Genomic DNA, 57,671 nt, shown 5'->3' on the forward strand with positions numbered 1-57,671 from the left:
GCCGAACAGCGGATCGTCGTCGCCGCCGCAGCACCCCGCACCGCCTGGGACGACGTCCCCGCCGGGCTGCGCGAGGCGCGGCACGTCGCGCACGCCGTCGCCGACTCCTCGCCCGCCCGCGACCTGCCCGCCGTCGTCCGCCTCCGGGACGTCCACCTGCGCGGCCTGATCCGCCTGCTGCGCGACGACCCGCACGTGCAGTCCTTCGCCGAGCGGGAACTGGACGGCCTGCTGGGACCGGCCGGCGACGACCTGCTGTCCGTGCTGCGGACGTACCTCGCCACCGGCCGCAACAAGTCCCGCACCGCACGGCTCCACCACGTCTCCCGGCCCGCGCTCTACCGCCGGCTGGAGGCCATACAGGCACGGCTCGAAGTGGACCTCGACGACTTCGAGCAGGCCGCCTCCGTGCACATCGCGCTGCTCGCGCACGATGCGCAACAGGAGTGAAACCTGCGACGACCTGGGAGAACGGCGGTGAAACATGGGACAGGACCAGGGTGACACGCTGCCACGCCGCACCCCCGCAGACGTGACACGGTGCACCTCACGGCGCGCTCGCCCAGTTCCTACGCTCGCCGCACACCGAGCCAGTGGAGGTCCCGATGAGCAGAGTCATCCGCGCCGCCCTCTTCCAGACCGCCTGGACCGGCGACAAGGAGTCCATGATCCAGGTCCACGAGCGGGCGGCCCGCGACGCCGCCGCGCAGGGCGCCCAGGTGCTCTGCTTCCAGGAGCTGTTCTACGGCCCGTACTTCTGCCAGGTCCAGGACCCGGCGTTCTACGCGTACGCCGAGCAGATCCCCGAGGGACCCCTCGTGCGGCGCTTCCAGGCGCTGGCCCGGGAACTGGGCCTCGTCCTCGTCCTGCCGATGTACGAGGAGGAGCAGCCCGGCGTCCTCTACAACACCGCCGCCGTGATCGATGCCGACGGCTCCTACCTCGGCAAGTACCGCAAGACCCACATCCCCCAGGTGAGGGGCTTCTGGGAGAAGTTCTACTTCCGCCCCGGCAACAGCGGCTGGCCCGTCTTCGACACCGCCGTCGGCAGGGTCGGCGTGTACATCTGCTACGACCGCCACTTCCCGGAGGGCTGGCGCGCCCTCGGTCTCGCGGGCGCGGAGATCGTGTTCAACCCGTCGGCCACCTCCCGCGGCCTGTCCGGCTACCTGTGGCAGCTGGAGCAGCCGGCGGCCGCCGTCGCCAACGAGTACTTCGTCGGCGCGATCAACCGGGTCGGCGTCGAGGAACTGGGCGACAACGACTTCTACGGCACGTCGTACTTCGTGGACCCCGAGGCGCAGTTCGTCGGCGAGGTGGCGAGCGACAAGGAGAGCGAACTCGTCGTGCGCGACCTGGACACGGCCAGGCTGCGCGAGGTCCGCGACCGGTGGCAGTTCTACCGCGACCGCGCGCCGGGCGCCTACTCCCCGCTGACCGCGCCCTGACCGCCGCGCCCGGCCGCGGGCCCGGCCGGCCGGGCCCGCGGCACCGGGTTCCCGGTGCCGAACACCGCCCGCCCCCGCCCGGACACCCGCGGGCTCCCCGCACAGCACCCACGACCGGAAGGAGAGGGAGCATGAGCCGTACCGTCATCCGTGGCGGCCTCGTCGTCACCGCCTCCGACGAGATCCACGCCGACGTCCTGATCGAGGACGGCCGCATCGCCGCCCTCGCCGCCTCCGGCACCCCCGCCGCCGACGCCTTCACGGCCGAGCGCACCCTCGACGCGACCGGGAAGTACGTGATCCCGGGCGGCGTCGACGGACACACCCACATGGAGATGCCCTTCGGCGGCACCTACGCCTCGGACACCTTCGAGACCGGCACCCGGGCCGCGGCCTGGGGCGGCACGACGACGATCGTCGACTTCGCGATCCAGAGCGTCGGCGGCGCCCTGCGCGAGGGACTGGACGCCTGGCACGCCAAGGCCGAGGGCAACTGCGCCATCGACTACGGCTTCCACATGATCGTCTCCGATGTCAACCAGGAGACGCTGAAGGAGATGGACCTGCTGGTGGAGGAGGGGGTCACGTCCTTCAAGCAGTTCATGGCCTATCCCGGCGTCTTCTACAGCGACGACGGCCAGATCCTGCGCGCCATGCAGCGCGCCGCCGGGAACGGCGGCCTGATCATGATGCACGCGGAGAACGGCATCGCGATCGACGTGCTGGTCGAGCAGGCCCTCGCCCGCGGCGAGACCGACCCGCGCCACCACGGCGAGGTGCGCAAGGCCCTGCTGGAGGCCGAGGCCACCCACCGCGCCATCAGGCTGGCGCAGGTCGCGGGCGCGCCCCTGTACGTCGTCCACGTCTCGGCGCGGGAGGCGGTCGCCGAACTCGCCCGGGCCCGCGCCGACGGACTCAGCGTCTTCGGCGAGACCTGCCCCCAGTACCTCTTCCTGTCCACCGACAACCTCGCCGAGCCGGACTTCGAGGGCGCCAAGTACGTGTGCTCCACGCCCCTGCGGCCCAGGGAGCACCAGGCGGCCCTGTGGAAGGGCCTGCGCCGCAACGACCTGCAGGTGGTCTCCACCGACCACTGCCCCTTCTGCTTCGCCGGCCAGAAGGAGCTGGGCCGCGGCGACTTCTCGAAGATCCCCAACGGCATGCCCGGCGTGGAGCACCGCATGGACCTGCTCCACCAGGCCGTCGTCGAGGGGCGCATCTCCCGCCGCCGCTGGATCGAGATCGCCTGCGCCACCCCGGCCCGCATGTTCGGCCTGTACCCGCAGAAGGGCACCATCGCCCCCGGCGCCGACGCCGACGTCGTCGTCTACGACCCGCACGCCGAGCAGGTCATCTCCGCTGCCGAGCACCACATGAACGTCGACTACTCGGCGTACGAGGGCATGCGCGTCACCGGCCGCGTCGAGACCGTCCTGTCGCGCGGCGAATGGGTCGTCACCGAGCGGGAGTTCACCGGACGCGCCGGTCACGGCGTCTACACCCCGCGCTCCACCTGCCAGTACCTCGACTAGGAGTCGTGCCCATGGACTTCGGACTCGTCCTGCAGACCGACCCGCCGGCCTCCCGCGTCGTCAGCCTCATGAAACGGGCCGAACGCAACGGCTTCACGTACGGCTGGACCTTCGACTCCGCCGTGCTGTGGCAGGAGCCGTTCGTCATTTACAGTCAGGTCCTCGCCAACACGGACAGGCTGACGGTCGGCCCGATGGTCACCAACCCCGGGACCCGCACCTGGGAGGTCACCGCGTCCACGTTCGCCACCCTCAACGACATGTTCGGCAACCGCACCGTCTGCGGCATCGGCCGCGGCGACTCGGCCATGCGCGTCGCCGGCCGCAAACCCGTCACCCTGGCCCGGATTAGCGAGGCCATGCGGGTGATCCGGGCGCTGGCGCGGGGCGAGGAGGCCGACCTCGGCGGCGGCACGGTCGTCCGGTTCCCGTGGGTCGGGCCGGGCGCCGAACTCCCGGTCTGGATGGCCGCGTACGGACCCAAGGCCCTGAAGACGGCGGGCGAGGAGGCCGACGGCTTCATCCTCCAGCTCGCTGACCTCTACCTCACCGAGTACATGGTCAAGACGGTGAAGGACGCGGCGGCCGCGGCCGGGCGCGACCCGTCCGACGTCACGGTCTGCGTCGCCGCCCCCGCCTATGTCACCGCCGACGACTCGCCCGAGGCGCTGGCCCACGCCCGCGAGCAGTGCCGGTGGTTCGGCGGGATGGTCGGCAACCACGTCGCCGACCTCGTCGCCCGGTACGGCGAGCACTCGGGCGCCGTCCCCGGCGAACTCACCGACTACATCAAGGCCCGCCAGGGCTACGACTACGCCCATCACGGACGCAGCGGCAACCCCGACACCGCGTTCGTGCCCGACCGGATCGTCGACCGGTTCTGCCTGGTCGGGCCCGTCGAGGCACACGTCGAGAAGCTGAGGGCGCTGCGCGAGCTGGGCGTCGACCAGTTCGCCCTGTACGACATGCACGACGCGCAGGAGGCCGTGATCGACGCCTACGGCCAGAAGGTCATCCCCGCCCTGCGCTCCTGACCCCCCGGCCCCGCCCCGCTTCCGTCCCCCACCCCCTGTCCCCCCTCCCCGCTCCCCCGGGGAGGGGGCCGGGCGCCCGCACCGCCCCGCGTCGACCCACCTCATCGATTGGGCTGCCCATGACCGACACCGCACCCACCGCCATACCGCCCACCGCCCAGGTCGCCCTCCCCGACGGGCGCGTGGAACTCGCCCCCGGCAGCGAACCGCCCGGCGGCCCCTACGCCAACGAGGACCTGCTGCCGGTCCCCGCCGCCCGGCGCACCTGGACCACGTACAACTTCTGCGCCCTGTGGGTCGGCATGGCCCACAACACGGCCTCCTGGACCCTGGCCTCCGGGCTCGTCGCCGTCGGCATGGACTGGAAGCAGGCGGTGTTCACCATCGCCCTCGCCAACGTCATCGTGCTGGTGCCGATGCTGCTCACCGGACACGCGGGACCCAAGTACGGCATCCCGTTCCCGGTCTTCGCCCGCGCCTCCTTCGGCGTCCGCGGCGCCAACCTGCCCGCCGTCGTACGGGCGCTCGTGGCCTGCGGCTGGTTCGGCATCCAGACCTGGATCGGCGGCGAGGCCATCTACTTCCTCGCCGGCAAGCTGATCGGGCAGGGCTGGGCGAACGCCGCGACGGTCGGCGGCCACCCCTGGACCATGTGGCTGTCGTTCGCGATCTTCTGGGCGATCCAGGTGGCCGTCATCCACCGCGGCATGGAGACCATCCGCCGCTTCGAGAACTGGGCGGCGCCGTTCGTGCTCGTCGGCGCCTTCGTCATGCTGTGGTGGATGAGCGACAGGGCCGGCGGCCTCGGCCCGCTCTTCGACCAGCCGTCGAAGCTGGGCTGGGGAGCGGACTTCTGGAAACTGTTCGCCCCCTCCCTCATGGGCATGATCGGCTTCTGGTCCACGCTGTCCCTGAACATCCCCGACTTCACCCGGTACGGCAGGAGCCAGAAGGCCCAGACATGGGGTCAGAGCCTCGGCCTGCCGACGACGATGACGCTGTTCGCGTTCCTGTCGGTGCTGGTCACCTCAGGCTCCCAGGCCGTGTACGGCGAGCCCGTGTGGGACCCGGTGCGGCTGGCGGCGAAGACCGACAGCGTGGTCGGTCTGCTCTACGCGTTGGTGACCGTGCTGGTGGCAACGCTGTCGGTCAACATCGCCGCCAACCTCGTCTCCCCGGCCTTCGACTTCTCCAACGTCGCGCCCCGGCACGTCAGTTTCCGGGCCGGCGCGCTCGTCACCGCCGTGCTCGCCGTGCTCATCTGCCCGTGGAAGCTGTACTCCGACCCGCAGGGCTACATCTTCACCTGGCTCGGCCTGGTCGGCGGCCTGCTCGGCACCGTGGCCGGCATCCTCGTCGCTGACTACTGGATCCTGCGCCGGTCCTCCCTGGACCTGGCCGACCTGTACCGCCCGGGCGGGCGCTACTGGTACCGCGGCGGCTGGAACTGGCGGGCCGTCGTCGCCTTCGCCGTGGGCGGTGTCCTCGCCATCGGGGGCGCGGACCTCCATCCGCTGTTCGACGGCCGGCCCGTCCCCGCCCTGTCCGCCCTCGCCGACTACGGCTGGGCGGTCGGCCTCGGCACCTCGATGCTGCTGTACCTGGCCCTGATGCTCACCCGCGGCCGGCGGCGCGCCGCCGCCTGACGCCCGTCAGGGGGCGTCCGGCCCTACCGGCCGCCCCGCAGGGCCGCCACCGCTTCCTTGGCGGCCTTGATGGCGCCCGTGTTGATCTCCGCCGTGTCGGGCGCCTTCTTCGTCTCGAAGTCGCTGCCGTTGTAGGTGACGATGACCAGGGCGTTGGCGGCACGGGCCACCACCACGCCCTCCCGCGTCTGCTGCTTGTCCTCGGTGGTGAGGTTCACGACGGAGTACGCCGCGTCGCCGAGCCCGGGGACCGCGCCGCCGCCGCTCTTCTCCTTCGTCCGCTCCTCGTACGACGTGCGCGCGGCCGCGTCCGAGCCCATGACCTCGAACGACACGTCCAGCCAGCGGTAGTCGAAGCCGTGCAGGGCGTTCCAGGAGCAGGTGCGGCGCTTCTCCGTGTCCGTCGACGGGATCTCCCGGCCCGCCGTCTTCGCGCCCGGCACCAGCGACGCGACCGTCTTCACGGCCACGGCGGTGCACGGCGCGGGGGCCGACGCGTACGTCCTGGCCTCCGCCGTGCTCGACGGAGCGGAGACCGGCTGGGTGGAGCCGGGCCGCTGCGGGGCGGGGTCGTGCCCCGCGGCCGGGGGCGCCGCCGGGCCGGAGGTCAGTGCCCAGCCCGCGCAGGCGAGCACGACGACCGGGGACAGACGCGCGGTGAGCGCGAGCGGCAGGGGAAAATCACGCACGGCGCACTTCTCGTGGGGGACGGACGGTGCGGAGGGGTCCGCACTGCGGACGGGACGACAGTGTCACACGACTGCCGGTGGCGCGGAAGGGCGAACTCGCTGCGTGGCCGCGTGGTCACAGTGGGACGCGCGGCGCGGGCGCCGTCGGCGGCGGCAGCGCGGGACGACGGCGTGACGGCCCGTCAGGAGCGAGCCGGTGACAGCGGCCGGTCAGGGCACCCGCGCCGTCCACTCCCCGGAGGTGTACTTCGTCCGCGCCAGCTCCCGCGCGCGGGCCAGTTCCTCGCCGGTCACCCTGCCCGCGGCCAGTCCGTACCGGCCGCGGAAGGAGTCGATCATCCGCTCGATGACGGCCTCGCGCGGCAGACCGGTCTGCCGGCGCAGCGGATCCACCCGCTTCCCGGCGCTCCTCGTGCCCTTGTCGGACAGCTTCTCCCGCCCGATCCGCAGCACCTGGACCATCTTGTCGGCGTCGATGTCGTACGACATGGTCACGTGGTGCAGGACCGCGCCGGGACCTCCCTGGGGACCGACGACCCGCTTCTGAGCGGCGCCCGCGATCTTCCCCTGGTCGGTGGCGATGTCGTTCAGCGGCTGGTACCAGGCCCGGATGCCCATGTCACCGAGCGCGCCGAGCACCCAGTCGTCGAGGTAGGCGTAGCTGTCCTGGAAGGACAGTCCCTGCACCAGCGACTGCGGCACCGACAGCGAGTAGGTGATCGTGTTGCCCGGCTCGACGAACATCGCGCCGCCGCCGGAGATCCGGCGCACCACCGTGATGCCGTGCCGCGCGGCGCCCTCCGGGTCGACCTCGTTGCGCAGCGACTGGAAGCTGCCGATGATCACCGCCGGGCCGCCCCACTCCCACACCCGCAGGGTCGGAGGCCGCCGCCCCGCGGCGACCTCGTCCGTCAGCACCTCGTCCAGCGCCATGTGCAGGGCCGGGGACTGCGGGCCGTCGTGGATGAGCTGCCAGTCGTAGTCGGTCCAGTCGGTGGCGTGGGCCAGGGCGCGGCGCACCGCGATGCCGACGCCCTCGGAGGTCAGCCCGTACATCACGGTGCCCTCCGGCAGGGCCGCGTCGATCCGGGCGGCCAGCCCCGCGGCGTCCGCGTCCGCCGGGGCGCCCTCCAGCGCGCGGTTCACGGCGTCCAGGGCCTCGTCCGGCTCGAGGAAGAAGTCACCCGCCACGCGGACGTGCCGCAGCACGCCGTCCTCGGCCTCCACGTCCACCACGACGAGCTTGCCGCCGGGCACCTTGTACTCACCGTGCACCGATCCGTCTCCGTTCCCCGGTCCGACCCCCTCCTCAACGCCGGCCGGGACCGGATGATTCCGGTGGCTCCGGCGGCTCCGGCGGCTCCGGTGGCCACCGGGCCACGGATGATCGCCCACATACTGGTGGGGCCCGCTGACGTCCGCGAAATCCGAGGTGAGGGAATGCGGTTCACCACCCGACCCACCCTGCAGGGGACCTTCGGCATGGTCTCCTCCACCCACTGGCTCGCCTCGCAGTCCGCGATGGCCGTGCTGGAGGACGGCGGCAACGCCTACGACGCGGCCGTGGCGGGCGCGTTCGTGCTGCACGTGGTCGAACCCCACCTCAACGGGCCCGCCGGCGAGGTGCCCGTCCTGCTCGCCCCGGCGGGCGGGGAGGTGCGGATGCTGTGCGGGCAGGGCGTGGCCCCGGCCGGGGCTACGGTGGCCCACTACCGCGGGCTCGGCCTGGAACTCGTCCCCGGCACCGGCCCGCTCGCCGCCGCGGTCCCCGGCGCCTTCGACGCCTGGATGCTCCTGCTGCGCGACCACGGCACCAAACCGCTCGCCGACGTGCTGAAGTACGCCGTCGGGTACGCCGAACACGGGCACGCGCCCGTGGAACGCGTCGGTGAGACCGTCGAGACCGTGCGCCGGCTGTTCGAGACCGAGTGGACCTCCTCGGCCGACGTCTACCTGCCCGGCGGGCGGCCGCCCCGGCCCGGCGCGCTCTTCCGTAACCCCGCGCTCGCCGCCACCTGGAAGCGGCTGCTCGCCGAGACCGCCGGCGCGGGCGGCCGGGAGGCGCAGATCGAGGCCGCCCGCGAGGTGTGGCGGACCGGCTTCGTCGCCGAGGCCCTGGTGCGCCAGGCGCGGCGCCCCACCCTCGACACCAGCGGCCACCACCACACCGGCACCCTGACGGCCGCCGACCTGGCCTCCTGGTCGGCGACCTACGAAGCCCCGGCGACGTACGACTGGAACGGCTGGACGGTGTGCAAGGCCGGTCCCTGGAGCCAGGGCCCGGTGTTCCTGCAGCAGCTCGCCCTCCTCCCGCCCGAGCTGCCGGCGTACGGGTCCGCCGACTACGTCCACCTGCTGGTCGAGGGCTGCAAGCTGGCCATGGCCGACCGGGAGGCCTGGTACGGGGACGCCGCCGAGGTGCCGCTGGCGGAACTGCTGTCGGCCGGCTACAACGCCGGGCGGCGACGGCTCGTCGGGGACACGGCCTCCTACGAGCTGCGGCCCGGCAGCCCCGGCGGGCGCGTCCCCCGGCTCAGCGCGCACGCGCACACGGTCGCCGCCGACCCGGGGGAGTACGACGCCCTGGGCGTCGGCGAACCGACGGTCGCCAAGGGCCCGACGTCCCCGGTGCCGGGTGAGCCCGACACGACGGGCCGCCCGGCGTCCGCGCGGCCGGGCGGGTTCCGGGTCGCCGCCGACGGCTCCACCCGCGGCGACACCTGCCACCTGGACGTCGTCGACCGGTGGGGCAACATGGTCGCCGCCACGCCGAGCGGCGGCTGGCTGCAGTCCAACCCGGTCGTGCCGGAACTGGGGTTCCCGCTCGGCACCCGGCTCCAGATGACATGGCTGGAGGAGGGACTGCCCAACTCCCTCACGCCGGGCCGCCGCCCGCGCACCACCCTCACGCCGTCGATCGCGCTGCGCGGCGGAGTGCCGGTCATGGCGTTCGGCACGCCCGGCGGCGACCAGCAGGACCAGTGGCAGCTGCACTTCTTCCTCGCCGCCGCCCTGCGCGAGCCGGTGCGCGGGGGACTCGACCTGCAGGGCGCGATCGACGCCCCGAACTGGCACAACGACGGCTTCCCCGGCTCCTTCTACCCGCGCGGCATGCGGCCCGGCCGGCTCACCGTGGAGTCGCGCATGGACGCGGCGGTGGTCGGGGAACTGCGGCGGCGCGGCCACGACGTGACGGTCGGCGGCCCCTGGTCCGAGGGCCGGCTGTGCGCGGTCGCCAGGGACCCGGCGACCGGGATCCTGTCGGCGGCCGCCAACCCGCGGGGCATGCAGGGGTACGCGGTGGGCCGCTGACGACCGGTCGGCGCCTTGCCGGCGGGGGCGGGGCGAGGGCGCGGGCCGCGCGGCGTGACCCGCACCGTACACACGGGCGGGCGCGCAGGTCTGAGGGCGGGCGCCGCGCTCTCGGCGGGTGCCGCTCCGTCACACCGAAGCCGGCGCGGCGGCGCTGGGACGCACGCGCCCGCCGAGGGCGCCCACCGGGCGCGGCTCGGCGGTGCCGGGCGGCGGCCCTGCCGCGCGGGGCGGTACTGGGCGGTGGCCGTACCGGACGGGGCGGGGCGGTGCTGTGGCGGCCGTACCGGACGGGGCCGGCACCGAGCCGGGTCGGGCGCGGACCGGGCACCGCCTCGGGGCGTAGGGAGAGGGCTCGTGCCGAACCGGCGCGCCGCACGGCCCCCGCCGGGTCTCGTGTCCGGCGTCAGGTGTTCACCCCGATTCCACCCGGAAGACCCCGGCCGGGCGGGGAATGTCAGTGACGCGTGATCTCATGGGGGCCATGAACGAAGAGACGGAAACCATCGACGAGTTTCTCGCCCGCCACTCGGCCGACGTGGAGGATGCGGTCCGCAAGGCGGCCGCGGCCGAGATCATGCCCCGCTTCCGCCGGCTCGCGGAGCACGAGGTCGACCGCAAGACCGGCCCGCACGACCTGGTGACGGACGCCGACCGGCTGGCCGAGCTGTACCTCACCGACACCCTGGGCGCCCTGCTGCCCGGCTCCGTCGTCGTGGGCGAGGAGGCGGTGCACGCCGACCCGGCGACGTACGAGGCGATACGGGGCGACGCCCCCGTCTGGATCATCGACCCCGTGGACGGCACACGGCAGTTCGTGCACGGCGACCCCGGCTTCTGCACCCTGGTCACCCTCGCCCGGCGCGGGGTCCTGCTGGCCTCCTGGACGTACGCGCCGGCACACGACCGGCTCGCCACGGCCGTACGGGGAGCGGGCGCGTTCCTCGACGGCGAGCGGCTGCGCTGCGGCACGCCGGAGCCGGGCCGCCCGCTGGAGGTGGCCACGTCCCACCCGGACTTCACGACGGAGGACCAGAAGAACGCGCTGCTCGGCCTTTGGACGGACGGCGTCGCCCCGCGGGCGTGCGGCTCGGCCGGACTGGAGTATCTCGCCATCGCCCGTGGCGAGTTGGACGCCACGGCGTTCTCCTGGGAGGCGGCCTGGGACCACGCGGCGGGGCTGCTGCTCGTCGAGGAGGCGGGTGGCACCCACCTGACCCTGGCGGGCAGCCCCTTCCGCGTCACGGGCGGCAACAGCCTGCCCTTCACGGCGGCCCGCGACGCGGCGACGGCGCAGCGGGTGCTGGACCTGCTGACGGCGTAGTCGGCGGCAGCCGAGACGGCGTCGCCCGCCCGTCGGGCCGCGCCTCGCCGTGGACCGGGGTCACGCCTCCCCGTGCACCGAGGCCACACCCGACCGTGGACGGACCGGGGCCGCGCATCGGCGTGAGCGCGCACTGGGGCCGCGCACCCCGGGCGCTGCTGGCCGGCCTCCTTCGCGCCTGCCGGCACCCCTCGTCACCCGGCGTCCCCGCGCCCTCGGCGACCGACGGGCCGACCCGGCGGCCGGGGTTCGGCCCGCGAGGCGATCCGGCCGGCCGCGCGGCATATCCTGAGCGCGAATGACCATCGGCTGACGAGGGGGTTCCAAGGTGCCGTCGATGCTCGATGCGGTCGTGGTGGGTGCGGGGCCGAACGGGCTCACCGCCGCCGTGGAACTCGCGCGCCGCGGGTTCTCCGTGGCCGTGTTCGAGGCGTGCGGCACCGTCGGCGGCGGCGCCCGCACCGAGGAGCTCACCCTGCCCGGCTTCCGGCACGACCCGTGCTCCGCCGCGCACCCCCTCGGCATCAACTCACCCGCCTTCCGCGCCCTGCCGCTGGAGCGCTACGGCCTTCAGTGGCTGCACCCCGAGCTGCCCATGGCGCATCCGTTCCCCGACGGCACGGCCGCCGTCCTGGCACGGTCGGTCGCGCGGACGGCCGCCTCCTTCGGGCCGCGGGACGCGGGAGCGTACCGCAGGCTGGTCGAGCCGTTCCTGCCGCGGTGGGACACCCTCGCCCGCGACTTCATGTCCCTGCCCCTCAGCGCCCTCCCGCGCGACCCCGTCACGCTCGCCCGCTTCGGCCTGGCCGGCCTTCCCCCGTCGACCTGGCTGATGCGCCGCTTCCGCGACGAGCGGGCCAGGACCCTCCTCGCCGGCCTGGTCGCCCACGTCATGGCCCCGCTCGACGGCTTCGCCACCGGCGCGATCGCGCTGGTCTTCGCCCTGGCCGCGCACGCCCGCGGCTGGCCGGTCGCCCGCGGCGGCTCGCAGTCGATCTCCGACGCCCTCGCCGCGTATCTGAAGGACCTCGGCGGCACCGTCCACACCGACTACGAGGTCAAGCGCCTCGACGACCTGCCGCCCGCGCGGGCCTATGTGTTCGACACCTCGCCCACCGCCCTGGCCCGCATCGCCGGCCTCGGCGGCTACTACGAGGGCTACCGGTACGGCCCCGGCGTCTTCAAGATCGACTACGCCCTGGACGGCCCCGTGCCGTGGACGGCGGCGGAGGCCCGCGTCGCCGGCACCGTGCAGATCGGGGCGGACAGCGCCGAGATCGGCGCCGCGCTGCGCGCCGCGTCCCGCGAGGGACGCGCGCCCGACAGGCCGTTCCTCATCACCGTCCAGCCCGGTGTCGTGGACCCCGGCCGCGCCCCGGCCGGACAGCAGGTGTTCTGGGCGTACGGCCACGTGCCCAACGGCTGGACAGGAGACCTCACCGACGCCGTCGAACGCCAGCTGGAGCGCTTCGCCCCGGGGTTCCGCGACCGGGTCCTCGCCCGCGCGGTCGCCGGGCCGCCCCAGCTCGCCGCCCGCAACGCCAACTACGTCGGCGGCGACATCGCCTCCGGCTCGGTCGCCGGGCTCCGGCTCCTGCTGCGCCCGAAGCCGACCCTGTTCCCCTACAGCACGCCGCACCCGGCCGTCTACCTCTGCTCGTCGGCCACCCCGCCGGGCCCCGGCGTGCACGGCATGTCGGGACACAACGCGGCGAAGGCCGTCTGGAGGAGACTGAGGCAGACATGACCACGATCACGCTCGTCCAAGGCGACATCACCCGGCAGGCCGCCGACGCCATCGTCAACGCCGCGAACTCGTCCCTGCTCGGCGGCGGAGGCGTCGACGGCGCGATCCACCGCCGGGGCGGACCCGCGATCCTCGAGGAGTGCCGCCTGCTGCGGGCCTCCCGGTACGGCGGCGGCCTGCCCACCGGGCACGCGGTGGCCACGACGGCGGGTCTGCTTCAGGCCCGCTGGGTGATCCACACGGTCGGCCCGGTCCACAGCACCACCGAGGACCGCTCCGCCCTGCTGGCCTCCTGCTACCGCGAGTCGCTGCGTGTCGCCGACGAGCTCGGCGCCCGCTCGGTCGCGTTCCCGGCCATCTCCACGGGCGTCTACGGGTGGCCGATCGACGACGGCGCCCGCATCGCAGTCGAGACCGTCCGGCAGGTCGCCACCACGGTGACGGAGGTGCGGTTCGTCCTGTTCGACGAGCGGGGTTACGCCGCCTTCGCCACGCACGCCGGCCTGTCCGCCGACGGCCCCGGCTGAGTCCACCGCGACACCTCGGGCCGGGCCCGCCCGGCATGCCCCCGGCCCGAGCCGGGGCAGGAGCCGCTGGACAGTGCGCCGCTCACCGCACCGGCCGCTCGTCACCTGCCGGCGGCCCGTTCGCCGGCCCGGTGCGGCGTCCGCCGCGGCGGCGGACGCCGCACCCGGGGCCCTGGACGGCAACGGTGATCCGGGACGACGCAGGGCATGCCACGTCCATGTCGGATTCCCGCCAGCGACCGCCGTCCCGGTGGCCGATGCTGGAGGCATGCAGACAGGGATGCACGCCGACCGGGAGCGCTGTGTGCGCGCCGTACGGTCCAAGGACGCGCGGTTCGACGGCTGGTTCTTCACGGCCGTCCTGACGACGCGCATCTACTGCCGGCCCAGCTGCCCGGTCGTGCCGCCCAAGCCGGAGAACATGACCTTCTACCCCAGCGCGGCCGCCTGCCAGCAGGCCGGCTTCCGGGCCTGCAAACGCTGCCGCCCCGACACCAGCCCCGGCTCACCCGAGTGGAACCAGCGCGCCGACGTGGTGGCCCGCGCCATGCGGCTGATCGCCGACGGCGTGGTCGACCGCGAAGGCGTCCCCGGCCTCGCCGCCCGCCTCGGCTACAGCGCCCGCCAGGTCGAACGGCAACTGCTCGCCGAACTCGGCGCCGGCCCGCTCGCCCTCGCCCGCGCGCAGCGCGCCCAGACCGCCCGGCTGCTGATCGAGACGACCGCGCTGCCGATGGCGGAGATCGCCTTCGCCGCCGGATTCTCCTCGATCCGCACCTTCAACGACACCGTGCGCGAGGTGTTCGCCCTGTCGCCCACCGACCTGCGGGCCCGCCGCCTGGGCCGGGCCCCCGCACCGCTCCCGCCCACCCCCGGCGCGCTCCAGCTGCGTCTCCCCTTCCGCGCCCCGCTCAACCCCGACAACCTCTTCGGCCACCTCGCCGCGACCGCCGTACCGGGCGTGGAGGAGTGGCGCGACGGCGCCTACCGGCGCACCCTGCGCCTGCCCTACGGCCACGGCATCGCGACCCTGACGCCGGCGCCCGACCACATCGCCTGCCGGCTCACCCTCAGCGACCTGCGGGACCTGCCCGTCGCGATCAGCCGGTGCCGCCGCATGCTCGACCTGGACGCCGACCCGGTGGCGATCGACGACCAGCTGCGCACCGACCCGGTGCTCGCGCCCCTCGTCGACAAGGCCCCCGGCCGACGGGTCCCGCGCACCGTCGACGAAAACGAGTTCGCCGTGCGGGCCGTCCTCGGCCAGCAGGTCTCCACGGCCGCCGCCCGCACGCACGCGGCCCGCCTGGTCACCGCGTACGGCGAGCCCGTCGACGACCCCGAGGGCGGCCTCACCCATCTCTTCCCCGCCCCCGAGGCGCTGGCCGCGCTCGACCCCGCGTCCCTGGCGATGCCCCGCACCCGCCGTACGACGTTCACCACACTGGTGCGCCAACTCGCCGACGGCACGGTGCACCTGGGCGTGGAGAGCGACTGGCGGGAGACCCGCGCCAGGCTGCTCGCCCTGCCCGGCTTCGGCCCCTGGACGGCCGACGTCATCGCCATGCGTGCCCTCGGCGACCCCGACGCCTTCCTGCCCACCGACCTCGGCATCCGGCGCGCCGCCGGTGCGCTGGGCCTGCCGTCGACGCCCGCCGCGCTCACCGCGCGGGCGGCGGCCTGGCGGCCCTGGCGCGCCTACGCGGTGCAGTACCTCTGGGCGACCGACAGCCACCCGATCAACTTCCTTCCCGTCTGAGGACCTCCCGTGAGACAGCACACCGTCATCGACAGCCCCTACGGCCCGCTCACCCTCGTCGCCGACGACGGTGCCCTGTGCGGCCTGTACATGGTGGACCAGCGTCACCGCCCGGCGGAGGAGACGTTCGGCGAACGCGACGAGCGCCCCTTCGCCGAGGCGGCGGAACAGCTGGCGGCCTACTTCGACGGGCAGCTCCGCGAGTTCACCCTGGAACTCCGCCTGAACGGCACACCGTTCCAGCGCGCCGTCTGGAACGAACTCCGCCGCATCCCCTACGGCGAGACCCGTTCCTACGGCCGGCTCGCCGACGCCCTCGGCAAACCCGGCGCCTCCCGCGCCGTCGGCCTCGCCAACGGCCGCAACCCCGTCGGCATCGTCGTCCCCTGCCACCGCGTCATCGGCGCGACCGGCAGCCTGACCGGCTACGGCGGCGGCCTGGACCGCAAACGCCGCCTCCTGGACTTCGAACGCGGCACGGCCCTGTTCTGACCGAGCCGCACTCGCCCACCCCACCGGCCGGCTCCTCACCCGCCCCACGTAACTGCCGGCCGCACTTCGCGCATGGACCCCGAGCACGTCCCCTCCCTCCCCGGCGCTACGATCCGGTTGATCACGGAACCGGGGAGGGGACATGGCCGAGGGCCGGGAAGCGACGGACGCCGTCGCGGAGAGACCGGTGGAGCTGGCCTACCGGCTCACCGTCGACGATCTTGGGGCAGCGATCCGCACCCGGGCGAAGGTCACCAGAGCGGGCCGTTTCCGGCGTCGGCTACTGATCTACACGCTGGTGGTCACGGCCGTCGGAGTCCTTCTGTCGACGCTCGGCGACGGCCGGCGTGACACCCCGTGGTACCTGTACCTGGCGCTGGTGGCCTTCGTGGCCTTCATGACCGCCGGGCCGCGGCTGCAGGCCCGCCAGTTCCACCGGCTCAGCGAGCGGCAGGGCGACTTCCGCGCCGTCGTCGACGACACGGGGATCTGCCTTACCACCGCCCACAGCTCGGCCACCCTCGACTGGCACCTCTACCCGCGCTATGCCGAGACCCCGGAGCTGTTCGTGCTGCTCAGCGCCGACAAGTCCGCCGTCGGCGTCGGCGTCCTGCCCAAGCGCGGCCTGAGCAACCCGGAGGATGCGGACCGGCTGCGGGCGATCTTCGCTCGGCACCTGGTGCGCGCGGACGCCGCCGCGGCGCCGGACGCCGACAGGACGCCGAGCCGGGGCCGGGACGTCGGGCGCGGAGCGAGCTCCGTCGGGCTGCTGCTCCTGGGGCTGGTGCTGCTCTTCTTCGCCTACGCCGCCGTCCAGAAGACCGTGGATCCAGACGCCTTCCCCGGGCTCCAGCGCAACAACGCGCCGGTCTCGGCCATCGCCCTGCTCCTGGGGGTGCCGGCCGTCGCCCGCGCGTGGTGGGTCGTACGCCGGATGAAGGTGATGCGGATCGTGACCGCCGTGCTCGCCGCCGCCGTGCTGCTGGTCGGCGGTGCCGCCGTCTACCGCATCGGGCCGATGCTGCACTGCTGGGGCTCGGACCGGATCGCCCGGGGCCCCGACGGCGACTACGCCTGCTACGACTTCTGAGCGGGCCCGGAGCCCATTCCTCGACGGCTGCGCGGCGCAGCCACCGCAGGTGCCGAAGATCTCGACGGTGGCGACATCTCGTGAGTCCCCCCTGAGCCCGCTGAGTCCCAGTGCCAATGGCCAGGTAGGTGTTCCTCCTTCGTGTGCTCTGCGGGCTTGTGCCGTAGCTTCGGATTCTCGAAGCGTTCTCACCCAGGGCCTGTTGCGAAAGTGGATTCTGCAAGGATCACCCCTCCTTGCGTGAACGCGGCTCTGGGCGGCGGCGAGCGCCGCCATGCAGCGACTTTCGGACATGGAGCAATCAGATGGGGTACTGGGGTTCCCTTGTCGTCGTCCGCCATCGGCACCCGCTGGGTGAGGTGGCGGCCTTCACTGACGGGGTGCACATGGAGCTGCTCCAGGAGCGCGCTGATGACTGGCGGCTCTGGTCGTTGGAAGGGCAGACCTCACTCGATGAGGAGAGTCTCATCGAACTGGTTGACATCACTGGGCACCCGGTCCTTGCCGGATTCGTCATGGACAGCGACTGCCTTGTCCTGGAAGGCCGGACCAGGGACCAGGAAACCTGGCGCGCATGTCTCGATCGGGCAGCTATGTCCGCCTACATGGCGGAGGATGGTCAATCCGTCGACGACTGGTTCTTGGGGCCGGAGGAGGCCGCGGAGCGTGCTGTGGCCTGGGCGCGGGCGGCTGGCCTGACTCCCGTTCCCAAGGCGATCGCCGATGTCCTGTCGAAGCGGTCCGACCCGTTCGTGGAGGATCTGTTCCAGGAGTTCCTGGACGGCTTGGGTATCGAGCTCTGAACTGCCTCGGGTGAAGCGTGCCGATCACAGCCACTCGTTGATGGCCGCGGAGGCGGTTGATCCCGCACTCGACCGCATGACGCTCGCGGTAGTCGGGGTGTCAGCACTCGTTCCCCGGGTGCAGCCGGCGCAGCAGTTCGGGGAGGGCCGTGCCGATGGGGGTCCGGATGACCTCGTCGGCGAGGTCGTCGTACGGGGTGGGGTCGGCGTTGACGATGATCAGGCGGGCGCCGTGGTCGGCGGCGATGCCGGCGAGCCCCGCGGCGGGCTGCACCTGCAGGCTGGTGCCGACGGCGACGAAGGCCTGGCAGGCCTTGGTGATGGCGAGGGCGTCACCGAGGACGACCGGGTCCAGCCGCTCGCCGAACATGACGGTCGCCGACTTGAGGATGCCGCCGCACTCCAGGCAGGGCGGGTCGTCCTCCCCGGCATCGACCCGGGCGAGGGCGTCCTCCATCGGGCCGCGGGCATGGCACGCGGTGCACACGACACTGCGGGCGCTGCCGTGCAGTTCCAGCACCTTGCGGGCGGGCATGCCCGCGAGCTGGTGCAGCCCGTCCACGTTCTGCGTGATCACCCGCACCGGCACCCCGGACCGCTCCAGCTCGGCCACGGCGCGGTGCGCGGCGTTCGGCTCGGCCTCGAGGGCGCGGTTCTTGCGCCGCATCTGCCAGGACCGCCGCCGGATGTCGGGGTCGTTCATGTAGTAGCCGTACGTCACGAGCTTCTCGGCCTCGGGATCCTTCCGCCACAGCCCGTTGGGCCCGCGATAATCAGGGATCCCGGAATCGGTGGAGATGCCGGCGCCGCTGAGGAGGGCGACGAGGGGCTTGGTCATGGCACCGAGGGTAGGCCGGGCGATTCGGGCGGGCGAACGGATTACCGGCACGCCCGCCCGCGCGGTTCCATGGTCCGCGCATGACCGAGGCGTCTCACCCGACGCCGAACTTCGTCGTGGAGGTGATGATGCTCGCCGGCGTGGGCAGCCCCCAGGACGCCGTCGAGCTCGCCGTCCGCGACTGCATCGAACGCGGCCACCGCCCGGAGGCGAGGGCCGCCGCATGCGACGAGGCGCCGCGCGAGGTCGAGGTCGGGCCGCGCGACGTCGGGGGTGAACGGGTCCGGCGTCCGGGTCAGCCGACCCGGTGGCCGTTCTCCAGCTCCGCCGTGCCCGCGCCGTCGGCGAGGACGTCGAGGGCGGCCAGGACGCGGCGGCCGAGGGCGCCGGGCAGGTGGTCGGTGAGCTCGTCACGGCCGACGAGGCGCCAGGACACCAGTTCCTCCTCCTGCAGCCGGATCGCCTTCAGGTCTTCCTCTTCGAGGACGCCGCCGTCGTACAGGTAGGCCACCAGGGGCGGGCGGGGCCCCGACGCATGTACCCAGTCCACCGCGAGCAGCCGGCCCAGCTCGACGTCGAGGCCGATCTCCTCGAGCGTCTCGCGGCGGGCGCCCTGGCGCGGCGTCTCTCCGTCGTCGGACTCGATCGTGCCGCCCGGCAGTGCCCAGCCCTCACGGTAGTTCGGCTCGACGAGCAGCACCCGTCCCTCCGCGTCGCGGAAGAGGGCGGCGGCTCCGGAGATCAGGCGGGGCAGTCCCGCGACGTACGTGGCGAAATCGGCAGTGGTCATCCAAGCAGGGTAACCAGATGGGACGACACACCTCACCGAGGACGGCCCGGCGGCGCCCCCGTCCACGGTCCCGGCCGTCGTCCCTTGCGCGGTTCACCCGGCACCGCCCGGCTCAGGTCGCCGCCTCCGCCAGCCGCAAGGTGCGTTCCGCCAGCTCGCTGATGCGCACGCCGTCGAAGCCGAAGACCGCGCTGCGGACCGTGTCCTCCAGCGGTTCCTTCCACTGGACCGGGATCGCCCGCGCGCCCGAGAGGACGCCCGCGACCGAGCCGGCCGTCGCGCCGTTGGAGTCGGTGTCCAGGCCGCCGCGCACGGTCAGCGCGACGGTGCGGGTGAAGTCGCCGTCGCCGTGGAGCAGCCCGGCCGTGACGACGGCGGCGTTCGGGACCGTGTGGATCCAGCCCAGGCCCGCGGTCTCCTCCACGAGTGTCGTGAGCGTGTCCTCCCACGGCATCCCCGCCTCGTGCAGGGCGGTCACCCGGCGCACGGTGCGGGCCAGGCGGCTGCCCGCCGGGATCACCGTCAGGGCGGTGTCCACGGCGTCGCGCACGGTCGGCGCGGTGAACGCCGCCGCGACCAGCGCCGCCGCCCACATGGCGCCGTACACGCCGTTGCCCGAGTGGGACAGCACCGCGTCACGGTGGGCGAGCGAGGCGGCGCGGCGCGGGAGCCCCGGACTGGTCCAGCCGTAGATGTCGGCGCGGATCAGGGCGCCGATCCACTCCTGGCACGGGTTGTCGTACGTCGCCGTCAACGGCGGCTTCAGGCCGTTCACGAGGTTGCGGTACGCCGCCCGCTCCGCCGTGAACGTCTGCAGGTACGGCAGCCGCAGCAGCCACAGGTTGCCGACCTGCTCGGTGGTGAAGCCGAAGCCGTGCGTCTCCAGCAGGTCCAGGCCGAGGATCGCGTAGTCCACGTCGTCGTCGCGGCAGCTGCCGTGCACCCGGCCGCGTACGCAGGCGTGCCACTCGGGGCGCAGGTCGGCGCCGTCGGTGTCGCCGGCCGGCTCGGGCAGGTAGTCCGTCAGCGGCAGGGCCGAGGCCTGCCGCAGGTAGCGGTCGATGCGGTCGCGCGTCCACACCTCGCCCTGCTCGACCGGCTTGCCGAGCATGTTGCCGGCGATGCGGCCCAGCCAGCCCCCGAGGATGCGGTCGGCGAGGTCCGGTGCGGTGTCCACAGCGGTGGTCATGGTTCCGGTGTACCCAGCCCGAGCGGGTCTGCGCGGACCGGGGAAGGCGGGCGGAAGATCGCCGGCGTGCCGAAGGGGCGCCCGGACGGCCGGACCGCGCCGTGCCGCCGCCGGCCCGGCGGTGGACCGGCTTCCCGCCCTGCCGAGCCTGGCCGGTGCCGGTCGTCACTCCGTCGGCGGGCACGCGGGGGGAACTCAGTGCGGGGTGCGTCGCAGTCGCCGGCCGAGGAACAGTGCTGCCGCGCCCGCGGTGAGGCAGGTGGCGGCGATGGCGCCGAGGAGGGTCACCCGCTCGCCGCGCACGCCGGTGGCGGAGTCGGCCAGGCGGGGCGCGGAGCCGGTCGCGGTCGCGGTGGCTGGGGCGGTGGCGGTGGCGGCCCGGAGGATCAGGTCGGCCACGGCGTCGGGGCGGGCGATGAGGGAGACGTGGCAGGAGTCGATCTCCTCGGTGTGGGAGTGGGCTCGCCGGGCCTGGAAGCGCTCCTGCTCGGGGCTGATGGTCATGTCCTGCCGTCCCACCAGCGCCCAGGACGGTATCTCCTTCCAGGCGGCCACCTTCGCCGTCTCGGAGAACGCGGTCGTCGCGGCCGGGCGCTGCGTGACGCCCAGCAGGTTCGCCCGGTCCTCCGTCAGGCAGTTGGCGAAGACCGGGTGGACCTTGTCCCGCTCGAGGTAGAGGTCGGTGCCCCCGGTGCCGGCCGTCCGGTACGGCACGGACCGTGTGGCGGTGCCCAGAGCGGTGGGGAAGCGGGCGGACAGTGACATGCCGCTTTCACCGACATCGGGCATCAGCGCGTTGACGTAGACCAGCGCCTTCACCCGGGGGTCTCCCGCCGCGGTCGTGCTGATGACGGCACCGCCGTAGGAGTGGCCGGCCAGGACGATGAGACCTTTGATCGTCTTCAGGACGGAGGCGAGGTACTCGGCGTCGCTGTGGAGGCCGCGCAGCGGGTTGGCCGGGGCCATGACGGTGTACCCGCGCCGCTCCAGCCGCTCGATCACCCCGTCCCAGCTGGAGCCGTCCGCGAAGGCGCCGTGCACCAGGACGACGGTCGGCCGGGCGGCGTTCGCACCGCTCTCCGCCACCGCCGCGGCCGCGGTGACCGCGCACAGGGCGCCGATCGCACAGCTCGCCGTCGTCACGCGCAGCACGTCGCTGCGGAGCAGCGAGCCGCGTATACCGGATACCGTCATTGTGTGCCTCGCTGTCGATGGGAGTCGATGACACCCCAGCGTTGACGCGATCGAGCGAACGTGCGCCGCGACACCGTCCCACCGGGTGATTTCGCGTGGCATCGGAGTGATGCCGAGCCCCGGTGGCAGCCACTCGGAGGGGGAGGCGGGCCATCCGCAGGAGTCGGGAGGCAGTCCTTCGGCCGACGGCTCGTCGGACGTCCGTCGGGGGAGGCGATCGAGACCGCGGCCGCTGCGCCGGGTGTACCGGCTGTGCTGCCGACCACGGGCGGCCCGGCCGCGGGCGGTCCCGGGGCGTGGGCGGTCCCGGGGCGTCGGCGAGGACATGGCGGCGGGCGTGGTCTGCGGTTAGGGTCGCAGCGGCGCGACTGGCCCGACGTGCGACGGGGCCGGAGAGCAAGGGGATGGCAAGGTGGCGGACGCTGCGGTGTGCGGATCGTCGACGGCACGGGGAGTGCTCGTCGCCGCGGACAAGTTCAAGGGCTCGCTGACGGCCGTGGAGGTCGCCGAGCGGGTGACGGCCGGACTGCGCCGGGCCGTACCGGACCTCGCGGTGGAGGCGCTGCCGGTCGCCGACGGTGGCGACGGGACCGTGGCCGCGGCCGTCGCGGCCGGGTTCGAGCGGCGGGAGGTACGGGTGACCGGCCCCCTCGGGGACGAGGTGACCGCCGCCTTCGCGTTGCGGGGCGCCACGGCCGTCGTGGAGATGGCCGAGGCCAGCGGGCTGCAGCGGCTGCCGGCGGGCGTCTTCGCCCCGCTGACGGCGTCCACGTACGGCTCCGGCGAACTGCTGCGGGCCGCACTGGACGCGGGGGCGCGCACGATCGTTTTCGGGGTCGGCGGCAGCGCGACGACCGACGGGGGCGCGGGGATGCTGTCCGCGCTGGGGGCACGGTTCCTGGACGCCCGCGGCGAGCCCGTCCCGCCCGGGGGCGGGGGACTCGCCGGGCTCGCCCGCGTGGACCTGTCCGGACTGGACACCCGCCTCGCCTCGGTCGAACTGGTGCTCGCCAGCGACGTCGACAACCCGCTGACCGGACCCACGGGCGCGGCGGCCGTGTACGGCCCGCAGAAGGGCGCCTCGCCGGACGACGTCGAGGCACTGGACGCGGCGCTCGCGCACTACGCGAAGGTGCTGGAGAGCGCGATCGGGGCGAGGACGGCCGAGTACGCGGCCTCACCGGGGGCGGGGGCCGCCGGCGGCATCGGATACGGGGCGCTCGTCCTGGGGGCGGCCTTCCGGCCGGGGATCGAGGTCATGCTGGACGTGCTGGGGTTCGCGCCGGCGCTGGAACGGGCCGCGCTGGTGATCACCGGCGAGGGCTCGCTGGACGAGCAGACGCTGCACGGCAAGGCCCCGGCGGGTGTCGCCGCGGCCGCGCGGGCGGCCGGCCGGGAGGTCGTCGCGGTGTGCGGCCGGCTGGCGCTGGCACCGGAGGAGCTGGACCGCGCCGGGATCCGGCGGGCGTACGCACTGACCGACGTCGAGCCCGACGTGGCGACGTGCATCGCGCAGGCGGGCCCGGTCCTGGAGCGGGTCGCGGAGCGGATCGCCCGGGACCTCCTGTCCTGACGGACGATTCCGCATGCGTCCCGACGTGTCCCGGCGCGGCCGTGGGCCCGCCGGAGCCGTCCGTACCCCGCTGGCTTCGGTGCCTGCACGCGCCCGTCTCGCGTCGGGAGTCGCCCGCCGCAACGCGTCCGCGCTCACACGTTCGTAGGCGGCGCCCGCGGCCGGAGCAGTGAGGGCCGGGCGTCGCTCTCCGGCCGGAGCGGCGCGAACGCGGCCGGGAACAGCCGAAGGGCCCCGAACCATCCGGTTCGGGGCCCTTCCGTCGTACGGCCGCCGCGGCCGCCGGCGGCGCTACGGCAGCTGTGCCGCCCGCGCCTCGCGACGGTTGTCGCGGAAGTTGTTCACCCGGCGAGCCGTGGCGAACAGCGGGATCACCGCGCCCATGACGAGCTGCAGCGCGCAGCCGGTCTGCAGGAGCAGCTGGCCGCTCGGGGCCTCGAAGGCCCAGGCCGCCAGCAGGCCCATCGACAGCACGATCCACGACAGCATCGCCACCGCGAGGCGGCCCCGCGGCTTGGGGTACTCCACGCGGCTCACCATCAGCCACGCGATGCCGAGGATCGCCAGGAGCGTCGCCACGAAGGGCAGCTCCAGCAGCACGATGGACACCACCGTCAGCGCGCCGAACGGCGAGGGCATGCCCTGGAACACGCCGTCCTTCATCGTCACGCAGCTGAACCGCGCGAGCCGGAGCACCACGGCGAGCAGCACGACGATGGCGCCCAGAGCCGCCACCCTCTGGTGGGCGTCGTCGGCGACCATGCCGTAGACGAGGACGAAGTACGCCGGGGCCAGACCGAAGCTGATCAGGTCGGACAGGTTGTCCAGCTCGGCGCCCATGGGCGACGAGCGCAGCTTCCGTGCGACCAAGCCGTCGAACAGGTCGAAGACAGCCGCGCACAGCATCAGGATGACCGCCGTCGCGGCGCTGTGCCGGGCCATGCCCGATTCCTGGCTGCCGGTGAGGTGCGGGATCAGGATGCCGGTGGTGGTGAAGTACACCGCCATGAAGCCGCAGGTCGCGTTGCCGAGGGTGAGGGTGTCCGCTATCGACAGACGCAGGGAGAGGGGCATCTCCTCCTCGTCGTCGGCCTCGTCGGCCCCGGGCACCCAGCCCGCCTGGGTCTGTGGATCAATCACGGTCAATGCGAGTCACCCCAGCCACGGTCTTCTGGCCGACCTCGACCGCCACCTCGACGCCCTCGGGCAGGTACAGGTCGACGCGCGAGCCGAAGCGGATCAGACCGATCCGGTCGCCCTGCTCGACCTTCGTGCCCGACGGGATGTAGGGGACGATGCGGCGGGCCACCGCGCCGGCGATCTGGATCATCTCGATGTCACCGAGCTCGGTGTCGAAGTGCCAGACGACGCGCTCGTTGTTCTCGCTCTCCTTGTTGAAAGCCGGAACGTACCCGCCGGGGATGTGCTCGACCGACGTGACGGTGCCGGCCAGCGGTGCGCGGTTGACGTGGACGTTGAGCGGGCTCATGAAGATCGCGACGCGTGTGCGGCCGTCCTTCCAGGGCATGATGCTCTGCACCACGCCGTCGGCGGGCGAGATCACCCGGCCCTGGGTGATCTCGCGCTCGGGGTCGCGGAAGAACCACAGCATCCCCGCCGCGAGCGCGGTGGCGGGGACGGCGACGGCCTTGGCGGCACCCGAGCGGCGGGCGCGGACCAGGCTGAGGGCGGCGGTGGCGACGGTCGGAAGAAGCCACGGCGATGCTCCGCGCGCGAGGCGTGTGCCGACCAGGCTGTCGCGAGGTGCAGAGGTTTGGCTGTGGGGCATGAATGACCTTCGTAGCGGATGACGCCGCGCTTCTGACGGGGGACGGCGGCTTTACGCGATCGTAGCGGTTAAGGGCCGCAACTGGGTAAGCCGAGCAGCCGAGTCGGCGGCCGAACACCGCTGACGGGGTGTGATCTTCTTCTCGAAGAAAACACCCCGTACCCGGACGATCAGCCCTGGAATCGATACTCCTCGAGCAACCTGCGGCCGATGATCATTTTCTGGATCTCGGCGGTACCTTCGCCGATGAGCAGCATCGGGGCCTCGCGGTAGAGGCGCTCGATCTCGTACTCCTTGGAGAAGCCGTAGCCGCCGTGGATCCGGAAGGCGTCCTCCACGACCTCCTTGCAGTACTCGGAGGCGAGGTACTTCGCCATCCCCGCTTCGAGGTCGTTTCGCTCACCGGAGTCCTTTTTGCGCGCTGCGTTCACCATCATCGCATGTGCGGCCTCGACCTTGGTGGCCATCTCGGCGAGCTTGAACTGGATGGCTTGGTGCTGGGCGATCGGCTTGCCGAACGTGTGGCGCTGCTGGGCGTACTGGACACCGAGCTCGAAGGCGCGCTGGGCGACGCCGCAGCCGCGGGCGGCCACGTTCACACGGCCGACCTCCACGCCGTCCATCATTTGGTAAAAACCTCGGCCGGTGACGCCGCCGAGCACCCGATCGGCCGGAATGCGCAGCCCGTCCATGATCAGCTCGGTGGTGTCGACGCCCTTGTAGCCCATCTTCTCGATCTTGCCCGGGATGGTCAGGCCGGGGCGGACCTCGCCGAAGCCGGGCTCCTTCTCCACCAGGAAGGTGGTCATGGACCTGTGCGGGGCGGTGCCGTCGGGGTGTCCTTCGTCACTGCGGACCAGGACGGCCACGAGCGAGGACGTGCCGCCGTTCGTCAGCCACATCTTCTGGCCGGTCAGGACGTACTCGTCGCCGTCCCTGACCGCCTTGGACGAGATCGCCGACACGTCGGAGCCGAGCGCCGGCTCCGACATCGAGAAGGCGCCGCGGATGTCGCCGGCCGCCATCCTCGGCAGGAAGTGGTCCTTCTGCTCCTGCGTGCCGTGCTGCTTGAGCATGTACGCGACGATGAAGTGGGTGTTGATGATGCCGGACACCGACATCCAGCCGCGGGCGATCTCCTCCACGCACAGGGCGTAGGTCAGGAGCGACTCGCCCAGACCCCCGTACTCCTCGGGGATCATCAGACCGAACAGGCCGAGTTCCCTCAGGCCGTCGACGATCTGCTGCGGGTACTCGTCGCGGTGCTCCAGCTCGGTCGCGACCGGGATGATCTCCTTGTCCACGAAGTCACGGACGGTGGAGACGATCTCCCGCTGAATGTCCGTGAGGCCGTGGGTCTGGGCGAGACGGCTCATCTACTTCTCCTGCGACTTCGGCTCGGGACCAGGGGCGCCGCCCGCCGGGGGCGTCGTTCGGGGCTCGGAGAGGACCGGGCGGCCGGGCTGCTCGCCGCCGCGCTCCTTGATGTACGTCTCGGTCGGCACCATCACCTTGCGGCGGAACACGCACACGAGCGTGCCGTCCTGCTTGTAGCCCTTGGTCTCGACGTGGACGATGCCGCGGTCGTTCTTCGACTTCGACGGCCACTTGTCGAGCACCGTCGTCTCGCCGTAGACCGTGTCGCCGTGGAAGGTCGGCGCCACGTGCCTGAGCGACTCGATCTCCAGGTTGGCGATCGCCTTGCCGGAGACGTCCGGGACGGACATGCCGAGCAGCAGCGAATAGATGTAGTTCCCGACGACGACGTTGCGGCCGAAGTCCGTCGTCCTCTCCGCGTAGTTCGCGTCCATGTGGAGCGGGTGGTGGTTCATGGTGAGGAGACAGAACAGGTGGTCGTCGTACTCCGTGACCGTCTTGCCCGGCCAGTGCTTGTACGTCGCACCGACCTCGAACTCCTCGTACGTCCGTCCGAACTGCATGCCCCTCACGCCTCCGGGATCTCGAACGTGCTGGTGCGCCGCATGCCGGCGGCGCGGCCCTTGCCCGCGACGACCAGCGCCATCTTGCGGCTGGCCTCGTCGATCATCTCGTCGCCGAGCATCGCCGAACCCTTCTTGCCGCCCGCCTCGGACGTGTAGTACTCGTACGCGTCCAGGATCAGCTCGGCGTGGTCGTAGTCCTCCTGGGAGGGCGAGAAGACCTCGTTGGCGGCGTCGACCTGGCCGGGGTGCAGCACCCACTTGCCGTCGAAGCCGAGCGCGGCGGCGCGGCCGGCGACCTCGCGGAAGCCGTCGACGTTGCGGATCTGCAGGTAGGGGCCGTCGATCGCCTGGAGGTTGTTGGCGCGGGCGGCCATCAGGATCTTCATCAGGATGTAGTGGTAGGCGTCCGCCGGGTAGCCGGGCGGCTGCTCGCCCACGACCAGCGACTTCATGTTGATCGACGCCATGAAGTCGGCCGGGCCGAAGATGATCGTCTCCACGCGGGGGGAAGCCTGCGCGATCGCGTTGACGTTGTTCAGGCCCTGCGCGTTCTCGATCTGCGCCTCGATGCCGATGCGGCCGACCTCGAAGCCCATCGTCTTCTCGATCTGCGTCAGCAGCAGGTCGAGGGCGACGACCTGCTCGGCGCTCTGCACCTTCGGCAGCATGATGCAGTCGAGGTTGGGGCCCGCGCCCTCGACCACGGTCACGACGTCCCGGTACGTCCACTCGGTCGTCCAGTCGTTGACGCGCACGACCCTGGTCTTGCCCGTCCAGTCACCCTCGTTGAGGAACTTGACGATCGTGTGCCGCGCATCGGGCTTGGCCAGCGGCGCGCACGCGTCCTCCAGGTCCAGGAACACCTGGTCCGCCGGCAGGCCCTGCGCCTTCTCCAGGAAGCGCGGGTTCGAGCCCGGCACGGCCAGGCAGGAGCGCCGCGGACGGAGACGGTTCACAGGTTGCCCGGCGGAGCCGCTCGTGGGAGCGGCGGTGGCGGGAGACGGGTGGGCGGTCATGCGGGGACCTCCAGGGGGTCGAGCTTGTTCGCTTTCCGGATCTCGTCGACGATGCGGCCGATGATTCCGGTGATGTCGAAGTCCTTCGGGGTGAAGACCGCGGCCACTCCGGCTGCCCTGAGCTGCTCGGCATCACCGTTGGGGATGATGCCACCGGCGATCACCGGTATATCTGTGGCACCCGCCACACGGAGCCGTTCCAGCACGTCCGGCACGAGCTGCGCGTGCGAGCCGGAGAGGATGGACAGGCCGACCGCGTGCACGTCCTCGGCGAGTGCCGCGTCCACGATCTGCTCGGGTGTCAGCCGGATGCCCTGGTAGACCACCTCGAACCCGGCGTCGCGGGCCCGTACGGCGATCTGCTCGGCGCCGTTGGAGTGCCCGTCCAGGCCCGGCTTGCCGACCAGGAAGCGGAGCTTGCCGACGCCGAGGTCGCGGGCGGTCAGCTCCACCGTGCGGCGGACCCGGGCCAGCGCGCTGCCCTCCTCGGCGGCGACGGCCACCGGCGCGGACGACACGCCGGTCGGGGCGCGGAACTCGCCGAACACCTCGCGCAGGGCCCCCGCCCACTCGCCGGTCGTGACACCGGCGCGGGCGCACTCCAGGGTGGCCTCCATGAGGTTCTCGGTGCCCTTGGCCGCCTGCTTCAGCCGCTCCAGCGCCTTGCAGGGACGCGGGTGGTTGAACGGCGGCTGGTAGCGGGTGTCGCGCCACTGCCGCAGGGAGTCGACGACGCGGGCCTCGACCGCCGGGTCGACCGTCTGGACGGCGGTGTCCAGGTCGGCCGTGAGCGGGTTCGGCTCGGTCGACTCGAAGATGTTGACGCCGACGATCTTCTCCTGCCCGGACTCGATCCGGGCCCGCCGCTCGGCGTGCGAGGCGACCAGCTGCGACTTCAGGTAGCCGGACTCCACGGCGGCCATCGCGCCGCCCATCTGCTGGATCCGGTCGATCTCGGCGAGCGCCGCCTCGACCAGCTCCTCCACCTTGGCCTCGATCACCTTCGAGCCCTCGAAGATGTCGTCGTACTCCAGCAGGTCGCTCTCGTGGGCGAGCACCTGCTGGATGCGCAGCGACCACTGCTGGTCCCAGGGCCGGGGCAGGCCCAGCGCCTCGTTCCAGGCCGGCAGCTGCACGGCACGCGCGCGGGCGTCCTTCGACAGGGTCACGGCCAGCATCTCCAGCACGATGCGCTGGACGTTGTTCTCCGGCTGCGCCTCGGTCAGACCGAGGGAGTTGACCTGGACGCCGTAGCGGAAGCGGCGGTGCTTGGGGTTCTCGATGCCGTACCGCTCGCGCGTGATCCTGTCCCAGATGCGGCCGAAGGCCCGCATCTTGCACATCTCCTCGACGAAGCGGACACCCGCGTTGACGAAGAAGGAGATGCGGCCGACGACGTCGCCCATGCGCTCCTGCGGCACCTGGCCCGAGTCGCGCACCGCGTCGAGGACGGCGATCGCGGTGGACATCGCGTACGCGATCTCCTGCACCGGCGTGGCGCCCGCCTCCTGCAGGTGGTAGCTGCAGATGTTGATCGGGTTCCACTTCGGGATGTGGGAGACCGTGTACGCGATCATGTCCGTCGTCAGGCGGAGCGAGGGACCGGGCGGGAACACGTGGGTGCCCCGCGACAGGTACTCCTTGACGATGTCGTTCTGGGTCGTGCCCTGGAGCCGGGTGATGTCCGCGCCCTGCTCCTCCGCGACGACCTGGTAGAGCGCCAGCAGCCACATGGCGGTGGCGTTGATCGTCATCGAGGTGTTCATCTGCTCCAGGGGGATGTCCTGGAACAGCCGGCGCATGTCACCGAGGTGCGCGACGGGCACGCCGACCCGGCCGACCTCGCCGCGGGCGAGGACGTGGTCGGGGTCGTAGCCGGTCTGCGTCGGCAGGTCGAACGCCACCGACAGACCGGTCTGGCCCTTGGCGAGGTTGCGCCGGTACAGCTCGTTGGACGCCTCGGCCGTGGAGTGACCGGCGTACGTGCGCATGAGCCACGGCCGGTCCTTCTCCCTGTTGCCCTCGGCGGTCTGACGCTCAGTCATCATGGCCTCCGCGTTCTCAGATGTTCCGGAAGCGGTTGATGGCGTGGATGTGCTGGGCGCGCTTGTCGTGGTCGCGCACGCCCAGGCCCTCCTCGGGGGCCATGCACAGCACGCCCACCTTGCCCTGGTGGAGGTTGCGGTGCACGTCGTAGGCGGCCTGGCCGGTGTCCTCCAGGGAGTACACCTTCGAGAGCGTCGGGTGGATCTTGCCCTTCGCGATGAGCCGGTTGGCCTCCCAGGCCTCGCGGTAGTTGGCGAAGTGCGAGCCGATGATGCGCTTCAGGGACATCCACAGGTAGCGGTTGTCGTACTCGTGCATGTAGCCCGAGGTGGAGGCGCAGGTGGTGATGGTGCCGCCCTTGCGGGTGACGAACACGCTCGCGCCGAAGGTCTCCCGGCCGGGGTGCTCGAAGACGATGTCGATGTCCTCGCCGCCGGTGAGTTCGCGGATGCGCTTGCCGAAGCGCTTCCACTCCTTCGGGTCCTGGGTGTTCTCGTCCTTCCAGAACTTGTAGCCCTCGGCGGTGCGGTCGATGATCGCCTCGGCGCCCATCGAGCGGCAGATGTCCGCCTTCTGCTCGCTGGAGACCACGCAGACCGGGTTGGCGCCGCCGGCCAGGGCGAACTGCGTGGCGTACGAGCCGAGTCCGCCGCTCGCGCCCCAGATGAGCACGTTGTCGCCCTGCTTCATGCCGGCGCCGTTGCGGGAGACCAGCTGGCGGTAGGCGGTGGAGTTGACCAGGCCGGGGGCGGCGGCCTCCTCCCAGCTGAGGTGGTCCGGCTTGGGCATCAGCTGGTTGGACTTCACGAGCGCGATCTCGGCGAGGCCGCCGAAGTTCGTCTCGAAGCCCCAGATGCGCTGCTCGGGGTCGAGCATGGTGTCGTTGTGGCCGTCGCTGGACTCCAGCTCGACGGACAGGCAGTGCGCGACGACCTCGTCCCCGGGCCGCCAGGCGTTGACTCCGGGGCCGGTGCGCAGGACGACGCCCGCGAGGTCGGAGCCGATGATGTGGTACGGCAGGTCGTGGCGCTTGGCCAGCTCGCTGGTGCGGCCGTAGCGCTCCAGGAAGCCGAACGTCGACAGCGGCTCGAAGATCGACGTCCACACCGAGTTGTAGTTGACCGACGAGGCCATGACGGCGACCAGGGCCTCGCCCGGGCCGAGCTCCGGCAGCGGCACCTCGTCGAGGTGGATCGACTTGCGGGGGTCCTTGTCGCGCGTGGCGAGGCCCGCGAACATCTCGGTCTCGTCCTTGTGCACGGTGATCGCGCGGTACGACTCGGGGAGCGGGAGGGCGGCGAAGTCCTCCGACGTGGAGTCGGGCGACTGGATCGCGGCCAGGATGTCCTTCACGGTCACGGTGTTGCCTCCGGCGGTGAGCGCCCTGAGGGAGGGGCGCTGAGGGTTGCGTCGGGTGCTGCTGAGGGTGGGTGAGAGGGTGCCGTCGGTTCGGCGGGGTGGTGCTTCGGCGGCGCTGGTGGCGCGGGAGGTTGCCTGTGACGCAGGCGTCCGGGCGCGCGAGCCGGGGTCCCCTGACTCGAGGAGCCCGGGGGAGGCTTGCGGGGACAGCCGACGTGCGTTCGGTCCTGCACGCCGGCCGCCCGGACCCCTTCAACGTATGACACCGCGTGTCAGCTCGCAAGGCACTGAGTGCCAGTAATTTCGCTCAGACGAAATCTTTACGCGACAGATGAGCGATGATCGATCGAACTGCGGGCACACCTCGCGCCACAAGGGTCCTGACATGACAAAACGGCCACCCCGAGGGGTGGCCGTCGTCACAGTGTCCGCGCCGGTTCCGTCCTGGCCGCACCGGGAGGCGCTCGGCGGTCCCTCGGCGGTCTTCAGCGGTCCTTGAGGGCTTCCTCGATCGTCCGCATGACCTCGTCGAGGGGAGCGTCGGTCCGGGCGACCGTCACCAGCACCTCGCCCTGCCGGGCAACCGCCGCCGCCGGCGCCGGCGCCGGCTGGGGCGCCGTGCCGCGGCCGGCCCCGATCCCGGTGCCGAACGTCCTGCGCACGATGGCGAAGGCGTGGTCCAGCTGCGCCTCCACGTCGCCCTGGCCGCCCGCCCGCAGCCAGCGCCGCAGCACGTGGTTGTGCGCGGTCACCACGGCCGACGCGGCGACCTCGGCCAGCAGCGGGTCGTCGTTGGCGTCGTCGGCGTGCGCGCGCTCGTCGAAGTGGCCCAGCAGGTAGCGCGTGAACAGCCGCTCGTAGCGGGCCACGGAGGCGATCTCCGCCTCCCGCAGCGTCGGCACCTCGCGGGTGAGCTTGTAGCGCGCGACCGAGATCTCCGGCCGGGCCGCGTACATCCTCATGACTTCCTTGATCCCGCGGCACACCGTGTCGAGCGGGTGCTCGTGCGCCGGGGCCGCCTTGAGCACGGCCTCCGCGCGGATCAGGGTGTCGTCGTGGTCGGGGAAGATCGCCTCTTCCTTGGAGCGGAAGTGACGGAAGAAGGTGCGGCGGGCGACCCCCGCCGCCGCGGCGATCTCGTCGACAGTCGTCGCCTCGTACCCCTTGGTCGCGAACAGCTCCATCGCGGCGGCCGCCAGCTCCCGGCGCATCTTGAGCCGTTGGGCGGCCGCGCGGGAACCTGCGGTGCTCTCCGGCGCGTCGGGCGCGGCTGGTGTACGTGCGGACTTGGCGGGCTGGGACATGACCCGAACGTACTGCATGTGCGCGGCCCGATGCGCAGGTCCCCGGCTTCCCCCGCCCGCGTCGGGCGGGGGAGCGCCGGGCCGGCCGGGCGGGACGAACCCGCCCGGGTCGAGCAGTCCGCCCCACTCGCCCGGGGGGAGCCGGTCCGCGGGGTCCTCAGCGGCGGGCATGTTCGCGGAAGCCGCGGCCCGTCTTGCGGCCGAGGCAGCCCGCGGCCACCAGGTGCTCCAGAAGCGGCGCGGGCGCCAGGCCCGGGTCCCGGAACTCGCGGTGCAGGACCTTCTCGATGGCCAGGGAGACGTCCAGGCCGACGACGTCCAGCAACTCGAAGGGCCCCATGGGGTAGCCGCCGCCCAGCCTCATCGCCGCGTCGATCTCGTCGAGGGACGCGTAGTGCTCCTGCACCATCTTGACCGCGTTGTTGAGGTACGGGAACAGCAGCGCGTTGACGATGAAGCCCGCCCGGTCCCCGCAGTCCACGGCGTGTTTCCTGACCTTGGTGCAGACCTCGCGCACGGTGGCGTGGACGTCGTCGGCGGTCAGCACCGTGCGGACGACCTCGACCAGCTTCATGGCCGGCGCCGGGTTGAAGAAGTGCATGCCGATCACGTCCTGCGGGCGCGAGGTGGCGCGGGCGCAGGCGACGACGGGCAGCGACGAGGTGGTGGTGGCCAGCACGGCGCCCGGCCTGCAGACCTTGTCCAGCGTCGCGAACAGCTGCTGCTTGACCGCCAGGTCCTCGGCGACCGCCTCGACGGCCAGGTCCACGTCGGCGAAGTCGTCGTACGTGCCCGTCGCCGTGATCCGGTCCAGGGTCTGCGCCGCGGCCTCGGCGGTCAGCCGGCCCTTGTCGACGGAGCGCGAGAGGGACTTGCCGATACGGGCCTTGGCGGCCTGTGCCTTCTCCGCGCTGCGGGCGGCGAGCACGACCCCGTAGCCGGCCTTGGCGAAGACCTCGGCGATGCCGGAGGCCATGGTGCCCGAACCCGCGACGCCGACGGAGCGGACCGGACGCCCCGGCACCGGGCTGCCGTCCTCCCGCGGGGTCAGCGCGTCCGCCACGACGGTGCCGCTGCCCGGCGCCTCGTAGGTGTAGAAGCCGCGGCCGGCCTTGCGTCCCGTCAGCCCCGCCTCGCTGAGCTGCTTCAGGATCGGGGCGGGGGCGTGCAGCCGGTCGCGGGACTCGGCGTACATCGCGTCCAGGACCGTGCGCGCGGTGTCGATGCCGACCAGGTCCAGCAGCGCCAGCGGGCCCATCGGCAGCCCGCAGCCGAGCCGCATGGCGGCGTCGATGTCCTCGCGGGAGGCGTACCTGGCCTCGTACATCGCGGCGGCCTGGTTGAGGTAGCCGAAGAGCAGGCCGTCGGCGACGAAACCAGGCCGGTCGCCGACCGCGACGGGCTCCTTGCCCAGGTCGAGGGCGAGATTGGTGACCGCGGTGACGGCCGTCGGCGCGGTCAGCACCGAGGAGACGACCTCGACCAGTCTCATCGCCGGCGCGGGGTTGAAGAAGTGCAGGCCGAGCACGCGCTCGGGACGGGCGGAGTCGGCGGCCAGGCGCGTCACGGACAGCGCGTTGGTGCCGGTCGCCAGGATCGTCTCCGGCCGCACGATGCCGTCCAGCTCCCGGAAGATCTGCTGCTTGACCTCGTACGACTCGGGCGCCACCTCGATGACCAGGTCGGCGTCGGCCGCGGCGGCGAGGTCGGTGGAGGTGCGCACGCGGGCCAGGGCGTCCGCGCGTTCCTCCTCGGTCAGGCGGCCGCGCTCGACGGCACGGGCGGTGGAGGACTCCAGGGCGGCCACGCATGTGGCGGCCGCGGCCTCGCTGACGTCGATGCCGACGACCTCCCGGCCGGCGCGGGCGAGGACCTCGGTGATGCCGGTGCCCATGGTGCCGAGGCCGACGACGGCGACGGTCTTCAGCGGGGAGGTGGAGGTGTCGGAGAGGGGAGTGGCCATCGCGGGACTCCAGAAATGAGGGTGACGACTGGGAACGCGCCCGGCGCGCCGGAAGGGGCGCACCGGGGGCGGAAGAGGGATCGCGGGTGTTGCCGGGCTGCGAGCGCACACGCCCGGTGCCGGACGCCGCGGGCGTGCACACGCCCGGCGGCCGGCCGAACCGACCGGCTCTGTCCCGGAGCCGAGTCGTACTGCGGTACTGGCGTACCGAACCGACAACACTCGCCGTGGCTGCGTCACCAGGCCACCGCGAGTCTGCGCGAGTGGGTAACTCGCTCGTCTGAGCTTAACCGGCGGGTAACGAGCGCGCCACCCCCCGAGTTTGTGATGCGGGTCCCTTCGCAGCCCCCGGCGCCCCTACGCTGGTTCTCGTGGACGAGGAGTTGCGGGCGCTCACGGAGCGCTTACGGCAGGAGTCGGGCGGCTCGGCGGCGTTCGATCATCTGACGGCCACCCAGGACACGGACGAACTGGCCGAGGTGCTCACGGCTCCCGGGCAGCCGCTGTGGGCGAGGGAACTGGCCGCGTTCCGGCTGGGACTGGCCGGCGACCGGCGCGCCTTCGAGTCACTGGTGCTGCTCCTCAACCACCGGGAACCGCAGCGCTGCGCGTCGGCGGCGTACGCCCTGGCCCGGCTCGGCGATCCCCGCACCGCCCGGGCGGCGGCCGCTCTCGCCACCAACGAACTGCGCGTCGCCTACGCACTGCACCCGGTCCGGCTGCTGGCCGAGCTGCGGGCGCCCGAGTCGGTGCCGGCCCTGATCACCACGCTGGAGCGCCGGCTCCGCCCCCACGACCCCTACCGCCGCGTGGCCCTCGCCTGCGTGGAGGGCCTCGGCGCCCTGGGCGACGCCCGCGCCCGCCCCGTGCTGAACGAGGCCCTGGCCCACCCGGCGCTCGCGGAGGCGGCGGTGCACGCCCTGGCACGGATCCCGAAGCGGAGGTGACCTCGCCGCGCGGGGCGCATGCCCGCGCGGGGATGGGAACCGGGTCATCATCCGGCTGCCGGTGCCGTGCCGCGCCCGCTCGCGCCGCCCCGCCGTCGCGTCCGGTCCCGCCGGCACGGCCGCCCGCGGCTGCGTCGTGTGCCGTGCGGCGCAGTGGGCGGGGTGACGCCGGGGCGTACGCCTGACGTCGTGTCAGCCGCCGTGCGCTCGCGGGTCCGTCACTAGCCCACCACCGCGAACGCCTCGACCTCCATCAGGAACTCGGGGCGCACCAGGGCCGCCACCTGGACGGCGGAGACGGCCGGGAGGCGGTCGTCGGGCAGGTGCTCGGCGCGGGCCGCGCGCAGGGCGGGCAGGTGCGCCATGTCCGTGACGAAGTAGGTGAGTTTGACGACGTCGTCGAAGGGGGCCCCGGCGGAGGCCAGGCAGCGGCGGAGGTTCTCGAAGACCTGCCGGGCCTGCGCCGCGGCGTCGCCCTCGCCCACGAGCGCGCCGGCCTCGTCCAGGGCGAGCTGGCCCGACACCGCGACGAAGCGGCCCGTGCCGAGGACGACATGGGTGTACTGGGCGGCGGGGGCCACCCCGTCGGGCGCGGGAATCCTGGTCAGTTCACTCATGCGTCCCATGGTGGACCACCGTTCCGGCCGTCCCGCACCCGGCGTGGTGCGCCGGACAGCCGCTCAGCGGCGGAAGCCCACCAGCGCGTGCAGCCGCGCACCGGGTGAGGCGGCGGACGGGACGGCGCGCGCGCCGCCCCCGGGACGGGGAGCCGCGGAGGCGGTCCTCTCGCCCAGCGGCCGCGGGTCGGGCAGCTTCCGGCAGACGGCGTCGGCCACACCCCGCCCGCGGGGCACGGCGCCGTCGGACAGATACGCCGCCAGGTACTTGTCCAGGCAGGCGTTCCCGCTCAGCGTGATGCCGTGGTTCCCGCCGCCCTCCTCGACGACCAGGCTGGAGCCCGTCAGAAGCTGGTGCATCGTGACGCCGCCCCGGTACGGGGTGGCCGCGTCGTCGGTCGCCTGGAACAGCAGCACCGGCGGCAGCTTGCTGTTGGCGACGTTCACCGGGGCCGTCGAGCCGGTCGGCCAGAACGCGCACGGTGCGTTGTACCAGGCGTTGCTCCAGGTCATGAAGGGTGCCTTGGCGTACACGGCCCAGTTGTCCTCGCGCCAGGTCCGCCAGTCGCGCGGCCAGGCGGTGTCGCGGCACTGCACGGAGGTGTAGACGCTGTAGCCGTTGTCCCCCGCCGGGTCCACGGCGCCGAAGTCCTCGTAGACCTGGGCCAGGGGAGCGGTGTCCCCGTCGTTCACGTACGCCGCGAACGCCTCGGCCAGGTAGGGCCAGTAGCCGTTGTAGTAGCCGCCCGGGACGAAGGTGTCCACCAGTTCGGAGGCCCCGACCCTCCCGTCCGCCGGCTTCTTCGCCAGCGCCGCCCGCATGGCGTACCACTTGGCCTCCACCCTCGCCGGGTCGGTGCCCAGCCGGTACGCGGGGTCGTGCCGGGCGACCCACGCCAGGAACGCCCGGTGGCGGTCGTTGAAGGCGTAGTCCTGCTGGATGTTGTCGTCGTACCAGACGCCGGCCGGGTCGACCACCGAGTCGAGGACCAGGCGGCGCACCCGCTGGGGGAAGAGCTTGGCGTACACCGCGCCGAGGTAGGTGCCGTACGAGTAGCCGAAGTAGCTGACCTTCTCCGCGCCCACGGCCCTGCGGATCGCGTCCAGGTCGGTGGCGGCACTGACGGTGTCGAGGTGCGGCAGCAGGCTCGCGTACTTCCTGCCGCAGGCGGCGGCGAAGGACCGGGCGCGCGCCAGGTTGGCCCGCTCGATCGCGGGCGTGGCCGGTACCGAGTCGGGGCGCACCGGGGCGAAGTGGCCGGGCACGCAGTCCGGGGCCGGCCGGCTCGCGCCCACCCCGCGCGGGTCAAAGCCGATGACGTCGTACTGCGCCGCCACCGCGGCGGGCAGGGACTTGGCGACGAACCCGGCGAGCGTCCGGCCGCTGCCGCCCGGCCCGCCGGGGTTGACCAGCAGCGGTCCCTGGTACGTCCTCGCCGTGTGCGGGACGCGGGACAGCGCCAGGGTGATCTGCTGCCCGGCCGGGCTGCGGTGGTCGAGCGGCACCTTCAGCGACCCGCACTGCAGGGCCGGGTAGTCCTTGGTGCCGCACTTCTTCCAGGCGACCTTCGCGACCTCTGCCCGCGCGGTGACCGCGGCCGGCGAGGTGCTCGCGTCGGCGGGGACGGCCGTGAAGGAGCCGGCCACCACGACGGCGGCACCGCACAGCACCGCGGCGCGTTCTCTCATCAATGGTTCTCCCAGGACGGAGCGGCTGCGGACCGCGGGGCTCGCGATCCTCGCCGCATCGTCCCGGGAAAGGGCCACGAGAAGGAGGTGTTCTGGCGGTCGTTGACCCGATCGGGTCGCGTGATGCCCTCGAACGATCTCGGAGCGCGTGCCGGGCGCCGGCGTGCCGGGCGCCCCTTCCGCCGGGGGTTCTCAGAGCAGCGTCAGCTGGACCGGTTCCGACGGTTCCGACGGTTCGGCCGGTCCGGACGGGGCGGGCTCCGGCGGCCGGACGCGCCGCCACGCCCGGGCGCCCGTGGGGCCGATGCCGTACTCCTGCGCGAGTTCGTGGACCTGACGGGTGATCCGGCGCTGGTACCACGTCGGTGCGTAGGCGCCCTCCGCGTACAGCCGCTCGTACCGGGGCACCAGGTGCGGGTGGTGCCGGCCGAGCCAGGCCGTGAACCACTCGCGGGCACCCGGCCGCAGGTGCAGCACCAGCGGGGTGACGGAGGTGGCGCCGGCCTCCGCGATCGCCCGTACGGTGGCCCGCAGCTGGGCGGGGTGGTCGCTCAGGAAGGGAATCACCGGGGCCATCAGCACGCCGCAGCCGATGCCGTGCTCGCCGAGGGTCCGCACGACGTCCAGACGGCGTTCCGGCGTCGGTGTGCCCGGCTCCACCGTGCGCCACAGCTCGGCGTCGGTGAAGCCCACGGAGACCGAGATGCCGACGTCGGTGACCTTGGACGCCTGCTTCAGCAGCTCCAGGTCGCGCAGGATCAGCGTGCCCTTGGTGAGGACGGAGAAGGGGTTCGCATGGTCGCGCAGGGCGGCCAGGATGCCGGGCATCAGCCGGTACCGGCCCTCGGCGCGCTGATAGCAGTCGACGTTGGTGCCCATCGCGATGTGCTCGCCCTGCCAGCGGCGCGAGGACAGCTGGCGGCGCAGCAGGTCCGGCGCGTTCACCTTGACCACGATCTGGGTGTCGAAGCCGATCCCCGTGTCCAGGTCCAGGTAGCCGTGTGTCCTGCGGGCGAAGCAGTACACACACGCGTGGGTGCAGCCCCGGTAGGGGTTGACCGTCCACTCGAAGGGCATGCGGGAGGCGCCCGGCACCCGGTTGACGATCGAGCGCGCCCGGACCTCGTGGAAGGTGATGCCGCGGAACTCGGGCGTGTCGAAGGTACGGGTGGTCACGGAGTCCGCGCCGAACAGCGCGGCGTCCGCCCGGCCGTGGTCCGACTCCAGGGCGAGATTGTCCCAGCGCATGACGCCTCCTCGGTAGCACTGGGCCCCAGAATAGAACACACGTTCCCATGATCGCCCGCTGTGTCGGACCCCGGTCGCCTCCCCGCCCCCGATCGACCACGGGCGGAACCCCGATTTGGGGGGCCGGTGAACGGGGTGGTTGGCTTGTCCCCACCCTGGAAACGCAAGTCCTGGAGGAACCTCATGGCGCAGGTCGAGGCCACTACGGAGCGGGTCGTCGCGGCGGACGCGGAGAAGGTGTTCGACGCCCTCGCCGACTACCGCGGCACACGACCGCGGCTGCTGCCCGAACAGTTCAGCGAGTACGAGGTGCGCGAGGGCGGCGACGGGGAGGGAACGCTCGTCCACTGGAAGCTCCAGGCGACGTCCAAGCGCGTCCGCGACTGCCTGCTGGAGGTCACCGAGCCCTCCGAGGGCGAGCTCGTCGAGAAGGACCGCAACTCCTCGATGGTCACCACCTGGCGGGTCACCCCGGCGGGCGAGGGGAAGTCCCGGGTCGTCGTGACCGCGACCTGGAAGGGCGCCGGCGGCATCGGCGGGTTCTTCGAGCGGACCTTCGCGCCCAAGGGGCTCGCCCGCATCCACGACGCGGTCCTCGCGCGGCTCGCCGCCGAGACCGAGAAGTAGGGGCCCCGGCCCCCGGGCGTCCCAACGGGGCCGGTGCCGGGCCGTGTTGGCCCCCTCACCGGTTCGAGTGCATCTCCCGTCGTTCAGGCGGTGTGCCGTAACCCGTCGTGCTTGCCCGCAGTTCTCGCCGTACGCGGGAACGGTGCGGCAGGCGCGACGAGGGGAGCGGTACGTGGGCGGGATCACTCTGGTGCGGGACGAAACGGCCCCGGCGCCGCCGAAGACCCCCGCTGCGCCGCCGGACCCGGCCCCGGGCCCCGGCCTGGGGCCGCGCCGCGTGCGGCTGGTGTTCTTCGGACTGATGCTCGCGCTGCTGCTGGCAGCGCTGGAGCAGATGATCGTCGCCACCGCCCTGCCGAAGATCGTCGGTGAGCTGCACGGCCTGGACAGGATGTCGTGGGCGATCACCGCCTACCTGCTCACGGCCACCGTCGGACTGCCGATCTACGGCAAGCTCGGCGACCTCCTCGGCCGCAAGGGCGTCTTCCAGTTCGCCATCGTCGTCTTCGTCGCCGGCTCGGCGCTCGCCGGGCGGGCGACCACCATGGACCAGCTCATCGCCTTCCGGGCCGTCCAGGGCGTCGGAGCCGGCGGGCTCATGATCGGCGTCCAGGCGATCATCGCGGACATCGTGCCGCCCCGGAAGCGCGGCCGCTTCATGGGGCTCATCGGCGCCGCCTTCGGCCTGGCCTCCGTCGCCGGACCGCTGCTCGGCGGGTACTTCACCGACCACCTCTCCTGGCGGTGGTGCTTCTACGTCAACGTGCCCTTCGGCCTGCTGACCCTGGCCGTCGTCACCGCCGTGCTGAAGCTGCCCAGGCCCGCGACCAGGGGACGGCTCGACCTGCTCGGCGCCCTGCTGCTCACCGCGGCCTCGACCTGCCTGGTGCTGCTGACCAGCTGGGGCGGCACCGAGTACGCCTGGGGCTCGCGCGTCATCCTCGGCCTGGGCGCGGGCGCCGCGGCGGCCGCCCTGCTCTTCCTCGTCGTCGAGCGCTTCGCCGCAGAACCCCTCATCCCGCTGCGGCTGTTCAGGGACTCGGTCTTCAACGTCACCGGCCTGGTCGGCCTGGTCGTCGGCGTCGCGCTGTTCGGCGCCGCCAGCTACCTGCCGACCTTCCTGCAGATGGTCGACGGCGCCTCGGCCACGGAGTCGGGCCTGCTGATGCTGCCGATGATGGGCGGCATCGTGGTGGCCTCCATCGTCTCCGGGCAGCTCATCAGCCGCACCGGCCGCTACAAGGCGTACCCGGTCGCCGGCGGCGCGCTCTCCGCGGCCGGCATGTGGCTGCTCTCCCGTCTCGAGGTGGACACGCCCCGGCTGCACTACAGCGTCTGGATGGCCGTCCTCGGCGCCGGCATCGGCCTGGTCATGCCGGTCCTGATCCTCGCCGTGCAGAACTCCGTGCGCCCCGCGGACCTCGGCACGGCCACCAGCGCCAACAACTACTTCCGGCAGATCGGCGGCAGCGTCGGCGCCGCCGTCTTCGGCACCCTCTTCGCCGACCGGCTCACCGACGCCCTCGCCGCACGCGTCCCCGCCCGGGCCGGCGCCCGTCTGCCCGACCCCGAGTCGATCACCCCGCAACTGGTGCACTCCCTGCCACCGCAACTGCGCGACGCCTACATCCGGGCGTACGCCGACGCCATGCCGCGAATCTTCCTGTACCTCGTGCCGGTGCTCGTCCTCGGCCTGCTCATCGCCTTCTTCCTCAAGGAGAGACCCCTGGTGTCCCACAACGCCCCCGCATCCCCGGCGGAGACCACGCGGACGACCGCCGGCATCCCGCACGCCCGTGCGCCCTTCCCCGCCGGCGTGCCCGTCTGCGGCACGGTGCAGCACGCCGACGGCACCGTGGTGCCCCGTGCGGCGCTGACCCTCATCGACGTCACCGGACAGCAGATCGGGCGCGGCGCGAGTGGGGAGGACGGGCGGTACGCGCTGTCCACGCCGGGCTCCGGGTCGTACGTCCTGATCGCGGCGGCCGGCGGGCACCAGCCGCAGGCGGTGTCCGTCACCGTGGGGGAGCGCCCGGTCGAACTCGACGTCGTCCTCGGCGGCGCCGGCCGCCTCGCGGGCAGCGTCCTCACCGCGGACGGCAGCCCGGTCCGCGACGCCACCGTCACGCTGACCAACGTGCACGGCGAGGTCGTGGCGAGCACCCGCAGTGGACGCGAGGGCGGGTACGTCATCACCGAGCTGGTCGCCGGGGAGTACACCCTCGCCGCCAGCGCGCCCGCCTTCCGCCCGGCCGCGCTGCCCGTCTCCGTGCAGGCCTCCCGGGAGACCCGCCAGGACGTCGAGCTCGCGGGCGGCGCCGTGCTGCGCGGCACCGTCCGGGCCACCGGCGGGCGGCCCGTCGAGGACGCCCGCGTGACCCTCCTCGACGCCGCCGGCAACGTCGTCGACACGCTCACCACGGGAGCCGACGGCACGTTCCGCTTCGTCGACCTGTCGTCCGGCGAGTACACCGTGATCGCCGCCGGCTACCCGCCGGTGGCCACGGTGCTGCAGGTGGCGGGCGGGGGACGCACGGAACGGGACCTCCAGCTCGGCCACGAGGACTGAAGCCCGGTACCCCCGGCACGTTTCCGCGCGCCGGGAGCGCGCCCGGCCCGGACCAATTCCGGCGTTGTCACACATCGCCACCGGCCGCCCCCGTACCGTGGTGGAAGGGGAAACAGATCTTGCGGAGCCGTGGGGAGAGAGGCCTGCGCCATGGACCGTGGCACCGACAGGGACGCATCTCTCGGCCGGGGGGCCGGGGACGGCGCGTCGGCGGGGGACGCCGGCGAGGCCGGCCGCGTGCCGCTGGCTGTGGTCGTCGTCGACCGGGACGGCCTGGTGTCCCACTGGAGCAGAGGTGCGTGGCGGCTCTTCGGCACCGCCAAGGAGAAGGCGATCGGCCGGCCGGCCGCCGATCTGCTCCCCGTCTCGGGCGCGCTGCCCGAGGAGGACGAGAGGGCCCACGACGAGCACGCCGCCGCGTGGGACGGGCCCGCGCTGGGGTCGTCCCTGGACGGCCCGCTGCCGTACCCGGCCGCGGGCCGCGCCCGCCTCACCGTGCCCGGGCGCGAGCCCGGCGGGACGGCGGAGCCCGCTGAGGCGGGGCGGGGGCGGACCGACGTCCTGTGGTGGGCCTACCCGCTGGCGGGCCCGGGCCGGGAGCGGCTGCTGGTGCTCGCCGCCGACGCGGCCGCGGTGCACGACGACGAGGACGACGAGGACGCCGAGGGCCAGGGGCCCGGCGGCCGGGCGGCCCCCGAGCGCGTCGTGCCCGCCTTCGCCCTGCACACCGACTTCCCCGGCGCCGAGGAACTCGCCCGGCGGCTGCCCGAGATCCTGCCTGGCATGAGCGTCCGCGAAAGCGCCCGCATCGTCGCGCAGGTCCTCGAACTCGGCTATCCGGTACTGGAGTTCAGCCGGAACGAGCGGGTGCCCGTCACGCCCGACTGGGGCGTGTCCCGGCGGGCCGGACGACTGGCGCGCCGGCAGCGGGCCGCGCGGGCCCTGGCCGCCGGTGAACCGGTGCCGCGGCACCTCCTCGACGACGCCGAGGACCTCGAGTACGCCGCGGTGCGCGAGCGGCTGGAGTTCCTCAACGAGGTCAGCGGCCGGATCGGCACCTCCCTCGACCTGTCCCGCACGATCGACGAGGTCAGCACCGCCGTCGTGCCCCGCTTCACCGACGTGGCGTGCACGTATCTGCGCGAACAGGTCGTCGCCGGCGAGGGGTTCCCCGAGGGCGCGCCCGACGCCACCACCCTGTGGCACCGCGTCGCCCTGGAGCACACCGACGAACCCGGCCGCTGGGACGACACCGTCCCGGTCGGCGAGTCCATGCAGATCCCGGCGCACACGCCCTTCTTCCAGTGCATGACCACGGGTGACCCCGTCCTGATCCCGCACATCGGCGAGGAGATGGGGCAGGCGATCGCGGAGCAGTTCGAGAAGCGCGACATGCGGCCCTTCATCACCGACCGCTCGATGCTGATCGTGCCTCTGAAGGCGCGCAACGTGGTGCTGGGCTTCATGGTCCTGCTGCGCCACCCCGAGCGGCCCGAGTTCAACGACATGGACCGGGTCACCGGCGCCGAACTCGCCTCCCGCGCCGCCCTGGTGCTCGACAACGCACGTATGTACACCCACCAGGAGAACGTCGCCGAGACCCTCCAGGACAGCATGCTGCCGCACATCCCGCCGCACCGGGCGGGCTGCGACATCGCCACCCGCTACCTGCCAGGGACGCTGCTGGGCCGCGTCGGCGGCGACTGGTTCGACTCGGTCAAGCTGCCGGGTGCCCGCACCGCGCTCGTCGTCGGCGACGTGATGGGCCACGGCCTGAACTCGGCCGCCATGATGGGCCAGTTGCGCACGGCCGTGCAGACCATGGCGGCCCTCGACCTGCCGCCGGCCCGGCTGCTGCGCAACCTCGACGACCTCGCCCAGCGGCTCGGCGACGGCTACCTCGCCACCTGCCTGTACGCCGTCTACGACCCGGTCGCCGGCGAGCTCCACCTCGCCAACGCGGGCCACATCCCACCGGTCCTGGTCCGCGCCGTGGACGGCCGCAGCGAGCTGCTCGGCCTGCCCACGGGCGCGCCGATCGGCGTCGGCGGGGTGCCCTTCGAGGCGGTACGCGTACCGGTGCGCCCCGGCGACCGGCTGGTGATGTGCACCGACGGGCTGGTCGAGGTGCGTGGCGAGGACATCGGCGTCCGCCTCGCCGCCCTGTGCGAGTCCGCCGCCCATCCGGCCGCGTCCATGGACGACGCCTGCGACACCATCATCCGCGCCCTGAACACCCGCGGCGGCCGCAAGGACGACGTGGCCCTGCTCATGGCCCGGCTGAACGGCATCGCGCCGGACGACGTCGCCGAGTGGCGCCTCGCCCGCGACCCGGCGCAGGTGCGCCGCGCCCGTGCCGTGGTCCGCGAGCAACTGCACACCTGGCGGCTGGCCGGGCTCGCCGACCAGGCCGAGCTGCTGGCCGGCGAACTCGTCACCAACGCCGTACGGCACTCCCGCGGCGGTCCCGTCGCGCTGCGGCTCGTCCGCGGGGACACGCTGCTGTGCGAGGTGGACGACGACGGCCACGACCTGCCCACCCTGCTCAGCGCCGGCCCCGGCGACGAGTCCGGGCGCGGACTGCGCGTGGTGAGCACCCTGGCGCGTGAGTGGGGCGCCAGCCGGACGGCCACCGGCAAGTCCGTCTGGTTCGAACTCACCCTGCCGCGGGGCTGAACCGCGCCTGCGGGCCCGTCACCGCGCCACCGGTGCCGCCACCGGCCGCGCGGCCGCACCGGCGCGCCCGGTCGGCGTCCGCGCCGGTGCCCCCGGCCGGACGGGTACGCGCGACACCCTTTCCGAGAAGGCGAGTTGGCGCTCGGCGGTGTCCCGGCCGCCGCACCGCCCCCGCGGCTTCGGCGGGTTCGGCGGACGGGGCCCGTCCCGGCGCCGCCTGCGTGTCAGGGTGACGGCGTATTGTCGCACATTGACGTAGTTTGGAAGGGGCGGGGAGGGTCTCGAACCCTACAGCCTGTAGTGTTACGTCCACTCCACCCCACACGGAACGCAACAGAGACGAGAGGTGGCCGTGTCGACCGTCGCGCCCGAGCCGGACGTCAGCGTTGTCGTCATCGTCTACAACGACGAAGAGCGACTCCCGGCGGCCGTTGGTTCCGTCCTCGAGCAAACACTGCGCAACGTCGAGGTGATCGTCGTCGACGACTGCTCGACGGACGGCTCGTACGGCGTGGCCGAAGCGCTCGCCGCGACGCACCCCGACCGGGTCCGGGCCCTCCGCCTCCCCGAGAACAGCGGCGGTTGCGGAGAACCCCGCAACCAGGGCGTCAAGGTGGCCCGCGGGCGCCACGTCATGTTCCTGGACAGCGACGACACCCTGGAGCGCAACGCCTGCCGCAACCTGGTCGAGGCCGCCGACCGCACCGGCGCCGACCTGGTGTCCGGCGTGTGCGTCCGCGTCTACACCGACAACCGGCACGGCAAGAAGGTCGCCTGGTACCCCTGGCTGTACCGCGGCACCCGCACGCTCGAGTCCGTCACCGAGCTGCCGGACCTGTTCGTCTTCGACACCCTGTCGACCAACAAGTGCTACCGGCGCGACTTCCTCCTCGACAACGGCCTCGTCTTCCCCCGCGGCATCCACTACGAGGACCTGCTGTTCTCCGCGCAGGCCTACCTGGCCGCACGGCGGATCACCCTGATCCCCAACACGGTCTACCACTGGAACGTCGTCGAGAAGACCGACGTCAAGTCGATCAGCAACCGGCGCCGGGAGATCAACAACTTCGCGGACCGGGTGGAGATCCACCGCCGTATCGACGCCCTCCTCGACCGCCGGGGCATGGCCGGCCTGAAGCTGTGGAAGGACATCAAGTTCCTCAAGCACGACCTCGTGCTGTACCTGCGGGAACTGCCCTTCCTCGACGACGAGTACCGGCACCGCTTCGCCGAACTCGCCCGCGGCTACGTCCACGACTTCCCCGAGGCGGCCTACGACGCGCTCGACCACGTCCACGCCATCTGCGCCCAGCTGCTGCTGCGCGAGGACTGGACCGACCTGATGCCGGCCATCGACACCCTGATCAACCGGCACAAGATCTCCGCGCCGCTGGTCGAGCGGGACGGCCGGATCTACTGGACCGGCCGCCACCTCGACGACCCGGAGATGCGCGCCGTCCTGGACGTCACCGACTTTGGCTACCACGCCAAGCAGCTGAACCAGATGTCGCTGCGCAACCGGCTCACCCGGTACCGGGCGCACGGCGGCGAGGTGGTGCTCGCCGGTGAGATCGTCAACCCGCTGCACATCATCGCCCCCGACGCGCGCCTCACCGCACAGCTGGAGTTCCGCGCCCGCCGCCGCAGCCTGCAGACCTTCCACTTCCCGGTGCCCGTGCTGCGGCACGAGGGCGACGTGATCACCTGGCGGGCCGAGGTGCCGCTGGCGCGCCGGCTGCGGCCGCTCGGCGTCGTCGACGACGTCTGGGACGTCCGCCTGCACCTCACCGCGGACGGCAGACGGACCACGAGCCGGCTCACCGTCGGCGCCGTCGACCTGGAGCACGCCGAAGCGGTGCCCGTCCGGCCCCGGCTCACCCGGCTCATGGCGGACCGCCTTGAGGCGCAGGTGTCGGCCAAGGGCCACCTGGCCTTCCGGCTGACCCAGCACGGCCGGGCGGCCCGCGCCGGACGCGCCGCCTTCGAACGCAACCTGCACGGACGCCCCGCGCGGGCCGCCAAGGGCGCCTACCGCAAGCTCCGCGCCGTGCGCAGGGACCTCAACTCCGGGACGCGCAAGCTCCAGGTCTACGACCGCATGCTGCGCCGGCTTCCCGTCCGCAAGGGCACGATCGTCTTCGAGAGCCACCTCGGCAAGCAGTACAGCGACAGCCCACGCGCGATCTACGAGGAGCTGCGGCGCCGCGACCTGCCCGTCACGCCCATCTGGTCCTACGCCGGCGAGCGCCCCCGGGGCTTCCCCGAGGACGTCGAGCTGGTACGCCGCTGGTCCTGGCGCTACCTCAAGGCGCTGGCCCAGGCCGAGTTCTGGATCGACAACCAGGGTTACCCGCTGCGGCTCACCAAACGCCCGGAGACCACCTACATCCAGACCTGGCACGGCTCGGCGCTGAAGCGGATGGGCTTCGACGAGCCCTTCCACCGGATGATGTCCGAGCAGGAACAGACGACCTACCAGCGGGCCATCGACCGCTTCGACCACTTCGTCGTCCGCAGCGAACACGACGTGCGCACCCTCGCCCGGGCCTACCGGATCCCCGAGGAGAAACTGCTGCGCACCGGCTACCCGCGCAACGACGCCCTGGTGGTGGCCCGGGAGGCCACCGGCCCCGACCCCGCGGCGCAGCGGCTCGCCGAACGCCTCGGCATCGACCCGGGGCGCCGGGTGCTGCTGTACGCGCCGACGTTCCGCGCACACGCCGACGGACGGGTACGGGGCTTCGAGTTCCCGTTCGACGTCGAGCGCTTCGCCGCCCGGTTCGGCGAGCGGTACACGCTGCTCGTGCGCCCGCACTACCTGAACCGGCTCACCCTGCCGCCGTCGGTGGCCGGACGCGTCCTCGACGTGAGCGCCGAACCGGACATCACACCGCTGCTCCTGCTCGCCGACGCCCTCGTCACGGACTACTCCTCGGTGATGTTCGACTACGCGCTGCTGCAGCGGCCCGTCGTGTTCTACGCCCACGACTGGGACGAGTACGCCAAGGACAGCCGCGGCACGTACTTCGACCTGCTGACCCAGGCGCCGGGCCCCGTGCCGCGCACCGAGGACGAGCTCTTCGCCGCGCTCGAGGACCTCTCCGCCGTGGGCAGCACCTACGAGGCGCGGCTGAAGGAGTTCGTGGACAAGTACGGCGAGTACGACCGCGGTGACGCCGCGGCGCGGATCGTGGACCGTTTCTTCGGCCCCGCGGGAGAGGCCCGATGACCCAGCGCGACATCTTCTTCGTGGCCAACGAGGTCGACGAACTCGGGGGAGTGGGCCGCTGGCAGGCCCAGCTGGCCGGGCTGCTGGCCCGGCGCGGCCACCGGGTGCGCGTCGTCGGCATCGCCCCGGCCACCCATCCGATGGACCTCGGCGACCCGCCCTTCGAGACGGTGACGCTGTACGCCGGGCGGCCCCCCGGCCGTCCCCGGCCGCGCCGGCTGCTGGGCGCCGCCGACCCGGCCGTCCGCCGCCACGAGGCGCACATGCGGGCCGCCGCCGGCCGGCTGTCCACCCTGTTCCGCGCCGCCCGGCCCGGTGCGGTGATCATCGTGCCCCAGGTGTGGGCGATGGAGTGGGTGGCGCTCGCGGACACCGCGGGCCACCCCGTCATCGGCATGACCCACGAGTCGTTCCAGACGGCCCGCAAGTCCTCCCGCTTCGGCCGGGTGAAGCGGTACTACCGCGACGTCGACCGGCTGCTGGCCCTCACCCAGGAGGACGCCGACCGCTGGGTGTGCGAGGGCATGAACAACGTCGGCTTCATGCCGAACCCGCTGCCGGTCGTGCCCGGCACGCCGTCGCCGCGCACCGAGAAGGTGGTGGCGAGCATCGGCCGCCTGTCCCACGAGAAGGGCGTCGACCTGCTCCTCGACGCGTGGGCCGAGGCGGCGCCGCGGCAGCCGGGCTGGACGCTGCGGATCTACGGCAGCGGGGACGCCGAGCCGGCCCTGCGACGGCAGTGCGCCGCACTCGGTCTGGAGGACTCGGTGGACTTCGCGGGGCCCACCGCGGACGTGCCGGGGGCGCTGCGCGCCTGCTCCCTCTTCGTCCAGTCCTCCCGCGGCGAGGGCTTCCCGCTCGTGCTGCTGGAGGCGATGGCCTGTGGCGTGCCGTGTGTCGCGTTCGACTGCGCGCCCGGCGTCCGGGAGATCGTCACCGACGACGAGGACGGGCTGCTGGCCCGCCCCGGCAACACCACCGAGCTCGCCCGCCACCTCGTCCGGCTGATGGCCGACGAGGAGCTGCGCCACGCGATGGGGGAGCAGGCCCTGCGCAGCGTGCGGCGCTTCGACCCGGACCTGATCACCCGCCGCTGGGAGGAGCTGTTCGACTTCCTGGAGCGGTAACGGGGCCGGCACCCGCGGCCCCGGCCGTCGCGCTGTCCGATTGCGGCGCGCGGCACCGGGAACGCCGCCCTGCTGTTCCCCTCCCACAGGCGCCCCCGGCTCACGGGGGTCCGCCGCCGCACGGCCCGGGTCGGCACCCGGGCGGTGCGCCGCCCCGGCCGGCTCCCCGCGCGTCCCGGAAGCCGGAATTGGTCCCGGCGGCTTCCTGGCCGGTTCACCGCTCGGCGCGTAACGTGGCGCGTCATGAAGATCTCCGTCACCGCCCGGTGCCGCCGGGCACCGTCGTCGGATGCCGGGCGCCGCGCCGCCGGGCCGCGGCGGGGCCGCTCGTCATGAAGATCCTCATCAGCGCCGACATGGAGGGCGCCACCGGCGTGACCTGGCCCGCCGACGTGCTGCCCGGGACACCGCAGTGGGAGCGGTGCCGCTCGATGTTCACCTCGGACGTGAACGCCGCCGTGCTCGGCTTCCTCGACGGCGGCGCCGACGAGGTCGTGATCAACGAGGCCCACTGGACCATGCGCAACCTGCTGCTGGAACAGCTGGACGAGCGGGCGCAGATGCTCACCGGGCGGCACAAGGCGCTGTCCATGGTCGAGGGCGTCCAGCACGGCGACGTGGACGGCGTGGCCTTCGTCGGCTACCACGCGGGCGCCGGAATGGAGGGCGTCCTCGCCCACACGTACCTGGCGAACTCCATCACCGCGGTGTGGCTCGACGACGTGCGGGCGAGCGAGGGGCTGCTCAACGCGCACGTGGCCGCCGAGTACGGCGTGCCGGTCGTCCTCGTCACCGGCGACGACGTCGCCTGCGAGGACGCGCTCGGATACGCGCCCGAGGCGCTGAAGGTCGCCGTGAAGGACCACGTGTCACGGTACGCCGCGGTGTGCCGCACGCCCGCTCGCACCGCGGCCGAGATCCGTGCGGCGGCCGAGGAGGCGGCGTCCCTGGCGGTCCGTCAGGAGCCGGTGCGGGGCGGTCCGTTCACCGTCGCGCTCGAGTTCGACGCCGAGCACCTCGCGATGGCCGCCACCGTCGTCCCCGGCGTGGACCGGACCGGGGAGCGCAAGGTGGCCTACACCAGCTCCACCATGTACGAGGGAATCCGCACCTTCAAGGCGGTCACCACGATCGTCTCGGCCGCCATCGAGGAGCAGTATGGCTGACGCGCAGGCGCTGGACGAGGTCGTCCGGTTCACCTCCGACCTGATCCGCACCGACACCACCAACCGGGGCGGCGGGGACTGCCGGGAGCGCCCGGCCGCCGAGTACGCCGCCGCGCAGCTGGCCGGCGCGGGACTGGAACCGGTGCTGCTGGAACGCACCGCCGGACGCACCAACGTCGTCGCCCGCATCGAGGGCACCGACCCGTCCGCGGACGCGCTGCTCGTGCATGGCCACCTCGACGTGGTGCCCGCGCAGGCCGCGGACTGGACCGTGCACCCGTTCTCCGGCGAGATCCGCGACGGCGTGGTGTGGGGCCGGGGCGCGGTCGACATGAAGAACACCGACGCGATGATCCTCGCCGTGGTCCGGGCCTGGGCCCGGCAGGGGGTGCGGCCGCGGCGTGACATCGTGGTGGCCTTCACCGCCGACGAGGAGGACAGCGCCCGGGACGGCGCCGGGTTCCTCGCTAAGGAGCACCCCGGCCTGTTCGAGGGCTGCACCGAGGGCATCGGGGAGTCGGGGGCGTTCACCTTCCACGACGGCGCCGGCCGGCAGATCTACCCGATCGGGGCGGGCGAGCGCGGCACCGCCTGGCTGCGGCTCACCGCCCGTGGACGCGCCGGACACGGCTCCCGGGTCAACCGGGAGAACGCGGTCACGCGGCTCGCCGCCGCCGTCGCCCGGATCGGTGCCCACGACTGGCCCCTGCGGCTCACCCCGACCGTCCGCGCGGCCCTGCGGGAACTCGCCGCCCTGTACGGCGTCGAGGCCGACCTGCACGACGTCGGCAGCCTGCTGGAGAAGCTCGGCCCGGCCGCCCGGCTCGTGGAGGCCACCCTGCGCAACAGCGCCAACCCCACGATGTTCGAGGCGGGTTACAAGGTCAACGTCATCCCCGGGGAGGCCGTCGCCCACGTGGACGGGCGGTTCCTGCCCGGCGGCGAGGAGGAGTTCCGCGCCACCCTGGACCGGCTGACCGGCCCGGACGTGGAGTGGGAGTACCAGCACCGCGAGGTCGCGCTGGAGGCGCCCGTCGACTCGCCGACGTTCGCGTCGATGCGGGCCGCGGTGGAGGCGTTCGCGCCCGAGGGGCACGTGGTGCCGTACTGCATGGCGGGCGGCACCGACGCCAAGCAGTTCGGCCGGCTCGGCATCACCGGGTACGGCTTCGGGCCGCTGAAGCTGCCGGAGGGCTTCGACTACCACGCCCTGTTCCACGGGGTGGACGAGCGCGTCCCGGTGGAGGCCCTCCACTTCGGTGTCCGTGTCCTCGACCGCTTCCTGCGGACGGCCTAGAGGTTGTTGGAGGAGAACGTGCAGACCCTGCCGTACGGTTCCTGGCCCTCACCGGTCGACGCGGCGCTCGCCGCCGGGCACGACGGGAAGCCGGAGTTCGTCGGTTTTGTCGGCGACGAGGTGTGGTGGACCGAGCCGCGCCCGGCCGAGGGCGGGCGCCGCGCGCTGGTGCGGCGCCACCACCGGGACACCGGGCCCGGGGCGGGCGGCACGGAGGAGTCCGTGCTGCCCCCGCCGTGGAACGTGCGCAGCCGCGTCATCGAGTACGGCGGCCGTCCGTGGGCCGGGTTCGTCCAGGACGGCGTCCCGGTGGTGGTGTTCGTCGACTTCGCCGACCAGCGCCTGTACCGGTACGAGCCGGGCGCCGCCGAGCCGCGGCCGCTGACCCCGCTGTCCCGGGTGGGCGGCGGACTGCGCTGGGCGGACCCGCAGGTGCGGGCCGAGCGCGGCGAGGTGTGGTGCGTGCTGGAGGAGTTCACCGGCGACCGGCCCACGGACGTGCGGCGCGTCCTGGCCGCCGTACCGCTGGACGGGTCGGCGGCCGAGGACCGCGGCGCGGTGCGCGAACTCACCGGCGACCGGCACCGGTTCCTGACCGGCCCGCGCCTGTCGCCCGACGGGCGGCGAGCGGTGTGGCTGGCCTGGGACCACCCGCGGATGCCGTGGGACGGCACGGAGCTGCTGTGCGCCGAGGTCACCGGGGACGGCTCCCTCGGCGAGCCGGAGGTCGTCGCCGGCGGTCACGACGAGGCCGTCGCCCAGGCCGAGTGGGCCCCGGACGGTTCGCTGCTGTACTCCAGCGACCGCAGCGGCTGGTGGAACCTCTACCGGGCCGGCCCGGACGGCGCCGAGCCGTTCTGCCCGCGCGAGGAGGAGTTCGGCGGAGCGCTGTGGAAGGTCGGCCAGCGCTGGTTCGCCCCGCTGGACAGCGGCCTGATCGCCGTCGTGCACGGCCGCGGCGCCGCCGCCCTCGGCATCCTCGACCCGGAGACGGGCGAGGTCGTCGACGCGGCGGGCCCCTGGACGGAGTTCGACGCGACCCTCGCGGTGCACGGCGACCGTGTCGTCGCCGTCGGGGCGAGCCCCCACAGCGCCCACGAAGTCGTCGAGCTGGACACGCGCACCGGCCGGGCCCGGGTGATCGGCGCCGCCCACGACGACCCCGTCGACCCGGCCTACTGTTCCGAACCGCGGATCCGCACCTTCACCGGGCCGGGCGGGCGGGAGATCCACGCCCATGTCCACCCGCCCCACCACCCCGAGTGCGTCGCGCCCGACGGCGAGCTGCCGCCGTACGTGGTGTGGGCGCACGGCGGGCCCACCAGCCGGACGCCGCTCGTGCGCGACCTGTCGATCGCGTACTTCACCTCGCGGGGCATCGGCGTCGCCGAGGTCAACTACGGCGGCTCGACCGGCTACGGCCGGGAGTACCGCAACCGGCTGCGGGCGCAGTGGGGCGTCGTCGACGTCGAGGACTGCGCGGCCGTCGCGCGCGCCCTCGCCGACGAGGGCACCGCCGACCGCGCCCGGCTGGCCGTCCGGGGCGGCAGCGCGGGCGGCTGGACCGCGGCCGCGTCGCTGGCGACCACCGACGTCTACGCCTGCGGCACGATCGTCTACCCCGTCCTCGACCTCACCACCTGGGGCCCCGGGTCGACGCACGACTTCGAGTCGCGGTACCTGGAGACGCTGGTGGGACCGTACGCCGAGGTGCCCGAGCGGTATGTCGAACGCTCACCCGTGGCGCACGCCGACCGGGTGACGGCGCCCTTCCTGCTGCTGCAGGGCCTGGACGACGTGATCTGCCCGCCGAGCCAGTGCGAGCGGTTCCTGGCCCGGATGGCGGGCCGGAAGGTGCCGCACGCCTATCTCACCTTCGAGGGCGAGGGGCACGGGTTCCGGCGCGCCGAGACGATGGTCCGCGCCCTGGAAGCCGAACTCTCCCTGTACGCACAGGTCTTCGGGTTCGACGCGCCGGGGGTTCCGGTGCTGGACCTGGACCTGGGCGACGGCGCCGGCGGTCCGGCGGGCGGCTCGGCGAGTGGTCCGGCCGGCGGCCCGGGGGCCGGGCGGGGCGACTTGGTGGGCGGGGCGGCCGGGGCAGGCTGACCGGGCCGTCGGGCGAGCCGGGCGGCCCGGTGGTGAGTCGTACGGACGGCGCCGGTGGGGGCTTGGTGCCGGGCGCGGACGGCCGTGGGTGGGGCGGGGCCGCGCCGGGGGGTGCCCGTCCTCGGACCGGCGCGAGTGCCGTCGGTCACCGGCGCACCGGGGTCGACGCGCCGGCCGCTGCGGGCGGGCACCCCCCGACACGTCCCCTCCGGTCCGTGGACGGCCGCGGGTGTGGTGGGCCGGCCGGTGGCGGCGTCGTGCGGTTCGGACCGCCCGGCGGGTGGAGCGGTCCGGTTCGGTCGGAGGCGGGCGGGGCCGTGCGGTTCCGACCGCCCCGGGTGCGGGGCTGTTCGGTGCTGACCGTCCCGGGGTGGGGCCGTGTGAGTCGACCTGGCCGTGGCTGGGGCGGGGGCGGGCGGTGCGGACGTTCGCCGGGCGGATACTGGAGGCCGCCCGACCGTACGTCCCACCCCGGAGCCCGCCCCGTGAAGCCACTCGTGCGTCCCGCCCGACTCGCCCCCGGCGCCCGCGTCGCCGTCGTCGCGCCCAGCGGGCCGGTGCCCGAGGAGCGGCTGCAGGCCGGGCTCGACGTGCTGCGCGGCTGGGACCTCGAACCCGTGGTGGCGCCGCACGTGCTCGACCGGCACGACGCCCTCCCGTATCTGGCGGGCACGGACGCCGACCGTGCCGCCGACCTGCAGGCCGCCTGGTGCGACCCGTCCGTCGACGCCGTGCTGTGCGCCCGCGGCGGCTACGGCGCGCAGCGGATGGCCGACCTGCTCGACTGGGAGGCGATGCGCTCCGCCGGGCCGAAGGTGCTGGTCGGATTCAGCGACGTCACCGCGCTGCACGAGGCGTTCGCCACCCGGCTCGGACTCGTCACGCTGCACGGGCCGATGGCGGCGGGCGTCGACTTCGTCAAGAACGCGCGGGCGCAGGAGCACCTGAGGGCCACGCTGTTCGCGCCGGAGACGACCCGCGTCATCGCGTCCGATGGCACCGCCCTCGTCCCGGGACGGGCGCGCGGCGTCACGCTCGGCGGGTGCGCCAGCCTGCTCGGGGCGGAACTCGGCACGCCGCACGCCCGGCGCGGCGCCCGCGGCGGGCTGCTGCTGATCGAGGACGTGGGGGAGGAGGCGTACCGCCTCGACCGCATCCTGACCCAGCTGCTGCGGGCCGGCTGGCTCGACGGCGTCGCGGGCGTCGCCCTCGGCTCCTGGCGCGACTGCGGCCCCCGCGAGCTGCTGCGCGCCCTGTTCGCCGACCGGCTGGGCGGTCTCGGCGTCCCGGTGGTCGAGGAGTTCGGGTTCGGGCACTGCGACGGCGCGCTCACCGTCCCGTTCGGGGTCACGGCCGAACTCGACGCGGACGCCTCGACCTTGACGCTGGACGAGCCCGCGCTGCGGTGACGCCCGGGCCGCCCGGCACCTTCACCGAAACTCCGTCAAGAAACCCCTGCATGTGGATTGACCCGGCATGACACGTGTCACAGCATGAATCCGGCCGGTACTTACCGGCCGGTAAGTCGGCTGCCGCAGCAGCCGGCTCGGGTGTCCTCAGTGTGGAGGTCTCGTGTCCCCTCGTGTGCCCGGAGTCCGCGCCCTGCTCGCCCTCGCCCTCGGCGGCGCGCTCACCGCCACCCTCGGACCCACCCCTCCCGCGTCCGCGGCGGGGGAGTTCACCGTCACGCCGCTGACGTTCACCGTCCGCGCCGGTGGCAGGACCTGCGCCGTGGACGCCGACCTGTACCGGCCCGCCGGGGCCGGCCGGGACCGTCCCGCGCCCGCCGTGCTCGCCACCAACGGCTTCGGCGGCAGCAAGAGCGACGGCTCGACGGACGCCATCGGCAAGGCCTTCGCCCAGCGCGGATACGTCTCCCTCGTGTACTCGGGGCTCGGCTTCGGCCGTTCGGGCTGCCTCGTGTCGCTCGACGACCCGGAGATCGACGGCACGGCCGCCTCCCGGCTGGTCGACTTCCTGGGCGGCGGACGGGCCGCCGACGACGGGACCCGGATCGACTACGTCACCCTCGACGGCGCCGGAGACCCGCGCGTCGGCATGATCGGCGGCTCCTACGGCGGCGCCATCCAGCTGGCGACGGCCGCCGTCGACCACCGTGTCGACGCGCTGGTCCCCCTCATCACCTGGCACGACCTCGCCTACTCCCTGGATCCCGACAACGCCGTCGGCAGCGGCGCGGTGCCGGGGGTCTTCAAGTGGCAGTGGACCAACGGCTTCTACCTCATCGGCGAGGGGCAGCCGCTGCTGGAGCCGAGCCTGGACCCGTCCCGCGTCAACTCGCTGGCCTGCCTGCACTTCGTGTCCCGGGCGTGCGACACCGTCCGCACCCTCAACTCCGGCCGCTACCCCGCCGACCGCACCGCCCGGATGCTCGACTACGCGCACAGTGTGTCCCCGGTGTCGTATCTGGACCGCGTCAAGGCGCCGACCCTGCTGGTCCAGGGGCAGGCCGACAGCCTGTTCAACCTGAACGAGGCGACCGCGACGTACGAGACGCTCAGGGCCCAGGGCACCCCGGCCAAGATGATCTGGCAGTCCTGGGGCCACAGCGGAGGCATGACGGACCCGGCGGCCGGCGAGCTGAACCTCGGCCAGGGCAATCTGGAGACCAGCTACGTCGGCAGACGCGTCCTCGCCTGGTTCGACCGCTATCTGCACCGGCGCGCGGCCACCGACACCGGGCCCGACTTCGCCTACTACCGGGACTGGGTCGACGACCCCCGGCACACGTACGCCACGGCCGATCAGCTCCCCGCGCTCGGGCGTACGCTGTACCTGTCCGGCGACGGCAGGCTCGTCGCCGACCGGGCCGACGTCGCACGCGGCAGCCGGACGTACACCAACTGGCTCGTGCCGACGAGCCATTCGGAGAGCTCGCTGGCCGGCGCGATCGGCCTCCCGGACCGGGCCCCCCACGACACACCCGGCACGTTCCTCGGCTGGACCAGCGAACCGCTGACGGAGTCCGTCGACGTCGTCGGCGCACCCCGCGCCACGCTCCGGGTCGTCTCCCCGGTGGCGCGGCTGACGCAGCGTTCGGCGGACGCCGCGGACAAGCTCGTCCTGTTCGCCAAGCTGTACGACGTGGCGCCGGACGGCACCCAGACGCTGGTGCACCGGCTGGTGGCGCCGGTCCGCGTGCCCGACGTGACCCGGCCCTTCACGGTCACCCTGCCGGGGATCGTGCACCGCTACGAGCCGGGTCACCGTCTGCGGTTCGTGATCGCGGGCAGCGACGACGCCTACCTGGGCAACCGGGGCGTCAAGCCGGTGACGGTCGTCAGCGCCCCCGGTGACACCGGCGTGCTCCGTCTGCCGGTGGTGCGTCCCTGACGCCCGCACCCGGCGGCGCGTAGGGTGGCCGAATGCCGCACACAGCCTCCCCCTTCCTCGCCGAGGGTCTCCGCGTGGGCGTACGCCGCATCACCCTCGCGGACGGACCCGAGTTCACCGCCCGGGTCCGCGAGAGCAAGGACCTGCACCACCCGTGGCTGTTCCTGCCCGACACCGCCGAGGCCTACGCCGCCTACGCCGGACGCCTGATCGGAACCCCCGACCGGGCCGGGTTCCTCGTCTGCGAGCGGGACAGCGGGGGCGTCGCCGGCTTCGTCAACGTGAACAACATCGTCGGGGGAGCCTTCCGGTCCGGCGCGCTGGGCTACGGGGCCTTCGCGCACGCCGCCGGCCGTGGGCTGATGCGCGAGGGCCTGGACCTCGTGGTCGGGTACGCGTTCGGGCCGCTGGGGCTGCACCGCCTGGAGATCAACGTGCAGCCCCTCAACACCGCCTCGATCGCGCTCGCCCGCAGGTGCGGGTTCCGTCTGGAGGGCTTCTCCCCGAAGATGCTCCACGTCGACGGGGCCTGGCGGGACCACCAGCGGTGGGCGATCACCGCCGAGATGCGGGCCTGAAGTCGATCTTCATGGTGTCCAGGTCCGTCAC

Annotated in this window: 44 protein-coding genes and 2 pseudogenes (1 of these 46 running past the window's edge); 27 read left to right on the forward strand and 19 right to left on the reverse strand. The window is 73.2% G+C overall.

The annotated features are described in order from the left end of the window. The 5 genes from ACWDNY_RS00875 to ACWDNY_RS00895 all read left to right on the forward strand — a co-directional run. Positions 1-450, forward strand: a 450-nt coding sequence (locus ACWDNY_RS00875) for a PucR family transcriptional regulator (protein WP_451643537.1), incomplete at its 5' end; no start/stop codon positions are given. 155 nt (positions 451-605) lie between these two features. Next, a complete protein-coding gene (locus ACWDNY_RS00880) occupies positions 606-1,448 on the forward strand; it encodes a nitrilase-related carbon-nitrogen hydrolase (protein WP_451643538.1) in 843 nt (280 codons plus the stop codon). A 131-nt stretch (positions 1,449-1,579) separates the two neighbouring features. Continuing rightward, a complete protein-coding gene (gene hydA / locus ACWDNY_RS00885) occupies positions 1,580-2,980 on the forward strand; it encodes a dihydropyrimidinase (protein WP_451643539.1) in 1,401 nt (466 codons plus the stop codon). A gap of 11 nt (positions 2,981-2,991) precedes the next feature. Continuing rightward, positions 2,992-4,014: a TIGR03842 family LLM class F420-dependent oxidoreductase gene (locus tag ACWDNY_RS00890; RefSeq protein ID WP_451643540.1), complete on the forward strand. Its 1,023-nt coding sequence runs from the start codon at positions 2,992-2,994 to the stop codon at positions 4,012-4,014. Positions 4,015-4,133: 119 nt separating this feature from the next. Beyond that, positions 4,134-5,660 (forward strand): NCS1 family nucleobase:cation symporter-1, encoded by a 1,527-nt coding sequence (locus tag ACWDNY_RS00895; protein ID WP_451643541.1) that lies wholly within the window; start codon positions 4,134-4,136, stop codon positions 5,658-5,660. 23 nt (positions 5,661-5,683) lie between these two features. Here ACWDNY_RS00895 and ACWDNY_RS00900 read toward each other — a convergent pair whose 3' ends face one another. Further along, complete coding sequence (locus ACWDNY_RS00900) at positions 5,684-6,349, reverse strand: hypothetical protein (RefSeq protein WP_451643542.1); 666 nt, start codon at positions 6,347-6,349, stop codon at positions 5,684-5,686. A gap of 210 nt (positions 6,350-6,559) precedes the next feature. Next, on the reverse strand, positions 6,560-7,624 hold the full coding sequence (locus ACWDNY_RS00905; protein ID WP_451643543.1) for a lipoate--protein ligase family protein: 1,065 nt from the start codon (positions 7,622-7,624) through the stop codon (positions 6,560-6,562). A 165-nt stretch (positions 7,625-7,789) separates the two neighbouring features. Between ACWDNY_RS00905 and ACWDNY_RS00910 the strand changes: the two genes are divergently transcribed. From ACWDNY_RS00910 to ACWDNY_RS00945, 8 genes are all read left to right on the forward strand, one after another. Then, positions 7,790-9,661: a gamma-glutamyltransferase family protein gene (locus tag ACWDNY_RS00910; RefSeq protein WP_451643544.1), complete on the forward strand. Its 1,872-nt coding sequence runs from the start codon at positions 7,790-7,792 to the stop codon at positions 9,659-9,661. Between the two features lie 484 nt (positions 9,662-10,145). Continuing rightward, positions 10,146-10,985 carry an inositol monophosphatase family protein gene (locus ACWDNY_RS00915; protein ID WP_451643545.1) on the forward strand — a complete coding sequence of 280 codons (840 nt, stop codon included), beginning with the start codon at positions 10,146-10,148 and terminating at the stop codon, positions 10,983-10,985. Between the two features lie 337 nt (positions 10,986-11,322). Next, positions 11,323-12,732, forward strand: coding sequence for a phytoene desaturase family protein (locus ACWDNY_RS00920; protein ID WP_451643546.1), 1,410 nt, complete (start codon positions 11,323-11,325; stop codon positions 12,730-12,732). Beyond that, positions 12,729-13,259 carry an O-acetyl-ADP-ribose deacetylase gene (locus ACWDNY_RS00925; RefSeq protein WP_451643547.1) on the forward strand — a complete coding sequence of 177 codons (531 nt, stop codon included), beginning with the start codon at positions 12,729-12,731 and terminating at the stop codon, positions 13,257-13,259. The genes ACWDNY_RS00920 and ACWDNY_RS00925 overlap by 4 nt, the downstream gene beginning before the upstream one ends. Positions 13,260-13,527: 268 nt before the next feature. Then, complete coding sequence (locus tag ACWDNY_RS00930) at positions 13,528-15,018, forward strand: AlkA N-terminal domain-containing protein (RefSeq protein WP_451643548.1); 1,491 nt, start codon at positions 13,528-13,530, stop codon at positions 15,016-15,018. Positions 15,019-15,027: 9 nt separating this feature from the next. Further along, entirely contained in the window at positions 15,028-15,510 is a 483-nt protein-coding gene (locus tag ACWDNY_RS00935; RefSeq protein ID WP_451643549.1) for a methylated-DNA--[protein]-cysteine S-methyltransferase, read from the forward strand. A gap of 142 nt (positions 15,511-15,652) precedes the next feature. Continuing rightward, the gene (locus ACWDNY_RS00940; protein ID WP_451643550.1) at positions 15,653-16,600 is read left to right on the forward strand and encodes a YcxB family protein; all 948 of its coding nucleotides are present in this window, start codon (positions 15,653-15,655) and stop codon (positions 16,598-16,600) included. A gap of 305 nt (positions 16,601-16,905) precedes the next feature. Beyond that, positions 16,906-17,403: a hypothetical protein gene (locus ACWDNY_RS00945; protein ID WP_451643551.1), complete on the forward strand. Its 498-nt coding sequence runs from the start codon at positions 16,906-16,908 to the stop codon at positions 17,401-17,403. 100 nt (positions 17,404-17,503) lie between these two features. Here ACWDNY_RS00945 and ACWDNY_RS00950 read toward each other — a convergent pair whose 3' ends face one another. Next, positions 17,504-18,241, reverse strand: coding sequence for an SIR2 family NAD-dependent protein deacylase (locus ACWDNY_RS00950; RefSeq protein ID WP_451643552.1), 738 nt, complete (start codon positions 18,239-18,241; stop codon positions 17,504-17,506). A gap of 80 nt (positions 18,242-18,321) precedes the next feature. Between ACWDNY_RS00950 and ACWDNY_RS00955 the strand changes: the two are divergent. Further along, positions 18,322-18,516, forward strand: a pseudogene (locus ACWDNY_RS00955) (hypothetical protein); the annotation flags it as partial. 20 nt (positions 18,517-18,536) lie between these two features. Here the strand turns inward: ACWDNY_RS00955 and ACWDNY_RS00960 are convergent. The 3 genes from ACWDNY_RS00960 to ACWDNY_RS00970 form a co-directional block, all read right to left on the reverse strand. Continuing rightward, positions 18,537-19,031: an NUDIX domain-containing protein gene (locus tag ACWDNY_RS00960; protein WP_451643553.1), complete on the reverse strand. Its 495-nt coding sequence runs from the start codon at positions 19,029-19,031 to the stop codon at positions 18,537-18,539. Positions 19,032-19,143: 112 nt separating this feature from the next. Beyond that, on the reverse strand, positions 19,144-20,220 hold the full coding sequence (locus tag ACWDNY_RS00965) for an ADP-ribosylglycohydrolase family protein (RefSeq protein ID WP_451643554.1): 1,077 nt from the start codon (positions 20,218-20,220) through the stop codon (positions 19,144-19,146). A gap of 195 nt (positions 20,221-20,415) precedes the next feature. Continuing rightward, positions 20,416-21,414, reverse strand: coding sequence for an alpha/beta fold hydrolase (locus tag ACWDNY_RS00970; protein ID WP_451643555.1), 999 nt, complete (start codon positions 21,412-21,414; stop codon positions 20,416-20,418). 412 nt (positions 21,415-21,826) lie between these two features. Here ACWDNY_RS00970 and ACWDNY_RS00975 point away from each other — a divergent pair, with 412 nt between their 5' ends. Beyond that, the gene (locus ACWDNY_RS00975) at positions 21,827-22,987 is read left to right on the forward strand and encodes a glycerate kinase (RefSeq protein WP_451643556.1); all 1,161 of its coding nucleotides are present in this window, start codon (positions 21,827-21,829) and stop codon (positions 22,985-22,987) included. A gap of 291 nt (positions 22,988-23,278) precedes the next feature. Here ACWDNY_RS00975 and pssA read toward each other — a convergent pair whose 3' ends face one another. From pssA to ACWDNY_RS01020, 9 genes are all read right to left on the reverse strand, one after another. Continuing rightward, entirely contained in the window at positions 23,279-24,097 is an 819-nt protein-coding gene (gene pssA, locus ACWDNY_RS00980) for a CDP-diacylglycerol--serine O-phosphatidyltransferase (RefSeq protein WP_451643670.1), read from the reverse strand. Positions 24,098-24,119: 22 nt separating this feature from the next. Continuing rightward, positions 24,120-24,776, reverse strand: coding sequence for a phosphatidylserine decarboxylase (locus tag ACWDNY_RS00985; RefSeq protein WP_451643557.1), 657 nt, complete (start codon positions 24,774-24,776; stop codon positions 24,120-24,122). Between the two features lie 170 nt (positions 24,777-24,946). Further along, positions 24,947-26,152: an acyl-CoA dehydrogenase family protein gene (locus ACWDNY_RS00990; RefSeq protein ID WP_451643558.1), complete on the reverse strand. Its 1,206-nt coding sequence runs from the start codon at positions 26,150-26,152 to the stop codon at positions 24,947-24,949. Continuing rightward, positions 26,153-26,716, reverse strand: a complete 564-nt coding sequence (locus ACWDNY_RS00995) for a MaoC family dehydratase (protein ID WP_451643559.1) — start codon at positions 26,714-26,716, stop codon at positions 26,153-26,155. It lies immediately after the preceding gene. Between the two features lie 5 nt (positions 26,717-26,721). Next, a complete protein-coding gene (locus tag ACWDNY_RS01000) occupies positions 26,722-27,735 on the reverse strand; it encodes an HpcH/HpaI aldolase/citrate lyase family protein (RefSeq protein WP_451643560.1) in 1,014 nt (337 codons plus the stop codon). Then, positions 27,732-29,780, reverse strand: a complete 2,049-nt coding sequence (locus ACWDNY_RS01005; protein ID WP_451643671.1) for a protein meaA — start codon at positions 29,778-29,780, stop codon at positions 27,732-27,734. Before ACWDNY_RS01005 ends, ACWDNY_RS01000 begins: the two co-directional genes overlap by 4 nt. A 16-nt stretch (positions 29,781-29,796) precedes the next feature. Next, positions 29,797-31,140: a crotonyl-CoA carboxylase/reductase gene (gene ccrA / locus ACWDNY_RS01010; protein ID WP_451643561.1), complete on the reverse strand. Its 1,344-nt coding sequence runs from the start codon at positions 31,138-31,140 to the stop codon at positions 29,797-29,799. A 485-nt stretch (positions 31,141-31,625) separates the two neighbouring features. After that, positions 31,626-32,444, reverse strand: coding sequence for a TetR family transcriptional regulator (locus tag ACWDNY_RS01015; protein ID WP_451643562.1), 819 nt, complete (start codon positions 32,442-32,444; stop codon positions 31,626-31,628). A 157-nt stretch (positions 32,445-32,601) separates the two neighbouring features. Continuing rightward, positions 32,602-34,407 (reverse strand): 3-hydroxyacyl-CoA dehydrogenase family protein, encoded by a 1,806-nt coding sequence (locus ACWDNY_RS01020; protein ID WP_451643563.1) that lies wholly within the window; start codon positions 34,405-34,407, stop codon positions 32,602-32,604. A 371-nt stretch (positions 34,408-34,778) separates the two neighbouring features. On the opposite strand from ACWDNY_RS01020, the gene ACWDNY_RS01025 reads away from it, so the two are divergent. Beyond that, a complete protein-coding gene (locus tag ACWDNY_RS01025; protein WP_451643565.1) occupies positions 34,779-35,354 on the forward strand; it encodes an adenylosuccinate lyase in 576 nt (191 codons plus the stop codon). Positions 35,355-35,575: 221 nt separating this feature from the next. Here the strand turns inward: ACWDNY_RS01025 and ACWDNY_RS01030 are convergent, their stop codons facing one another. The 3 genes from ACWDNY_RS01030 to ACWDNY_RS01040 form a co-directional block, all read right to left on the reverse strand. Then, positions 35,576-35,971 carry a RidA family protein gene (locus tag ACWDNY_RS01030; protein ID WP_451643566.1) on the reverse strand — a complete coding sequence of 132 codons (396 nt, stop codon included), beginning with the start codon at positions 35,969-35,971 and terminating at the stop codon, positions 35,576-35,578. A 63-nt stretch (positions 35,972-36,034) separates the two neighbouring features. Next, a complete protein-coding gene (locus ACWDNY_RS01035) occupies positions 36,035-37,660 on the reverse strand; it encodes an alpha/beta hydrolase (RefSeq protein WP_451643567.1) in 1,626 nt (541 codons plus the stop codon). A 192-nt stretch (positions 37,661-37,852) separates the two neighbouring features. Next, positions 37,853-38,908 (reverse strand): Rv2578c family radical SAM protein, encoded by a 1,056-nt coding sequence (locus ACWDNY_RS01040; RefSeq protein WP_451643568.1) that lies wholly within the window; start codon positions 38,906-38,908, stop codon positions 37,853-37,855. A 183-nt stretch (positions 38,909-39,091) separates the two neighbouring features. On the opposite strand from ACWDNY_RS01040, the gene ACWDNY_RS01045 reads away from it, so the two are divergent. From ACWDNY_RS01045 to ACWDNY_RS01095, 11 genes are all read left to right on the forward strand, one after another. Beyond that, a complete protein-coding gene (locus tag ACWDNY_RS01045) occupies positions 39,092-39,535 on the forward strand; it encodes an SRPBCC family protein (protein WP_451643569.1) in 444 nt (147 codons plus the stop codon). Between the two features lie 172 nt (positions 39,536-39,707). Further along, positions 39,708-42,104, forward strand: coding sequence for an MFS transporter (locus tag ACWDNY_RS01050; protein ID WP_451643570.1), 2,397 nt, complete (start codon positions 39,708-39,710; stop codon positions 42,102-42,104). Positions 42,105-42,254: 150 nt separating this feature from the next. Next, a complete protein-coding gene (locus ACWDNY_RS01055) occupies positions 42,255-44,780 on the forward strand; it encodes a SpoIIE family protein phosphatase (RefSeq protein ID WP_451643571.1) in 2,526 nt (841 codons plus the stop codon). Between the two features lie 352 nt (positions 44,781-45,132). Continuing rightward, positions 45,133-48,009, forward strand: coding sequence for a bifunctional glycosyltransferase/CDP-glycerol:glycerophosphate glycerophosphotransferase (locus tag ACWDNY_RS01060; RefSeq protein WP_451643572.1), 2,877 nt, complete (start codon positions 45,133-45,135; stop codon positions 48,007-48,009). Then, on the forward strand, positions 48,006-49,136 hold the full coding sequence (locus ACWDNY_RS01065; protein ID WP_451643573.1) for a glycosyltransferase: 1,131 nt from the start codon (positions 48,006-48,008) through the stop codon (positions 49,134-49,136). The genes ACWDNY_RS01060 and ACWDNY_RS01065 overlap by 4 nt, the downstream gene beginning before the upstream one ends. A gap of 332 nt (positions 49,137-49,468) precedes the next feature. Continuing rightward, entirely contained in the window at positions 49,469-50,302 is an 834-nt protein-coding gene (locus tag ACWDNY_RS01070; RefSeq protein ID WP_451643574.1) for a M55 family metallopeptidase, read from the forward strand. Next, complete coding sequence (locus tag ACWDNY_RS01075; protein WP_451643575.1) at positions 50,295-51,599, forward strand: M20/M25/M40 family metallo-hydrolase; 1,305 nt, start codon at positions 50,295-50,297, stop codon at positions 51,597-51,599. The genes ACWDNY_RS01070 and ACWDNY_RS01075 overlap by 8 nt, the downstream gene beginning before the upstream one ends. A gap of 18 nt (positions 51,600-51,617) precedes the next feature. Further along, positions 51,618-53,708, forward strand: coding sequence for a prolyl oligopeptidase family serine peptidase (locus ACWDNY_RS01080; RefSeq protein WP_451643576.1), 2,091 nt, complete (start codon positions 51,618-51,620; stop codon positions 53,706-53,708). 485 nt (positions 53,709-54,193) lie between these two features. Next, positions 54,194-55,117 (forward strand): S66 peptidase family protein, encoded by a 924-nt coding sequence (locus ACWDNY_RS01085; RefSeq protein ID WP_451643577.1) that lies wholly within the window; start codon positions 54,194-54,196, stop codon positions 55,115-55,117. Positions 55,118-55,280: 163 nt separating this feature from the next. Next, positions 55,281-57,062, forward strand: coding sequence for a CocE/NonD family hydrolase (locus ACWDNY_RS01090; RefSeq protein WP_451643578.1), 1,782 nt, complete (start codon positions 55,281-55,283; stop codon positions 57,060-57,062). 32 nt (positions 57,063-57,094) lie between these two features. Next, entirely contained in the window at positions 57,095-57,640 is a 546-nt protein-coding gene (locus tag ACWDNY_RS01095) for a GNAT family N-acetyltransferase (RefSeq protein WP_451643579.1), read from the forward strand. On the opposite strand, the pseudogene ACWDNY_RS01100 reads toward ACWDNY_RS01095, so the two are convergent. Beyond that, a pseudogene (locus ACWDNY_RS01100) lies at positions 57,618-57,671 on the reverse strand (DUF6204 family protein); it runs 294 nt beyond the window's last position. The gene ACWDNY_RS01095 and the pseudogene ACWDNY_RS01100 overlap by 23 nt on opposite strands.

Source organism: Streptomyces sp. NPDC003697 (assembly GCF_053587115.1).

Coding starts and splice junctions, on each gene's coding strand:
- ACWDNY_RS00890 (WP_451643540.1), top strand. CDS start 2,992: ATGGACTTCGGACTCGTCCTGCAGACCGACCCGCCGGCCTCCCGCGTC.
- ACWDNY_RS01040 (WP_451643568.1), bottom strand. CDS start 38,908: ATGCGCTGGGACAATCTCGCCCTGGAGTCGGACCACGGCCGGGCGGAC.
- ACWDNY_RS00930 (WP_451643548.1), top strand. CDS start 13,528: ATGCAGACAGGGATGCACGCCGACCGGGAGCGCTGTGTGCGCGCCGTA.
- ACWDNY_RS01030 (WP_451643566.1), bottom strand. CDS start 35,971: ATGAGTGAACTGACCAGGATTCCCGCGCCCGACGGGGTGGCCCCCGCC.
- ACWDNY_RS01065 (WP_451643573.1), top strand. CDS start 48,006: ATGACCCAGCGCGACATCTTCTTCGTGGCCAACGAGGTCGACGAACTC.
- ACWDNY_RS01055 (WP_451643571.1), top strand. CDS start 42,255: ATGGACCGTGGCACCGACAGGGACGCATCTCTCGGCCGGGGGGCCGGG.
- ACWDNY_RS00970 (WP_451643555.1), bottom strand. CDS start 21,414: ATGACGGTATCCGGTATACGCGGCTCGCTGCTCCGCAGCGACGTGCTG.
- ACWDNY_RS00910 (WP_451643544.1), top strand. CDS start 7,790: ATGCGGTTCACCACCCGACCCACCCTGCAGGGGACCTTCGGCATGGTC.
- ACWDNY_RS01045 (WP_451643569.1), top strand. CDS start 39,092: ATGGCGCAGGTCGAGGCCACTACGGAGCGGGTCGTCGCGGCGGACGCG.
- ACWDNY_RS01035 (WP_451643567.1), bottom strand. CDS start 37,660: ATGAGAGAACGCGCCGCGGTGCTGTGCGGTGCCGCCGTCGTGGTGGCC.
- ACWDNY_RS00925 (WP_451643547.1), top strand. CDS start 12,729: ATGACCACGATCACGCTCGTCCAAGGCGACATCACCCGGCAGGCCGCC.
- ACWDNY_RS01000 (WP_451643560.1), bottom strand. CDS start 27,735: ATGACCGCCCACCCGTCTCCCGCCACCGCCGCTCCCACGAGCGGCTCC.
- ACWDNY_RS01015 (WP_451643562.1), bottom strand. CDS start 32,444: ATGTCCCAGCCCGCCAAGTCCGCACGTACACCAGCCGCGCCCGACGCG.
- ACWDNY_RS00990 (WP_451643558.1), bottom strand. CDS start 26,152: ATGAGCCGTCTCGCCCAGACCCACGGCCTCACGGACATTCAGCGGGAG.
- ACWDNY_RS00960 (WP_451643553.1), bottom strand. CDS start 19,031: ATGACCACTGCCGATTTCGCCACGTACGTCGCGGGACTGCCCCGCCTG.
- ACWDNY_RS01070 (WP_451643574.1), top strand. CDS start 49,469: ATGAAGATCCTCATCAGCGCCGACATGGAGGGCGCCACCGGCGTGACC.
- ACWDNY_RS00920 (WP_451643546.1), top strand. CDS start 11,323: ATGCTCGATGCGGTCGTGGTGGGTGCGGGGCCGAACGGGCTCACCGCC.
- hydA (WP_451643539.1), top strand. CDS start 1,580: ATGAGCCGTACCGTCATCCGTGGCGGCCTCGTCGTCACCGCCTCCGAC.
- ACWDNY_RS00880 (WP_451643538.1), top strand. CDS start 606: ATGAGCAGAGTCATCCGCGCCGCCCTCTTCCAGACCGCCTGGACCGGC.
- ACWDNY_RS01020 (WP_451643563.1), bottom strand. CDS start 34,407: ATGGCCACTCCCCTCTCCGACACCTCCACCTCCCCGCTGAAGACCGTC.
- ACWDNY_RS01005 (WP_451643671.1), bottom strand. CDS start 29,780: ATGACTGAGCGTCAGACCGCCGAGGGCAACAGGGAGAAGGACCGGCCG.
- ACWDNY_RS00985 (WP_451643557.1), bottom strand. CDS start 24,776: ATGCCCCACAGCCAAACCTCTGCACCTCGCGACAGCCTGGTCGGCACA.
- ACWDNY_RS00940 (WP_451643550.1), top strand. CDS start 15,653: ATGGCCGAGGGCCGGGAAGCGACGGACGCCGTCGCGGAGAGACCGGTG.
- ACWDNY_RS00950 (WP_451643552.1), bottom strand. CDS start 18,241: ATGACCAAGCCCCTCGTCGCCCTCCTCAGCGGCGCCGGCATCTCCACC.
- ACWDNY_RS00915 (WP_451643545.1), top strand. CDS start 10,146: ATGAACGAAGAGACGGAAACCATCGACGAGTTTCTCGCCCGCCACTCG.
- ACWDNY_RS00945 (WP_451643551.1), top strand. CDS start 16,906: ATGGGGTACTGGGGTTCCCTTGTCGTCGTCCGCCATCGGCACCCGCTG.
- ACWDNY_RS00895 (WP_451643541.1), top strand. CDS start 4,134: ATGACCGACACCGCACCCACCGCCATACCGCCCACCGCCCAGGTCGCC.
- ACWDNY_RS01075 (WP_451643575.1), top strand. CDS start 50,295: ATGGCTGACGCGCAGGCGCTGGACGAGGTCGTCCGGTTCACCTCCGAC.
- ACWDNY_RS01095 (WP_451643579.1), top strand. CDS start 57,095: ATGCCGCACACAGCCTCCCCCTTCCTCGCCGAGGGTCTCCGCGTGGGC.
- ACWDNY_RS00995 (WP_451643559.1), bottom strand. CDS start 26,716: ATGCAGTTCGGACGGACGTACGAGGAGTTCGAGGTCGGTGCGACGTAC.
- ACWDNY_RS00965 (WP_451643554.1), bottom strand. CDS start 20,220: ATGACCACCGCTGTGGACACCGCACCGGACCTCGCCGACCGCATCCTC.